Consider the following 57044-nt stretch of genomic DNA (forward strand, 5'->3'; position numbering starts at 1 on the left):
CGGTAGCTCGACCACGGGTAGTCTCCCGGCGCGTGCACCATATGCGCCCGCACCGGATTGAGCTCGATGTAGCGTTGGCAGGCGAGGAGGTAGCTGTCGGCCTCGATGACCGACGAGCGGAAGCGGCCCTCGAAGAGTGTCCCGCTGCGTCGGTAGGCGCGGTTGACGTGCTGTACGTAGCGCTGGCCGAGACCCTTCATGAGCAGATTGCGTCGGTGCGCACCAGGAAATGACTGTGCGTCAGCCCGTCTGGCGCCGACCCCGGTCCCGGCGCGTCCGGGAAAAAACGCCGCAGCGCAAATGTCTCCTTGTGGATCAGGATCATCATCTTGGATAGAAAAGTGGTAAGCTCATAGATTCCCACGAAAGTCCACCGCGCCGGGTATCTAAAAGGGTCAGAACCCTTCGACTAGGTTGCTACTTTTTCTACGATGATACACCCGATTGGGGAATTGCAATGACTAGCGTACAAATCGAAATGCCAGATGAAATTGCGAGCGAGTTCTATCGGCGCGCACCTCATCCGGAACACCGGGTAGAGCTTGTCGAGCGTATTTTCCGAGCGTATTTCTCTGCCCACAGTGCAGCAGAGTCAGAGCTTGACATACTCAACCGGAACGCGGACGAATTAAATCGCGAAGCAGAGGATGTATTGGGTTACCAGGTGCTGCCTTGATTAGGGGCGATCTCTACCGGGTGGCACACCCATCCGGGCGCGACCCGAAAAGATCTCGCGTCTTCGCCGTGGTGAGCAGGCAAGTTCTCATTGAGTCGCGCTCCGCTCAAAAGCGAGCGCCCGCCACGAGGGTTCGTCTGTATCCGCAAGTTTCTGTGCGGCGGGCGCCGCTTTAGCGGGATCGTAAGCGAAAACAGGAGATCAATATGGGCGATTGGTCAGGCTACTTTGAGGATATCAGGTTCTAAGGCTCTATGAATCGCCACAACGCACTGACTGGGAGTGCGTATCGACTGCGGCCGAAAGAGACGACCTGCTCGCCCGTATAGAAGCAGATGCCGGCGCTCAGCCGACCGCCGCTGTCTTCCGCCAAGGCGTCCAAACCGGCGAAGTCTTTGGCTGAGACCGAAGCTGCTGCCTTGACCTCGATACCGACGAGTCGACCGGCCGCGTCCTCCAACACCAGATCCACTTCGCGCCCGGTGATTGTTCGATAGTGATACAACCGCGTCCGGGTCGCGGACCAGGCCGCCTGCTTGCGAATCTCGCCGATCACGAAGGTCTCCAGCAGGCCGCCGAAATGGACGGGGTTGCGGGTCAATGAGTCGGCGGTGTGTCCGGCGAGGTGCGCAGCGAGACCGGAGTCGATCAGGTGGACCTTGGGGGACTTGATCAGTCGCTTACCGAGGTTGGCCGACCAGGCGGGGAGGGGGCGGAAAAGGAAGGTCGCCTCCAGAAGGGTGAGATAGCGCTTGAGTGTCGTCTGCGGGATAGTCGTACCACGGGACAACTCGGACATATTGAGCAGGCTGCCGATGCGTCCGGCCAGGAGTGTCAACAACCGCGGCATGTCGGTCAGCCCCTCGATGTTTGCCAGGTCACGGACGTCGCGTTGCAGCAGCGCGGTGACATAGGCGGCAAACCAGGCATCACGACGGCGGCCTGGTGCCCGACTCAATGCCTCGGGGTAACCGCCGGCGATGACGATGTCTTTCAGGTCCGCTGCAACGGCCGGAGTCAGTGGCGGCAATGTCCCGGCAAACGCGGCGTCGATCAGGGACTCGCGGTGTCCGTGGAGTTCGCCTTGTGACAGCGGCTCCAGGGTCAGAATCTCCATGCGTCCGGCCAGGGACTCCGACAGGCGAGGCAGCATCAGGACATTGGCCGAACCGGTCAGCAGGAAGCGCCCGGGTCGGCGGTCCCGATCGACTGAGAGCTTGATGGCGGGGAACAGTCCAGGGGCTTTCTGGACTTCATCGATCACAGCCAAGGGACCGAGTCCGGCGATGAATCCCTGGGGATCGTTCGTGGCCGCCGCCAGGGCGGTGGCATCATCTAGGGTAACCAGGGTCGCCGCAACTCCGGTCGCCGCGGCGGTGGTCAGGGTGGTCACCAGGGTGCTCTTGCCCGTCTGGCGTGCGCCGTTCAGGAGCACGACCGGCGTGTCGGCCAGAGCGGCGGTCAGTTCCGGCTCGCAGTTGCGCCTGTACATGGTCGAATATTAACCGCGACGTGGTGAAATATCCACCATACATCTTGTTCGCTGATCCTCGGGCCGGATGGATCCTGCGGCGATTTCAGTCGATGAACGCACCCCCGGCGTCGCCGGGGGTGACCGACTCAGGTGGCGATCGGCGTTGCGCCGGCGTCCTGAATCAAAGGACCTGCGTCGGGTGCAACGCTGGGGCTTGCTGCTGGCCGGCGACCAAAACCCGCGCCATGCCGGGGCCGAGCCAGAACTCGAATGGGGCCGGCAACTCAGCCATCGGCCAGTCCGGGGAGAGGTCGCGCAGTGGCTCCGGGGACTGGATCAGGTGACGCAGGTCGTCGACATAGAAGCGTTGGCGATTCCAGGGGTCCTTGTTCAGCACCAGCAGGGCTTGGTCGGGGCCATTGACCGCGTGTTTACGCAATACCAGAATGGCCGGGTCCGGGTAATCCAGCCGGTCGATCCGGCCTTCACCGCAGAAGGTGGGCGTCTGGTCCTTGATCGCATTGACCTGCGCAATAAAACCGGTGATATCGATATTGGGCTCTTCCCAGTCGTTGGGGACCGTGGTCACCACGTCGAGCCGTTTGCGAAAGCCGAATTCGAATCCCATCGGGATCATGACGCCACTGGCAAACATGGCGGTGAACAGATAGCGCTGCCGCAGAGCGTCGATGTTGCCCTCGAATTCCTCGAACATGCGCCGGGTGTCGTGGCTCTCGGGGAAACCGATGGAGGGGGCGATGTTGCGGGTCGACTCATATTGTTCGAGCAGCCAGTTGCCGTGGAAGTCCCACCATTTGGCACTGTTGAAGATGGCGTCGAAGCCGGCCGAGGCGGTGTCGCGGGTTTGTGCCGGCGTGCAGCCCAGGGTCTCGGCGACGAAGACGGTGTCGGGGTGACTCTTGCGGATGCGCTCGATGAGCCGCCGCCAGATCTCGGTCGGGATCTGATAGGCGGCGTCGCAGCGAAATCCGCGAAAGCCCAGCCCGATCAGGTGTTCAACGATCTTCACGTAATACGCGAGTTGTCCATCAGGGGCGTCCGGATGTTGCAGCGCCTGCTGGTGATCGAGCTGCGCCAGATCGCGCCAGACCACCTTGGTGCCGTTGTCCTCGATGCAGAACGGGTGGGCGACGCGTCCATGCTCGTGCTGGAACCATTCAGGGTGCGTGGTGACCAGCGGGCTATCCTCGGCGCAGTGATTGATCACCAGGTCGATCATCAGTGATACGCCAAGGTCCCCGGCGGTCGCGGCCATGGCGCGGACCTGATCGTCCGCGGTTCGTGTGGAACCGGGCCGCAGCAGAACCGGATTGATGGCGAAATAGTCGGCAATCGAATACAGACTGCCCGAGCGTCCGAGCTTCTGAATCGGGTTGACGAACACCCAATCGAAGCCCATGGCCGCGGCGCGCGTCAGATGCGGTCCCCAGGTATCGAAAGGCCCGGCGAGCAGGGGGAAAAGATTATAGATTTTCATGCGTGTCCTCGTTATTGGTGATGTCTTTTCTGTTGTGTCGCGCCGGGCCTTGGTCATAAACCCGGCCACCGCGCGATCTGCACGGTCGTCGGTCCGCACAGCGGACCCTACAGATTACGGTGTCACCGTAGGGTCCGCTGTGCGGACCGTTCGCGGCTTTTGGGCTCGCCGGGTGCGTCGTCAGGCCATCCTGGCCTGACACCGTCAGGGCTGGAAGCCCTGACTACGCAGGCCGCTGGCCGGGATTACGATCAAGGCCGAACCGTTCCTCAGCGTGCGCGGATGAAATCGTAAATGTTCAGATAATCCTCGCCCGGCTGGTTCCACGAATAGTCCGCACGCATGCCGTTCATCATCAGCGAGCGAAAATCCTGCGGGTACTCATAATAACAATCGATGGCGCGCCCCAAGGCGGATTCCAGTCCGGGGCCGTCATAGTGATCGAAACGGTAGCCGTTGCGTTGGTGCAGCGGGCGGTCGGAGTGGTCTTTATCGAAGACGGTGTCGGCCAGGCCGCCGACGGTACGCACCACCGGTACCGTGCCGTAGCGCAGCGCGATGAGCTGGGTCAGGCCGCAGGGCTCGAATTGGCTGGGCACCAACATCATATCGGCACCGGCATAGATCAGGTGCGCCAGCCCTTCATCGAAACCGATCTCCAGATGACAGTCCGGACTGTCGTTGAGCATGCGCTTCAAGCCCCAGAAATCGTCATTGATGGACCGGTCCGGGCTGGAGCCCAGCAGCACGAACTGAGCGCCGCGCTCCAGTGAATAGAAGATGGCGTGCCGGACCAGCCCCAGCCCTTTCTGCGGGTCCAGCCGGCCGATGAAGGCGACGATCGGCTTGTCGTTGTCCGCCAGCATCAGCCGGTGACGCAGGGCGCGTTTGTTATCGTATTTGGCATCGAGATTGTCGACCCCGTAGCGTGCCGGGATTTCGTGATCGACTTCCGGGTTCCAGACATCGTAATCGATGCCGTTGAGGACGCCGCCGTATTTCATATGATGAACATGCAGCGTCGGCTCCAGACCGAAGCCCTGCCCCTGGTCCTTGGTCTCGAAGGCATAACGCGGCGACACGGTGGTGACGAAATTCGAATAGACGATACCGGCCTTGAGCAGATTGAGCGCGTTCTTATGATTGTTGTCGCCCATGCGCAGCCAATCGAGGAAATAGTCCGGCCGATGCAGTCCGGTGGCGCGCAACAGTTCGATTCCGGTGAGTCCCTGATGCATGAAATTGTGAATGGTCAGGCAGGCCCGCGGATGGGTCATGCCGAGCTGTTGATAGACCTCGTACAGAAAGACCGGGACCAGCGCGCTTTGCCAGTCGTGACAGTGAATGATGTCCGGATGCTTGCCGGCCTTCCATAGAAATTCAATCGCCGCGCGGGAGAAGAAGGCGAAGCGCAGCACATCATCCGCAAAGCCGTAGATGTTGCCGCGGTTGAAGAAGTTCTCCTGGGAGTGCGGCTCGATGAAGAAACACTTGCGCCCATGCACGAAGCCGAAGAACACGGTGCAATGGATCGTACCCGCATACCAGGGTACCCACAGGTCCTTGTATACTTCATGGAGTTCGAAGATCTGGTCGTAGCGCAGGTTGTTGTACTTGGGCAGGATGATCTCGACATGGTTGCCGCGGATCGCGTGCTCCCTGGTAATGCCGAAGACCACATCAGCCAATCCGCCGACCTTCGCCACCGGGGCCATTTCCGGGGAGATGTGGACGATGAACAGGCTGGGTCGCTGTGCCCGCTGGGCCGGTGGGTGTTCGGGACTCGGGGCCGCCGCGACCGCGGGCGTCGCCGCGAAGACCGGATGCTCCGCCGCGCTGGGGGCCATCGGTTCGGCGATCGGCTCCGGCGGTTCGATTGGTGTCCGGGCTTGCGCTGTTGTCGGCGGCGCCTCGTCCGCGGCGGTCGATGCCGCCGGGGCGGCGTCCGGCAGCGGGGTCGGGGGTGCCGCGGCGGGGATCTGCGGCGTGCGCCGGTCCGCGGCCTTGGCCTGGACGCCCGTCATCACCGCGGTCGGCGTCGCGGTTTCCGCGGATTGGCCCGCGGAAGCCGTGGCGGACTGAGCCTCAGCGGCAACGGCCGGTGCCGGCCTGGCGGACATAACCTCAGCGGCAATGGCCGGTGCCGGCGTGGCGGGCGGAGCCTCAGCGGCGAGGGTCGGTGTCGGCGTGGCGGTCTTGGTGGCCGCCGTCGTTGGCTTATCGGCCGTTCCCTTGGCACCGGTGACCGGCGCCTGAAGGGCCGGTGCGGCCTGGGTCAGCGGTTCAGGCGGCGCGACGACCGCCGCCGTCGCGGCCGGGGGCGCCGCGGCCGCGTCGGCCTCGCGCGCCGGCGTCGTCGCGCCGGTTGGTGGGCTGACCCCGGCCGTGGCCGGGGCGGCAGTCTTCTTGGATGTGGTCTGCTTTTTCGCCATGACTGATCACCTGCAAGGTCCGTGTGTCTCGATTACCCGAGCCGGGCCGCTACGCCGGGTTGCGCACGGTAACGCGCGAGCGGCCCCCGCGTGAAGCCCCGCAGTGCGGTTGTGTGACAAAATTTTGAACGCCATCGCCGGTCCGGGCGATGATCAAGACCGGCCGGTCAGCGCCGCATCGCCTCGAGACCCAGAATCCAACTGACGAGCTCTTTGATCTGTTCGTCGCTGAGCTTGGGATGGGGCGGCATCCGTGCCGCGCCCCAGGTCCCGGACCCGCCGGTCTTCACCTTGGCTACCAACCGCTCCAGCGCGGAGTTGTCGCCCTGATACTTCCTGGCCACGTCTTTGTAAGCCGGCCCCAGAATTTTGATGTCGACATTGTGACATCCGGTACAACCGCGTTGGGTTGCCAGTTTCAGGTCCCCTCGGGCGGGTTGGGCCGCCAGGGCCGCCGCCAGGGCCGCACCAATGAGGGTGGTCGTCTGTGTCTTGTACATCGTGTTGCTCCCACGGGAAGCCGGTCGCTTGTCATTGCCGGGCATTGGGTTCGACAGCGTTTCGGTCGGGTCGTGCCGGGCGCGCGTCCAGTGTCGCACGGCTGGGCCCGGCGGGTTCAGGGAACCGCTTCCTTGCCCTCCGACTGGGCCAGGCGCTCGATCATGGTGCGCAACTGCTCGATCGCCGTCTCCCGATAGGTGTTGGGGTTCCAGTCGTGGTGCATCCAGGGCTCCAGCTCACGCAGGGCCACACCCAGCCGATCCGGCACCAGCAAGTCGTAGATGCCGCGCCAGTTACCCTCCACCCGCAAGGCCATCCGGGGGTTGATCAGGTATTGACCATGTTGCAGTCGCGTGAACAACTTGCGGTTGTAGGGGCCCTCCCGGCTCGCCTCGTTCTTGGACAGGATGGAAGACACGTAGGGCCGCTTCTTGCGTCGTGCCGGGACGACGGATTCCGGGAAGTGATCGAGCACCTCGGCGAAATCGACCGCCGTGAGAAGTTTACGACGCGAGACCCAGTTTTCACCGAGCCGCTGATAGAACAGGACCAGGGCGATACTGAGCATGAGGTATTCCATCAGTCGGCGGTCGAGCTTCACCAACCGACCGTCCACCTGGATATCGATGCTGGCCGGGGCCAGCCGCTCGAACACCGCCGGCAGACGGGCGCGGGCGAAGCGCTCGTCCGCGCAGGCGCGGTCCAGGGCGATCTGGAAGGCATTGAGCCCGTTGCCGTCGATGAGATTCAGGTCCGCATCACGCGCCAGCAGTTGCTCGATCAGATCCGCGTTGCCGGTGCGGCTGGCGATCATCAGCGGGGTCTGACCGAAACAGTTGCGGAAGTCGACCCCGTACTTGTCCGCCTCGCGCAGGACACCGCCGGGGTTCTTCAGGCCATAGAGCAGGTAATACTTCTTCTCCAGGGTCGGCCACGCCTTGTCCGGATGACGGGCAGCCTGGAGTCCGGCCTGATTCAGTGTGTTGAGCAGACGCTGGTCGCGATAGACCAGCGCGTATTCCATGAGCGCGATGCGCGCCTTTTTGTCGCCCTTCACCAGCGCCTGTTCGCGCAGTGTACTGAGCGCCTCGCCGCGCAGGACGGTCCAGGGCACCTGCTGCTGCTTGAGGATCTGGTTGCGGATCTCCGCCGCCTGCTCGTCCTTGCCCTGGAGTTCCAGCCGATGCGCCTCGCGCCGCCATTCCTCCAGGCTCGAACGCTGCTCCTCGACATCATCGACTTTCTGGTGTACCTCCGTGAGGCCGAGCAGGGTGAGCAGGGGTTGGTTGGGACGCGCTTCGATCAGGTAGAGATTGCGCACCGCCCGCGTGACGGCCACGTACAGCGCATTGATGTAGAACTTGTAGATCTCCAGCGATTTGTCGCCCTTGTCGCGTCCGCGGGCGTAGCGCAACTCGCCGTGCAGATCGGCCGTGGTCAGGTCGGCGGCGATGTCGCGAAAGCGCTTTTCCTCCCCGCTGATAAAGCCGTAGAGCAGGACGTTCTCATACTCCAGCCCCTTGGCCTCGTGGATGGAAAAGACCAGGGGGGTGCGGAAGAAGCGGCGGACCTCGGCTTTCTGGTCATCGTGCAACACCAGGATGGCAAAGCGGGCCGAGGCCGCGGTGCGCCGATCCAGATCGCGCTTGACCGCGTCGGTGTCCGCCAGCAACCCGACCCGGCCCTGGCGCGGCCCGCGGCTGACCACCAGGTAGTTGCTCTCGCGGTCCACCGAGCCGAAGCGGGCGTGTTTGACGTGCAGCAGGCGGTTGGCGACTTCCGTGACCTGGGGTGAGTTGCGGAAGTTGGTATTGAGGATGCGGATCAGCTCCGCCGGGGCGGCGTCCCCCTGCTGGTTCCAGAACAGTGTCTTGACCTTGGACCAGGAGAAAAAGTTGGGGTGGACGATCTGGTTGGAGTCGCCGCACAGCAGGAAGCCCCGCGGGTCGCGCAGCGCCTTGAGAATCAGCAGCAGTTGGACATTGGTCAGATCCTGAACCTCGTCCACCACCACGAAGTCGTAGCACGGCGCAACCCGCGCCAGCCAGGCATAGCTCAGGATGTTGGTATCGAACCAGCCGTCCTCGTCGAGGAAGCGCAGATAACGCTCGAACAGGTCATAGACCGCCTCCCGGACCTCCGGCGGATAGATCGACTGGCGAACGCCCAGGGCCAGATAGTCGGCGCGGTCGAGATAGGGCCGGTCCGCGGTGGTACCGGTAATGGCACCCTGGATCTCTTCGAACAGCCGATGGCTGTCGGCAACCTCCTTGGGCAGCCGCTGACGCTGCGCCCAGCCGGCGAAGACGCGCGGGGTCATCTCCCGGCCCGGCGGGACCTGGATGCTCTCCAGATACTCGCGGAAGGACAGGAAGGACACCTCCTGGTCGTCGTTCGCGTAACCGTTGGCGTAATAGAGGTCGCGGGCGTTCTGAGCGAGGAAGGGCGAGCGGGTCACATAGAGGATATCGCCGCGGGCATCCTTCATTTTCTCCAGGGTCAGGGCCGTCTTGCCGCTGCCGGCCGAGCCGATGATGATCAGCGGTGGGGCCAGGCGGTAGATCGCCTCCTGGTCGTCGTCGAACGACAGCACCTTGTCGAGCAGGTGGAAGCGCGGCATCGCGTGGTCGGAGTGGGGATTGAGGTACGGCAGTTCCGGCGCCGTCTCGGCCTCCGCGGGCTCGGCCGCCGGGATGCGCTCCTCATCGATGACCACGCCGCGGGCGAGAAAGCGCGAGTGCTCATAGGCATGCTGGTGGATATATTCCAGCATCAGGACGCAGCGCTCCTCGCCGTGCCGGTAGAGCGCGAACAGCAGCCGGTTGCTGCGATCCAGGCGGGCGCGGTAGAGGTTGTCGCCGATTTTCTTGACCTCGGCGGAGCGAAAATCCCCGGCGCGCAGATAGCCTGCGAGTTTTTCGAAGCCGGGGATGGCGGCTGTATCCAGGCCGCGGTAAACGAGGATCTTCATCTGTTCCTAAATCCTGACAATGGCTAGGTCGCGCTCCCTGCCGGCAGTTGGAGTCACGGCTGGCGGCGCGCCGTTCCGGCAAGCGCCTCATGCCGTTATTCTAGCGCTTACGCGGCCAGCCAGGGCAGGCCGCCGCCAACAGCGTGCCGGCCGCGCGGCTAATGGTGGATGCGCTACGCTTATCCACCCTACAAAACCGGCTCCGCTGTAGGGTGGATAAGGCGCGCCGCTCGGTGTCGGGGACCCGGCACGGCGGTCGCGCGCGCCGCATCCACCAAGGATCGCGCAAGGATCGCGCGATGCCGCCCAAACCCGGAATTGCTGTGGCCTGATCCCGAGGTTGAAACCCGGCGGCATGGCCGGTAGTTTAGAATCCCCGCCAATGACTGCTCCGATACCCACTGCAATGCCCCCAGCTCTCGCCGTCACCGCGCTTGTCAAGACCTACCGCGGCGGACTCCAGGCCCTCAAGGGGGTGGACCTGCGGGTGGATGCGGGCGATTTCTTCGCGCTCCTGGGCCCGAATGGTGCGGGTAAGTCGACCCTGATCGGCATTATCGCGTCCCTGGTGACCAAGACCTCCGGGCAGGTGCGGGTCTTCGGACACGACCTGGACCAGGATCCGGAGGCCGTGAAGTCCTGCATCGGCCTGGTCCCCCAGGAGTTCAACTTCAATCTGTTTCTGCCGGCGGGCGAGGTGGTCGTCAACCAGGCGGGCTATTACGGCATCCCGCGCCGGGAGGCGCGGGTCCGCGCCGAGCGCTACCTGCGGCAACTGGATCTCTGGGAGCGGCGCGATACCGAGATGCGTCGACTGTCGGGCGGCATGAAACGCCGGCTGATGATCGCCCGCGCCCTGGTGCACGAGCCGCGCCTGCTGATCCTGGACGAGCCGACCGCCGGGGTCGATATCGAGATCCGCCGTTCCATGTGGGCTTTCCTGAAGGACCTGAACGCCCAGGGGACCACCATCATCCTGACCACCCACTATCTGGAAGAAGCCGAGAGTTTGTGTCGCAACATCGCCATCATCAACGATGGTGAGATCGCCGAGCGCACCAGTATCGCGGCCCTGCTGGGGCGCCTGCACACCGAAACCTTCGTGCTCAATCTCAAGGGACGGGTCACTGAACTGCCGTCACTGGGCGGGTTCGTGCTCAATCACGTGGACGAATGCACCCTGGAGGTGGAGATGAACCGCGAGCATACGATCAACGGACTCTTCGACGCCCTGTCGCGCAACGGGATCGAGGTGCTCAGCCTGCGGAACAAGCAGAACCGCCTGGAGCGCTTGTTCCTGGACATGGTGGATCAGAACCATGCCGATGCACGGGGTGCGTCGTGACCCGCGGCCCTGGCACCTGGCGGCGCTACTGGGTCACCTTCGCGACCATTTTCGGCAAGGAGTTTCGGCGTTTCACCCGGATCTGGGTGCAGACGGTACTACCCTCGGTGATCACCACCACCCTGTATTTCCTGATTTTCGGCGAACTGATCGGGGGGCGCATCGGTCCCATGGGCGGGCTGCCCTATCTGGATTTCATCGTGCCGGGGTTGGTGCTGATGGCCGTGATCACCAACGCCTACTCCAATGTCGTCTCGTCCTTCTACAGCAGCAAGTTCTCGCGCTATGTCGAGGAACTGTTGGTCTCGCCCGCCCCGAACTGGGTGATCCTGGCCGGGTACGTGGCCGGCGGGGTCGCGCGCGGGCTGACCGTGGGGGCGACGGTGATGCTGGTCGCCATGATGTTTACGCGCATCGAGATTCACAGCCCCGCCGTCACGCTGCTGGTGCTGTGCATGACCGCGGTGCTGTTTTCCCTGGGCGGTTTCATCAACGCGATTTACGCCAACAGTTTTGATGATATCTCCATCGTCCCCACATTCGTCCTGACGCCGCTGACCTATCTGGGCGGCGTCTTCTACTCCATCGACCTGCTGCCGGGCTTCTGGCAGGCGGTCTCGCTGGCCAATCCCGTCCTCTACATGGTCAATGGGTTTCGCTACGGGCTGCACGGGGTCACCGACATCCCGTTGGGCTGGGCCTTCGGCATCATTCTGGCATTCATCATCGGGTTGAGTTGGTTCAGCCTGTCGCTGCTGCGGCGCGGGGTCGGCATCAAATCCTGACCGATGCGCCGTTTGGCGCGCCTCCGAAGGTGACCGTCGGTCCTGTCGCGGTTGTATCCAACTTCTGCACATGGGACTATAAGCACATGAAACTCTCAGAAAATGAACCGATGTTCACGCGCTGTACTTCAAACTCTCGCGGGCCGCGCCCGTCCGGCCAGGGGGCCTGAACCGACTCGTGGCCATGAATCAAGCAACCGCTCACGCCCGTTATCGTCGTGCGCCTTCACCACGGCCGCGCCGCAGCATCGGCGGGTTTCTCCTGCGCTGGCTGTTGTTGGTCCTGGTCGCTGTCGGCCTGGCCGGCGTGCTCTATGGCGTCCATCTGGATCGGGTGGTGCGCGGTAAGTTCGAGGGCAAACGCTGGGCCTTGCCGGCCCGCGTCTACGCCCGTCCGCTGGAGCTCTACGCCAGCCGGCCGCTCACGGCCGAGCAACTGCAAGCCGAACTGATGCGGCTGAACTATCGTCCCGCCACCGACACCGACACCGCGGCCGAGGCCGAGGGGACCTACATCCGCACCGCCGATCGCTTCCTGGTCCACACCCGGGCCTTCCGCTTTTGGGACGGCGAGGAGCCGAGCCGGCTGCTGGAGGTGGACCTCACGGACGGCAAGGTGTCCGCCCTGGGTGATGGGGGCGGCGGGCCGGCGCCCGATCTGGCCCGGCTGGAGGCCGTGCTGATCGCCAGCATTTATCCGACCCACAATGAAGATCGGGTGCTGGTCCGCCGCAAGGATCTGCCGGACCTGTTGGTGCAGGCGCTGGTGGCGGTGGAGGATCGCAGCTTCTTCAGCCATCTGGGCGTCGACCCCAGGGGCATCATCCGCGCCGGTTACCGCAACATGCGTGCCGGCGGCGTGGTCGAGGGCGCGAGCACTCTGACCCAACAGTTGGTCAAGAACTTCTATCTCTCGGCCGACCGCACCCTGGTGCGCAAACTCAATGAAGCCTACATGGCGTTGCTGTTGGAGCACCGCTACAGCAAGGATGACATCCTGGAGGCCTATGCCAACGAGATCTATCTCGGGCAGGACGGCAGCCGCGGGGTCCATGGATTCGGTCTGGCGAGCAGCTTCTTTTTCAACCGCACGCTCGATGAGTTGAACATCCCCGAGATCGCTCTGCTGGTGGGCCTGGTGCAGGCGCCGTCCAGTCTCGATCCGCGGCGTTTCCCCGCCGCCGCGCTCAAACGCCGCAACCTGGTCATCGATATCATGGTGCGCGACCGGGTGATCACCGTCACCGAGGGCGAGCAGGCCAAGGCGGCGCCGATTGAACTGCGCGAGGGCGGGGGCCGGCCGGCCGGGGAGTATCCGGATTTCATCCAGCTCGTGCGGCGTCAGCTCCAGCGCGACTATCGGGACGAGGATTTGCGCTCCGAGGGGTTGCGCATCTTCACCACCCTTGACCCGCTGGTCCAGACGACGGTCGAGGCGGCCATTCCCAAGCGGCTGCGGGAGCTCGAAAAATCCCGCGGCATGAAGGCCGGCACCCTGGAGACGGCCGCCGTCGTCACCTCGGTCGCGCAAGGCGAAGTCCTGGCGCTGGCGGGCGGACGTCAGGCCGGCTATGCCGGCTTCAACCGCGGTCTCGACGCCGTCCGCGCCATCGGTTCGCTGGTCAAGCCGGCGGTCTATCTGGCCGCCCTGTCGAACCCGAAGCGCTACACCCTGACCACCAATATCCCCGACACGCCCTACAGTCTGCGGACCGGCAACGGCCAGATCTGGTCGCCGAAGAACTATGATCACTCGGTGCATGGTCCCGTGCCCCTGTATCAGGCGCTGGCCAGCTCTCTCAATCTGGCGACCGTCAATCTGGGGATGAGTCTCGGTGTCAAGGAGGTCGCCGAGACCCTCTATCGGCTGGGTGCCCAGCGGCGTATCACCGCGGTCCCGGCCATCATGCTGGGTGCGGTCGACCTGTCGCCGCTGGAAGTCGCGCAAATCTACCAGACCATCGGCGCCGGCGGCTATCGCGCCCCCTTGCGGGCCATCCGCGAGGTGATGGACGCGAACGGACGTCCCCTCAACCGCTATCCGCTGGCGATCGAAGCCGTCGTCGATCCGCGCGCGGCCTATCTGACCGGTTGGGCCATGCAGCAGGTCGTCCGCCAAGGCACTGCCAAGTGGTTGGGTGAGCGCCTGCCCAAGGGGTTGACCATGGCCGGCAAGACCGGCACCACCGACGACATGTGCGATAGTTGGTTCGCCGGATTCAGCGGTGACAAGGTGGCCGTGGTCTGGGTCGGGCGCGACGACCACAAGCCGATGGGGCTGGCCGGCGGCACCGGTGCCTTGCGCGTGTGGTCTGATTTCATGCTGGCCATCCCGAACGAGCCATTGCAGGACGCGCCGCCCGAGGGCGTGGTGTTGTCCGGTGCCTGCGGCCGTGCCGGCGTGCCCTATATCGCGGGCAGCGGGCCGGCGGCCGGCAGTTGCGGCGACGGCGATGCGTCCAAGTCGGCGGCCAAGCGGGCCGATGGCTCCAAGCGTGTTGCCGGTGCGTCGGCGGATGCGTCGGCGCCGGACGAACCGGCCCCGGCCCCGACCAAGGCACCGAAGCCGACCCCGGTCGCCAAGCCCAAGCCGCCAAGTGAAAACCTCTTTATGAGCGATTTGTAGTCGATGTTCAGCGCATTTCGGACCCTCTGTTGCCTCTGCCTGCCGGCCCTGTGGCTGGTTGCCTGCGCCACGCCCCCGCGGGAGGGCCCGCCGGCCCCGGTGGTCTCGGTCGCGTCGGCCCCGGGTCTGCCCGAACCCGCGGCTGAAACGGCCGCTCCGCCACCGCCGGTTGCCGCCGCGCCCACACCGCGACCGCAGCCCAAGCCGGCCGCACCCAAACCGAAAGAGACCAAGGTTTACGCCTATCGTGAGCCGGGAACCGAGTCTGAGTCGGAAGAACCGACGGCCTCGGACCCGTCAGCGCAGGAGGCGACCCCCACGCCAAAGCCGACGGCCGTTGCCGCGAGCGCGGCCAAGCCGCAAACGCCGGCCGCCCCTCAGCCCGCCCCGTCGACCGCAAAGTCCGCCGCCCAACAGGCGTCGGCGAAGCCGGCGGTCGGCACACCAGCGCCCTCCAAGACCGCGACCAGCACGGCGGTGCCGGCCAAGCCGGCCAAGCCGGCGGCGACGACCGCGGCCAAGCCGGCCACGACCACCGCGGTCAAGCCGACAACCGCCGCGACGGCGAAGCCGGCCACCACGACCGCGGTCAAGCCGACAACCACCACGGCGGCCAAGCCGGCCACGACCACCACGCCCAAGCCGCCAACCACCGCTGCCGCGAAGCCGGCCGCGACCACCACGGCTAAGCCGACGACCACCGCGGCGGCCAAGCCGCCAACGGTCACCGCTGCTCCCAAACCGAAGGTTGCCGCGGTGCCGGCCCCGGCCCCAGCCCCTAAGGTCGCCGCGACACCCGCACCCAAGCCGCCCAAGCCGTCGGCCCCTCCGCCAAGCCCGCCGCCGGTCGCGGCGGCGCCCGCGCCCAAGCCGGCCCCGGCCGCGGCGAATCCGGCACCGGCATCGGGCCTGGCGCCCGCGGCGGATTCGCTGGCGCGCCAGGCCGAACAGCAGCGTCAGACCGGTGACTACGCGGGTGCCGCCGCGACCCTGGAACGCTCGCTGCGGATTGCCCCGCGGGACCCCTATCTGTGGAATCGTCTGGCGCGGGTGCGCATGGAGCAGGGGCAGGTGTCTCAGGCCGGACAGCTTGCGACACGCTCCAATGACTTTGCCGGCAAGCAGCCGAACGTCAAACAAGACAACTGGCGGATCATCGCCGAGTCCAAGCGCCGCGCCGGTGATACGGCCGGTGCGACCGAGGCCGAGCGCAAGGCCGGCGGCAATTGATGAAGCGCGCGCCCGCATCCTGAGGGCGCGCCGCGCCGATGAACTCACTCGCGCACATCTTCGGACCGGACGGGCTGCTGGCGCAGCGCCTGCCCGGCTTCACCCACCGGGCGCCCCAGCAGGCGATGGCCGAGACCATTGCCGCGGTCATGGAAGCGGGTGAGACACTGATCTGCGAGGCCGGCACCGGCACCGGCAAGACCTTCGCCTACCTGGTGCCGGCGCTCCAGTGCGGACGCAAAGTGCTGATCTCGACCGGCACCCGCAACCTCCAGGATCAGCTCTTTCACCGCGATCTGCCGCAGGTGCGTGATGCCCTGGGGCTGCCGGTGCGAGCGGCGCTGCTCAAAGGGCGCGCCAATTACCTCTGCCGCCACCGCCTCAAGCTCGCCGTCGATGATCCTACCCGGCGTGATGCGGATCTGCGCAGCCAGTTGCGTCAGGTGCAGGACTGGTCCAAGGCCACCCGCCGGGGCGACATCGCCGAACTCGCGCTCCCCGAGGACGCTGCGGTCTGGCCCGCGGTGACCTCCACCGGCGACAACTGTCTGGGTCAGACCTGTCCCGAATGGCAGGACTGTCACCTGGCGGCGGCCCGCCGCGAGGCGCAGGCCGCGGATCTGGTGGTGGTCAATCATCACCTGTTCTGCGCCGATCTCGCGCTCAAGGACGAGGGCTTCGGCGAGATCCTGCCGGGGGCGGATTGCTTCATCCTGGACGAGGCGCATCAGCTCCCCGAGATCGCCGCCGGCTTTTTCGGCGTGCTGGTCAGCGGGCGGCAACTGCTCGACCTGGTCCGCGATACCGACCTCGAATATCAGCGCGAGGCCGGTGATTGTCCGGAATTGCTCGAACTCACCGCGGGCCTGCGCCGGACCACGCAAGACCTGCGCCTGGCCCTGGGTGACGCCGACCGCCGCGGTCCCTGGCACGACCTGACCGCCGATGCGGAGACGGTGCGCGCACTGGAGTCGCTGGCGCGGCGTCTGCACGCGCTGGCCGCGGGGCTGAAGTCGCTCGCCGGGCGGGGCAAGGGGCTGGATGCCTGTCTGGGACGGGCCACGGATCTCGCGACGCGGCTTGGCGTGCTGATGGCGGACCTGAACGACGAACAGGTACGCTGGTTCGAGGTGCAGGGCCGCGGCTTTCGCCTGCACCAGACCCCCCTGGACGTCGCCGCGGTCTTTCGCCAGCAGATCGGCCGCCACCAGGCCGCTTGGATCTTCACCTCGGCAACCCTGGCGGTCGGCGACAGCTTTACGCATTTTTCCCGGCAACTGGGCATCGATCAGGCCCGTACCGCACGGTTGGAGAGCCCTTTCGACTATGCCAGTCAAGCGCTCTGGTTCGTGCCCCGCGGGCTGCCGGAGCCCTCCGATCCGGGCTACAACGCCGCGGTGCTCGAACTGGCCTGTGAACTGGTGGGGTACACCCGGGGCCGGGCCTTCCTGTTGTTCACCAGCCATCGGGCCTTGCGTGAGGTGGCCGACGGACTCGCCGGCCGCATCCCGTACCCGATCCTGGTCCAGGGCAGCGCCCCGCGCGGCGAACTCCTGCGGCGTTTCCGCGAGTTGGGCAACGCGGTCCTGCTCGGCACGGCGAGCTTCTGGGAAGGGGTGGACGTGCCTGGTCAGGCCCTGTCCTGCGTCATCATCGACCGCCTGCCCTTCGCCTCGCCCGGCGATCCGGTCCTGGCCGCGCGGATCGAGGCGCTGCGCCGCGGCGGCGGCAACCCCTTTGCGGAACATCAGCTCCCGCAGGCGGTCATCGCACTCAAGCAGGGCGCCGGGCGTTTGATCCGGGGCAGCAGTGATCGGGGCGTTCTGGTCGTGTGCGATCCGCGCCTCCTGCGCAAATCCTACGGCCACACCTTTCTGGCCAGTCTGCCGCCGATGGCGCGCACGCGCGACATCGGCGAGGTCCGCGCCTTTTTCGCGGAGCCGCCGGTGCCTTGATATACCGTTCGCACCTGATATCCAGAAAGACTTTCGTATAGGGGCGGGTTTGAAACCCGCCCCTACCTCCGGTAATCACGTCCGAAGGCTATATACCGTTCGCACCTGATATCCAGAAAGACTTTCGTGTAGGGGCGGGTTTGAAACCCGCCCCTACCTCCGGTAATCACGTCCGCAGGCTATATCCCCCGTGGGAGCGGCGTCCCGCCGCGATGCGGTGCCGCGGTGACCTCGAACGCTACTGCAGCGCGCGAGGCCCCGTCGCGGCGGGACGCCGCTCCCACAGGGTCGGTGCGCGACTTTCATTGTATGACTTAATTTCCGACGCGCCACTACACCCAATACACCGTACGGGTCATCAGCCGCGAGGTCAGACGCATGGCGGCCCGGATCGGCCCCGGCAGTTCGGCCCCGCCCGCCGCCTTGGCGACCTGGGCGTGGTGAATCTCGTCCGCTTTCATCTGCTCCAGGATCGCGCGCGTACGCTCATCGTAGTCCGGGACCTGGTCCAGGTGTTCATCCAGATGGTCTTCCACCTGGCGCTCGGTCTCGACGACGAATCCCAGACTCCAGCGATCCCCGGCGAGCCCCGCCGCCGCGCCGATGGCGAATGAACCGGCGTAGAAGAGCGGGTTCAGCAGGCTCTTGCGATCCCCGAGGTCAGTGAGTCGCGACGCGCACCAGTCCAGGTGGTCGTTCTCCTCCTGGGCCGAGCGTTCCATCCGCTTGCGCGTCTCGGGCAGCCGCGCGGTCAGCGCCTGTCCCTGATACAGCGCCTGGGCGCAAACTTCGCCGGTGTGGTTGATGCGCATCAGTCGTGCCACATGCCGGCGCTCGTGCTCGCCGAGATCCGCGTCCTCGAAGGGCGCTGCCGGATTCGGTCGCTCAGTGGTCCGCGGTTGGCCGAAGAGTGTGCGCAGGGCATTGTCGGCGCTCAGGATCAGGCGGTCGATCGGGGTGTAGTCGCGGGTCGTCATAAGATCATCCGGGATTGATGCTGTGAACTGATGTACAAGTTTGGGCGGTCTGGGTGTCGGGTTCAATAGGCATCAGTTGCCGCGCCAACAGCTCGACCGGATGGCAGACCTCGATCGCCAGCCCGGCCTCCTGCATACCGGCGATCAGGTGCAGGGCGCAGCCGGGGTTGGTGGTGACGATCAGGTCCGCTCCCGCCGCGGCGCTCGCCGCCACCTTGTCGGCGAGCAGTGCCGCGGCCATTGCCGGCTGCTGGATCAGGTAGGTGCCGGCGGCACCGCAGCAGGTCTGGTTGTTCGGGAGCGGCTGAACCTCGAGCTCCGGAATACGCTGCAACAGCCGATAGACCGCGGCGTTACCCCCGAGCAGGTAGCGATGGGAGCAGGGTTCGTGGACCAGGACCCGCCGCCGCAGCGGCTGGAACGCCAGGGTCTCCAGCGCCGGCAGCGGCGCGAGCCAGTCGCAGAGTTCCCGCGTGTCGCCGGTGCCCGCCGCCTCCCGCAACTCGGCGACGCAGGCGCTCGCCAGTCCCACCAGCGGCGGGTCCTCCGGATGTCGGGCACAGGCGTCGCGTCGGCGGTCCGCAGCCGCCGGCAGGCCGTTGTGGCGGTGGATGGCGCCGCAGCAGGCGGGGGTGGTCGGGATGCGCACCGCAAGATCGAGCCGGTGCAGCAGGGCGCGGGTGGCGGCGATGGCGCGTCCCTGGGCCAGCCCGCCCATGCAGCCGACGAAGATCTGAAGCTCCGCCGCACCGCGGTCGCCCGCGGTCACCGGTGCGGTCGCCGCCGGAATGGCCCGCGCCAGCCGGTGCAGCGGCCGCAGCGCGGGCCAGTCGGCCAGCCCGGTCCGTTCGACCAGCCGCGCCAACCCGAGCTGCCGGTAGAACCGGGTCACCCGCGCCAGGCGCTCGGTCAGGCGCGATTGCGTCAGCAGCCCCAGCCAGAGCCGCAGCCACCCCCGGCGCAGCGGCGAGCCGGCGGCGGCGCGCGCCGCCTTGGCCCCGTCGGCCAGCCGGCCATACTCCACCAAAGACGGGCAGGCCGACTCGCAGGCGCGGCAGCCCAGGCAGCCATCCAAATGGCCGTTCAGGGTTGGGCTCAGGGCGAGCGCCCCGCCGGCCCAGCCCTGGATCAGCGAAATGCGCCCGCGGGGCGAGTCCGCCTCGTTACCGAGCTTGGCGAAGGTCGGGCAGACGGGCAGGCACTGACCGCACTTCACGCACTGATCGGCGAGGCCAAGAAGTTGGTCTGGAGTCACATCGAGTCCAATGGCAGGTCTGACGCTTGCAGAGCAGAGGATGAGGATCAACAGACATGGTAACCTTCCCGCGCGTCCGTTGCTGCATGAAGGACGCGCTCCGAACCGTCGTATTCAGAGGGGAGGTCCGCCATGTCCTACTACCGGCATCATGTTTTTGTTTGCACCAACCAGCGCGAGGACGGGCGTCAGTGCTGCGCCGAGTGCGGCTCACCGGCGCTGCGCGATCACTTGAAGCGCCGCACCAAGGAACTCGACATCACCGGGCCGGGCGGCGTGCGTATCAACATCGCCGGCTGTCTCGACCGCTGCGCCGAGGGGCCGGTGCTGGTCGTCTACCCGGAGGCCGTCTGGTACACCTATGTGGATCAGGACGATCTGGAAGAGATCCTGACCGAGCATCTGGTCAATGGGCGCATCGTCGAGCGGCTGCGGCTGCCTGGCTGAAGCCGCGCCCTGACAGCAATTCCAGATTTGGGCGGCATCGCGCGGCCCCTGGTGGATGCGGCGCGCGCGACCGACGTGCCGGGTTCCTGACATCGAACAGCGCGCCTTATCCACCCTACAGCCGAGCCGGTTTTGTAGGGTGGATAAGCGCAGCGCATCCACCATCAGCCTTGCGGCCGGCACGCTGTTGGTGGCGGCCACCCAAATTCGGAACTGCTGTCGCCAAGAATCAGGGGTTGCGCACCCCCGTTCAGTCCCGTATAGTTGGCGGTCTTTCACGCTTCGGCTCAAAGAATTCACGCCTGCGATGACTGCCGGGATTAACGCCGGGTTGTCGCGGGAGCGCGGTACGGGGAATATCGGATCATGATGACGACTGTGAGCACCAAACCGGCGGAGGTACGCCGCGCCTGGTACCTGGTGGACGCCGAGGGCAAGACGCTTGGCCGTCTGGCCAGCGAAGTGGCATTGCGGCTGCGCGGCAAGCACAAGCCTCAGTACACGCCCCATGTGGATACCGGTGACTTCATCGTCATCGTCAATGCCGGTAAGGTTCGCGTCACGGGCAACAAGCTCGAAGACAAGATGTACTACCGCCATACCGGCTACGTAGGTCATCTCAAGTCGACCAATCTGGGCACGATGCTGGAGCAGGCGCCCGAGCGTGCCATCCAGATCGCCGTCAAGGGCATGTTGCCCCGCGGCCCGCTGGGCCGTGCCATGTTCCGGAAATTGCGCGTCTACGCCGGGGCCGAACACGATCACCAGGCCCAACAGCCGCAGATCCTTGAACTCGATTGCTAGCTATCACAAAGGTTTAGGAACAGGACCATGTCGGAGACTCAATACGCCACCGGACGCCGCAAGACTTCTGCAGCGCGGGTATTCCTGACCACGGGTTCGGGCCAGATCTCGGTCAACGGCCGCCCGCTCGACCAATTCTTCGGTCGCGAGACCGCTCGGATGGTCGTGCGTCAGCCCCTGGATGCCGCTGGTCTGCTCGAACGCGTGGACGTCAACGCCACGGTCGTCGGCGGCGGCAACACCGGACAAGCCGGCGCCATCCGGCACGGCATTGCCCGCGCCTTGGTGCTCTATAACGAAGAACTGCGTTCTCCCATGCGCCGCGCCGGGTTCCTGACCCGCGATGCCCGTGAAGTCGAGCGTAAGAAAGTCGGTCTGCACAAGGCGCGCAAGCGTCCGCAATACTCCAAGCGCTAACCCGCTTGGGCGGCGTGTGACGGGGTCGAGCGGCCCCGGTCACGCGTCACCGGTTACTGGCCGGTTTTTTATTGGGGGATCGTCCAGCGGCAGGACTACGGACTCTGACTCCGTCAACCTAGGTTCGAATCCTAGTCCCCCAGCCAAAATAATGACAAGGGCTTAGCCGCGAGGCTGAGCCCTTTTCGTTTGGGCTGCGGGCGAATGCCGATGCGTAAAATCCAACCCGTAGGAGCCCGCTTGCGGGCGACGGGTGGGGCACAATGACGCATCCAACCCGTAGGAGCCCGCTTGCGGGCGATGGGCGGGGGCACGATGACGCATCCAACCCGTAGGAGCCCGCTTGCGGGCGACGGGTGGGGCACAATGACGCGATTCCGGCAGGTCACGTCGCCCGCAAGCGGGCTCCTACGGAGCTTGATTCTTGATAGCGTCTTATTCGGAAATCGCCTAAAGTCCGACAGGCTGCTAGCCCCGATCAGTACCGGTGAGCAACGCATCGCGGCTTACTACACCCTGGCATCCGCCGGCCTGCTGCTGGCCGACCTTCCGCCCGCCATCGCAAAGAAGCTGCCGCGATACCCCAGCGTGCCGGCCGTGCGCATGGGCCGTTTGGCGGTGGATCGGGGTTTCAAGGGGCAGGGTCTTGGCAGTGCGCTGCTCGGGGACGCGCTTGAGCGCGCTGCCCGCTCGGAAATTGCGGCCTATGCCTTGGTCGTCGAGGCGAAGGATGAGATTTGACAAGGGCGCCCGCAGGGGATTACAACCATGCATATTCACAACGCCAGTTACCGAATTGCATGGATTACATCCCCCGTCTCGTCGAGCACGCCCTCAAACCTGCTGCATAGCCTGCTCGATATCGAGTGCTTCGATGCCCTGTTGGCCCACTCGGTGGCCGGTGAATCCTGGGAAGGCTTGGCGATCGAGCAGTTGATCGCGGCCATGCCGCGCTGGCGGCCGGCGTTTTTGCGCACCGGCAATGGTGCGGAGGCGGACTTGGTGATGGAGCGCGGGCAACGGCGGCTGCTTTTTGAGATCAAGCTCTCCAAGGCACCCCAGCCGTCACGCGGATTCTACGAATTGATCGACGATCTGCACCCGGAATCCGCGACCGTGATTGCGCCGGTCGATGGCCCGTACGAGCAGCGGCGCGGCGTCTGGGCCATGGGATTGAACGACGCGCTGGCGCGCTGGGGCGATGGCGCCGCGAGCGGCTGAGCTCACGGGTGGAGCGCGACGCGGTTTCGCCTGGCTTGGCTACAAGGTTAAGGTGATTTTCGGAACACCGGATACCTCGTGTGGATGGCTCCCCAATTGTGCGCATAGTTGGTGAATAACGCGGAGTGGCACCGTCGAGGGCGGTGAAGTTCAGTCGTTCGGGCGATCAATGCCCTGGGGGTTTGGCGCGCCGTTCGAGACGATCGGCCAGCGCGGGGCATCCAGACCGAGCACCGCCCGCGAGACTGCGCGCGGTCGACGGGAACGCCGTCATTCGGAGGCCAAGGTCGGGACATCTGTCAGGGACCGGGCCGGCCGGTAGAGAACCGGGTCAGTCGGGGCGTTCGGCCCCATGGAGCCGACAGCGACCTAGTTGGGGTCAGCACCGTCGGCATGGCGTCGCGCCGCGGGTCCGGCAGGGGTGGCTGGTAGGGGCTCGACGGCGACCCGCGGCGCGACGGCCATGGGCTCGGCGAAGCACGCCTGGTGCCGGCCCGCCTTCTTGGCCTGATACATGGCCGTATCGGCACTGTGCATCAGTGCATCGACGTCCTCGCCGTGCTCCGGATAGAGGGCCATGCCGATACTCGCGGTGAGGGTCAGGGTCACGCCCAGCACGTTGTAGGGGCAGGCGATCACCGTCGCCAGCGTTTGGGCCAGATGTTCGAGGTCGGCGGCCTGCGGGCACTCGGGCGCGAGTGTGACGAATTCGTCGCCGCCCTGCCGGCACACTGTATCGGAGGCGCGCAGGTGCTCGCGCAGTCGCGCGGCCACCTGCTGCAGGAGCAGATCGCCGGTCCGATGGCCGTAGCGATCATTGATTACCTTGAAACCATCCAGGTCCAGGAAGAGCAGGCCCAGCCGGCGTCGATAGCGCCTGGCCAAGGTCAAGGCCTGTCCCAGGCGATCGACGAACAGGGCACGGTTGGGCAAACCGGTCAGGTAATCATGATGAGCGAGGTACGCGATCTTCTCTTCGGCCAGCTTGCGCGCGGTGGTATCGGCGATCACTCCCACCAACCCCATCGGGCGGTCATCGGCGTCCCGGATCAGATGCCCACCCAACTGGCCCCAAAATTCGCTCGCGTCCGCGCGCCAATAGCGTCGCTCCAGCCTGACCTCCGCCACCCCCTGGGCCAGCAGTTCCCGCATACGCTGCTGACCGGCCGCGCGCTCGGCGGGATGAATGTGGGTGACGTAGTGGCTGCCGATCAGCGTCTCCAGAGGGCAGCGAAACATCTCGGCCATGCGCGCGTTGGCTTGGGTGATGCGCCCCTCCAAGTCGGTGAGGAAGATGGCCACATCCGAGGCGTCGAAGATGAGCCGCAGCCGCTCCCGACTCTCCAGCAGCTCGCGATGCGCCCGGGCCGTCTCATGCAGCGCCGCGGTCACCCGCCGGTGGGCGCGCAGCAGGGTCCAGGCGAGCAGTGCCAGGCTGACACTCAGGGCGCTGCCGACCCCCAGGACGATCCAGCCCGTGTCGGTAAAACGGGCTTGAAGATCGAACGCCGGTAGACTGTGGACGCGCAGCGTCCAGGAATGCCCACCAAGTTCCACGCGAGCGGTCGCCTGGAAGCCCTGCGTGGTGGGTTCGACACCGGGCGCCGAACTGAACATCATCTCCGCCGGGGCGACCAGGGTGCCGTCGTAGATCGTCAGCGCGATCCGATCAGTCAGCTCGGGGAAGTTGCGCGTCAGGAAGCTTTGCATCAGGTCCGTCATACGCAGCGGCGAATAGGCCCACCCCAGGAGATTGGCCCGCCGTTGCTCCAGCGTGTCGTGGGGTAAGCCTGCCTGGTAGATGGGAAGATAGAGCAGAAAACCGGCCTGAACATCCTGCTCGGTCTCCTGAACCAGCCTGACCTGGCTCGAGAGGGCCGGGCGATCCTCGTCCCAGGCCCGCGTCATGGCCTCCCGGCGGACCGCGTCGGAAAACATGTCGTAGCCAAAGGCGCGCTGATTGCGCCAGTCGAAGGGTTCGAGGTAGACGATGGCGGTCGTGATCGCCCGCTCGCCTGGCGGGCGCAGTGCGAAATCGGGAAAGCCCTCCGCGCGGATCGCCTGGACCAGGGCCGCCGTGTCGGCCGCCGCGATCAGGCGTGCGAAACCGACCCCCTGGATGCCCGGATAGTGCGCTGGGATCTGCAGCGACGCCACGTAGGCGCGAAACTGCGCCCGGGTGACTCGCTCATCGGCGGCAAAGAGTCCCGCCACCCCGCGCAGGATTTGCTCGTTGGCCTGCAGGCGGTTCTCCAGGCCGGTCTGCACCTTGTCCACTTGCTGACGGAAGTCCGCACGACGGAGGTCACGCTGTTGGTGCTGCCCATTCACCCACACCAGCACGGTGATGGCCAGCCCGCTGCCGAGGACGAGCCAAGGCCACAGGTAGGGCCACCGGGTCAGTGAGCGGCGCCGCGGTGGGGGCCTGGGCGGCAAGTGGTCACTCCGAGCCGTCGCTGGGTCAGCGTGGTCCATCGTTCAACCGGCAGCAGGTCGGCTCGGGAGATGCGGGGGACAGATAGGCCAGCAAGATCCTATACAGCGGTTGCGGATCGACCGGTTTGGTGCTGGAATTTCCCGACCGGCTTGTTCTTGCATGACATCACCTGGCCGCTCAGAGTGGCGCCGACCTTGACCTGAGCGTTGGCGAAGGCCGTGGGCATCGAACCGGCAACGAGGGCGGCGGCCAGGCCCAGGATGAGCGATGTCTTCATTGCCCCCCAGGTGAGTGGGAGTGAAGCATCATGTGCTCTGTTGGGTGCGCAGAACCGGACGACTATGTCTTCAGAGTAGTCTAGCGGGTGGCAGACTGTCTATCCGAAGAGCGAAGCAGGTTTTCCGATAAACGAAGTGAGGCACGCTCGGGACCTTGCGGACTCGGGCTGACGGACACGAGTACGATCAGTCCGAAACGGCCTGGATGAGGACGATGATGACCAGCGCATTGGGCTGACCCCGTGACTGCGTCGGCTGTTGGCCCCTTGTCCTGATCCAGGTCCGAACGGCGGCGGCGCCCGGCCAGAAAAAAGGAGGACCGCGACACCCTCGACCCCGCGCAATCAGTGCAGGTTACGCGGGACCGGCAAGTGCAATACTGTCTGTATGCGCCGGCCGCTGGGGCGGTGTGTGCAAGGTGCCAGTGGTCCAGACTGGCGCTACGCGGCATAATCCACATGATCTGGAAGGGGCATCAACATGGGTACGAGGACCGTTCGGCTCGATGATGAGGCAGAAGAGACGCTGGGGCACCTGCGCAGCCTCACCGGGCTGTCGATCTCCGAGGTGCTGAAACGCGGCCTGCATGCCTACGCGGCACAGGCCGCGGAGCAAGCCGACCGCAAGCCCTATGACATCTACCGTGAGCTGGATCTTGGCCCGGGCGGCTATGCCGACGCACCGGCACGTGAGGCCAAGACCGCGGTTGCGAACCTGATCCGCCGGAAGCACCAGCGGTGATCCTGGTGGATACCGGGCCGCTGGTCGCGCTTTTCGATCCCACCGATGGTGCCTTCGATGTGCTCTCGGGGGTGTCCTGATGCCCGATTGGACAATGGCGCCCGAAGCGGGTTACAACCATGTATATTCATAACGCCAGTTATCGAATTGCATGGATTACATCCCCCGTCTCGCCGAGCACGCCCTCAAACGCGCCTTGGCCCGCTCCCCCGCGGCCGTCATCCTGGGTCCGCGCCAATGCGGAAAATCGACCCTGGCCAAGCGCTGGATCGGCGACTCGGACGCGGTCTATCTGGACCTCCAGGACCGCGCCGACCGCGCCAAGCTCGCGGAACCCGAACTGTAATTCGAGCACCACCGTGCCCGGCTGGTCTGTCTCGACGAAATCCAACTGGTGCCGGATCTGTTCTCCGCGCTGCGCTCCGAGATCGACCGGGACCGCCGTCCGGAGGCGGACCTGGTGATGGAGCGTGGGCAACGGCGGCTGCTCTTCGAGATCAAGCTCTCCAAGGCACCCCAGCCGTCGCGCGGATTCTACGAATTGATCGACGATCTGCGGCCCGAATCCGCGACCGTGGTTGCGCCGGTCGACGGCCCCTATGAGCAGCGGCGCGGCGTCTGGGCCATGGGACTGACTGTCAAAGAGGTGAAAGATATGCTGAAGAGCTATGAAGCCGTTTATGAGAAAGGACACTTGACGTGGCTCGACGAGCAGCCGAATATCGACTCGGCCCGGGTTATCGTCACGGTATTGGTTGAAAACAGCGATCGGCCGAAACGCCGCTCTGCTCCCTCATCCCTGTCCGGCCAGGTTGAAATCCTTGGCGACATCGTTTCTCCGCTGGTCGATGAGAAGGACTGGGAATGTCTGAAGTAATCGTCCTGGACACCCATGTCTGGCTTTGGTATAGCCTTCGTACCTGATATCCGGACAGACGCTGGTGTAGGGGCGGGTTTGAAACCCGCCCCTACGTCCGGTTATCACGTCCGACGGCTATACGTCAATGGCAACACGGGGCAGTATCCCGCGGCATGGGTCGAGCGCATCGCCACGGCGACCCGAGTAGCCATTTCACCTGTTTCTTGTTTTGAAATCGCCTTGGCGGAAAACCGCGGCCGGATCAGTTTGAAATGTCCTCTGGCAGCGTGGTTCTCAGACGTATTGGAACCTGCCGGAGTCGAGCTATTTCCCCTGACGCCCGCCATCGCGACACGCGCAGTCCACCTGACTCCAGCCCATCGCGATCCCTTTGATCGAATGATTATTGCCACGGCCTTGGAATATGGCGCCATGCTCGCCAGTGTCGACGGGCTCTTTGTTCATTATCCGGAACTCGGCGGCAGCCTGCTCAAATAAGGTCTAGTCCCCCAGCCAAAATACTGACAAGGGCTGAGCCGCAAGGCGAGGCCCTTTTTGTTTGGGCTTCGGGTGCATTCCGGGCGAGTCTGCTGCGAGTCCCCATGATCTGATGATTTGCCTGCTGGATATCGAGTCCTTCGATGCCCTGTTGGCCCATCCGGTGGCGGGCGGATCCTGGGAAGGCGTGGTGATCGAGCAGTTGATCGCGGCCATGCCCCGCTGGCGACCGGCGTTTTTGCGCACCGGCAATGGTGCGGAGGCGGACCTGGTGATGGAGCGCGGGCAACGGCGGCTGCTTTTCGAGATCAAGCTCTCCAAGGCACCCCAGCCGTCGCGCGGATTCTACGAATTGATCGACGATCTGCGGCCCGAATCCGCGACCGTGGTGGCGCCGGTCGATGGCCCGTACGAGCAGCGGCGCGGCGTCTGGGCCATGGGATTGAGCGACGCGCCGGCGCGCTGGGGCGAGGGCGCCGCGAGCGGCTGAGCCCGCGGGTGGAGTGCGAAGCGTTTCGCCTTGCTTTCGCGATCAGTGCACGAGCCTGCCGGTAGATGACAGCGTCAGCCCGACCTGTCAGGCCGCCCATTGGGCCGACAGCGCCTCGGCCTGGGCCAGCACCGTCTGCACGGCGGCATCCTGAAGGTCCGGCGGGTAGCCGTACTTGCGCAGGATGCGCTTGACCAGGACGCGCATCCGCGCGCGGGCACTCTCGCGGTGCGACCAGTCCACGGTGATACTCCCCCGCAGGCCGGTCAGCAGCTCGTGGGCGATGACCTTCAGGGCGTCGTTCCCCATGACCTCGATGGCGCTCTGGTTCTCGGCCAGGGCGTCGTAGAAGGCGATCTCGTCCGCCGACAGCCCTTCGGCCTCGCCCCGTTGGCGGGCCTCGCGGATATCCCGTGCCAAGCCGATCAGTTCTTGCAGGATCTCCACCGTGCTGATGGCATTGGTGTGGTAGCGCGCGATGGCTTCCTCCAGCCGCTCGGAGAAGCGCCTGGTCTCGACCACGTTGGAGCGGGAGCGCGAGCGAATCGCGTCGTTGAGCAGTTTGCGCAGCGCCTCCAGCGCCAGGTTCTTCTTCTTCATCTGCGTGAGTTCAGCGAGGAACTCCTCGGACAGGATGGCGATATCCGGCGTGGTCAGTCCGGCCGCGGTGAGGATATCGACGATCTCCGTGGAGACCACGGCGCGGTCGATGATCTGGGCGATGGCGAAGTCCCGCTCCGCGCCGCTGTGAGTCGAGCCGCCGGCCGATTTCACCAAGGCGGCGCGGATGGTCTGGAAGAAGGCGACCGCGTCGCGGATGGCCCGCGCTGCATCGCTTGCCGCTGCCAGGGCGAACGCCTTGGACAGGGCGAGCACCGCATCCTGATACCGACGGTGCGCACGCTGCTTGGCCTCCGCGGTCGGCTCCCGCTCGGCCGCCGCGTGCTGGTGCGCCAGAATCCATTCGATGGCCTCGGCCATGACCAAGAGGCGCTGTTGCGGCGTGCCCGCCAGACCGCGGCGGTAGTCGAAGCCGTGGAACATCGCCGCCACCACGTCATACTTCTCCAGCAGCATCCCGACGGCCTGTGCCTCATCGATCCCGGTTTGATCCTGGTCCGCGGCGGAATACTGACTCAGGGCTTCTTTCAGGTTCTGGGCGATGCCGATGTAGTCCACCACCAGGCCCGCCGGCTTGTCGCGGAACACCCGGTTGACCCGCGCGATGGCCTGCATCACGGCGTGGCCGTGCATTGGCTTGTCGACATACATGGTGTGCATCGCCGGGGCGTCGAAGCCGGTCAGCCACATATCCCGCACGATGACCAGTTGCAGCGGGTCCCTGGGGTCCTTGGCGCGCTTCGCCAGCAGGTCGCGCCGGCCCTTGCTGCCGATATGGGGTTGCCAGTGGAGCGGATCGGCGGCCGAACCGGTCATGACCACCTTCAGCCGTCCGGCCGTGTCGTCGTCGGCGTGCCAGTCCGGGCGCAGCGCGATCAGGGCCTGGTAGAGGGCGACGCAGATGCGCCGGCTCATGCAGACGATCATGGCCTTGCCGTCCAGCGCGGCCACCCGATCCTCGAAGTGCTGCACCAGGTCAGCCGCCACCAGGTGCAGGCGCTTCTCGGCCCCGACCAGGGCCTCGACAGTCGACCACTTACGCTTCAGGCGTTCCTGCTCGCTCTGCGCCTCGTCCTCGATCAGATCAGCGGTCAGTTCGGCGATCTCGGCGTCGATGCGCGGCCTCTCGTCCTCGGGCAGCTCGATGCGGGCGAGCCGGCTCTCGTAGTAGATCGGCACCGTCGCGCCGTCCTCGACCGCGCGACTGATGTCGTAGATGTCGATATAGTCGCCGAACACCGCTCGGGTGTTGACGTCGTCCCCGTCGATCGGCGTCCCGGTAAAGCCGATGAACGCGGCGTTGGGCAGGGCGTCGCGCAGGTGTTTGGCGAAGCCGTAGTCGATCTCACCGGTCTGGCGGTCCAGCCGGGCCTTGAAACCGTACTGGGTGCGGTGCGCCTCGTCGGCGATCACCACTACATTGCGGCGGTCGGTCAGCAGCGGGTAGACATCCTCGCCGGCACTCGGAAAAAACTTCTGGATCGTGGTGAAGATGATCCCGCCGGACGCGCGGTTCAGGGCATTGCGCAGCGCCTCGCGGCTCTGCACCTGGATCGGCGTTTGACGCAGCAGGTCGGCGCACATCACAAAGGTGCCGAACAACTGGTCGTCGAGATCGTTACGGTCGGTAATGACCACGATAGTCGGGTTGGCCAGCTCCGGCCGACGCACCAATTGCCCGACGTAGAAGACCATCAGCAGACTCTTGCCCGAGCCCTGGGTGTGCCAGATCACCCCGGCCCGGCGGTCACCGCGCCGGTAATCCTTGACTCCGCGCAGTCCGTAGTCTTCCGGGTCCTCGCCAACGCGCCCGTCGCCTGGGGCGATGGCGCGCACGGTGGAGGCCACCGCACGCCGGACGGCATGGAACTGATGATAGCCGGCGATGATCTTGATCAGGCCCGCGCCGGTGTTGCCGAACACGATGAAGTCCTGGATCAGGGCCAGAAAGTGGCGGCGCTCGAACACCCCCTCGGTCAGCACCGGCAATTGCGGCGCGGTCTTCGGCGCGATCGTGCGTCCGTCAGCGGTGCGCCAGGGCATGAAGCGCTCCGCGTCCGCCGTCAGCGAGCCGATGCGCGCGGCGAGACCGTCGGAGGTCACCAGCACCGCGTTGGTGCGAAACAGTGAGGGAATTTGCGCCTTGTACGTCTGGATCTGATTGAAGGCCGCGTGCAGGGTTGCCTGCTCGTCCCCCGCGTTTTTGAGCTCGATCACCGCCAGCGGCAGGCCGTTGACGAACAGCACCACGTCGGTCCGCCGCTTGATCCCGTTCTCGATCACGGTGAACTGGGCGACCGCCAGCCAGTCGTTGGCGTCCGGATCGGCGAAGTCCACCAGGCGCACCCGGTCGCCGCGGAGGGTTCCATCCTCGGCATAGAATTCGACCGACACGCCGTCGACGATGAGCTTATGCAGCCGGCGGTTCTCCTCGATCAGCGAGGGCGAGGCGCTCGCGACCACCTGCATCAGGGCGTCGTGCCGGGCTTCGGCTGGGATCTGCGGGTTGAGTCGGTCGATGGCGGTCTTCAGGCGCCCCAGCAGCAGCACGTCGGAGTATGCCTCGCGCTCGGGGGCGCTGCCGTCGGGGCCGATTCGGGCGTCGGTGGAGCGGGTGTAGCCCAGGCTCTCCAAGTGCTCCAGCAGCAGGGTCTCGATGTCCGCTTCAGAGAGGTAAGCCATCAGGTGGTTTCTCCAGTCCGGTTATCCGCACGCCTTCGCTTCACTTGTGGCTCGCCCGTGCGCCATGAACCTGCTTGTGACTCACGAACGGACGCATGTTATAGCCTTCGTATCTGATATCCGGACAGACACTCGTGTAGGGGCGGGTTTAAAACCCGCCCCTACAATACTCATGCATCCGCATCAAACACCGGTCACCCCCACACCGCCATCCATCAACGCGGCCTGATCATCGTTATCCTGATCGTCCAGCACCCGCAGTTCCCTTGGGTTTCTGATCTCCCACCGTTGTCCGACGGGGAAGATATCACCGAGCAGCGAGAGCGCAAGCTTTTCCTGAAAGGCCCGGATCACCTGTTGGTAGGCGTCTTGCTCGAAGTGTACGCGCACCCGCCGCGGCTTCTCGCTGATGAGCAAGACCAGCGTCGCATTGCCGTCGAACTGATCCACCGAGCGATCCAGTGCAATCACGAATCCGTTGATGCGCGTATCCGTGAGCGGTTCCGACTGTCGGAAGATCCGTGCTGCTTCCTGCAACACCTCTGCCGTCTCACTGCTGAAGTTGAACTGTTGCCGCGGGCGCCCCGCCGGCCGGGTACGCGCCCAGGTAAGACCGATGTCAATACCCTGTCCGACCTGCGCGAGTCGTGCAACGGCATCGCACAGGTTGGCGCTGACACCAAGGCCCACCGCCTCGTCGAATGGCGCGAACGCATTCTCCGCCAGTGCCCGGTTGGCCGCGCGTTTCGCGGCGGCCAGTGCATCCGCGAGCCGCAGCGTCACCGCCCGGGCAAAGGGCGGCTCACCAAGATCGAGGCTCTGCTGACCACCGATGCGCGGCTGGACCGGCGACAAGATGCTCAGCACATAACTGCCGCGCTCGCTTGGCCCGAGCCGGACCGATTTCATATACTCGGTCGCCTCAGTCACCTTACGCGCGTGGTAACTGCGTCGCGGGTCCACCACGGTACAGGCCGCCGCCAACAGCAGATTGCCCGCCTCGCGATAGAGCGCCACACCGTCGTCGATCGCAATGGACCCATCCGCGCCGCCGCCGAAGGCCCGCACCCGGACCACGTCGATCCCCGAGGTGACAAGGTCTTGATAGACGCTGAGTGCGGAACGCCCTTCCAGACGGGCCAGCAAACGGACCGCATCCGCCATACGCGAGGCGTAATCGCCCAGGTCGTCGCGGATCGGCACCAGGATCTCGACCGTCCCGTCACCCGTTTCGGCAGGGACATAGACGAGCGCCTTGTCGCCGATGCGATCGGTCTGCCGCCAGCCCTGTTGATCCAGGTAAGACTTCAGGTCGACCCAGGACAGCCGACGTAGCGCCGCTTGATCGGTCAATTCGAGTTGCATCACAGTTGCTCCTCTTGGGCCTGTGCCATCAATGCCTTCACGGCGTTCATATCGAACCGTTGATGACGCGGAATCGGCACTGTGACGCTGGCGGTATTTTCCCGCTCCGGCGCTCCGGCCAGGGACGCCCAGTACCCGCAGTGGCGCAGGATCAGCGCATCCTCGCTCTGGTCGAGCCAATCCTCCTCATTGGCCGGCAGGGCGACCACGATCAGCACGCGCGGGACCACGCAGTCGCGCCGCAGATCGTCATAATTCTTGATCGAAAGAGGGAAGGGCAGGGTCTCGTCCCCAAGGAGATCGCGTGCCGTGGCCTTCGCCTGGAACTCGATGCGGGGCCGACGGCCTTCATCACAGAGCAAGATGCCATCGATGCTGTCGCGGTCAAGTTCGGGCTTGGCGATATGGAATCCCGCGTGCGCCGCCACCGCGGCGATATAGGCCATCGAGAAGCGTTCCTTTTTGTCGTTTGGGTGCATCAGAGGACGGCCTCCGCGGCTTTTTCGGCATTTTGGATGCGGATCTCGCCGGACATCAGCTTGGGGAGGAGGAGGTCGCGGACTTGGGCGAGGGTGCGAGATTCATCCCCGTTTGCTCTGATGCGTTGGAAGAGCGGTTCTATGTTCGCTCCGAACGCGGACCAAACCTCCACATTCGGATTGACAAACGGATATGCTGTCACCGCGTCATTTCGCGCCCGCTGACGGCCCGATGTACCCGTCATGCTCTGGATCGCGTGTGCCCTAAAGTCTTTGTGGCGAGCCAAGAGGTATGTAAAGGCCGCTGGTACCGGCGGTGTTGCACGGAGGACGATGAATTCGGTCGAGCCCCAGCCGACAGAGCTCTCAGGCAGTGATTGAACGAATGCGGTCTTGCCATTCTCCAGGCAAGGCGTGATTCGAGCAAACAACGTGTCTCCGTTGCGAAATCGCATGCCTGAGGAAAAGTCACGTAAGACCGCTTGCTCGGGTATCGCGCCACTGGTCGGTAAGGCCGCCATGTCCAGGTACGGAGCAACAATACCCTTCTTGAGCGGTTCGGCGGGATTCACGTTGACGATATCTTGAAGTCGGCATTCGTGCCAGCCTTTCGGTTTACCCCTCGTGTCCAGTCGCTCCGGGAACAGGGACCACAACTCGGGGGCGAGGTACGGCTCCATGCCTTCCTGCTTGGCGCGGGTGGGGCCGAAATCGACGAACCAGTCCTTGAACAGCGCCCGCGCCATCGCCTCCAGCGTCTCGTTCATGCGGCGATTCAGGTCGATCTTGTCATCGAAGGCAGATAGCAATTCAGCGATAGCGCGTTGCTCAGCGCGCGGAGGAACCAGAAACGAAAACGCACGGATGATGCCCTCGTTCAAATTAGGCATCGTCGCCCCAATCGCATGGAACTTAAACCATTCGATTGACGCCGGATCAGCGAGAACATGCGAGAGGAACTCGCCATCAACACCATCGATCGTCGAACTGATCCGTAGGCGGATGGCGCCCGTCCCGCAAATGAAGTCTGTCTCAGCCTCACGCACGACCGCGATGCGCCCAGTTGCTTGCACGCCCCGACGGGCGAACAGAATGTCACCAGGTCGGAGTCGATGTCTTGCGAGTGTCCTCGCTTTTTCTTTCGATATCCTGGGTAGTACCGCGTGATCGATGCGCCGCTCTCGAATTGCCTCTGTAGGCACAACAGCGACACCGTCGGGTAAGTAATCGTGCGCGTGCAATTGCGAGCCGAAAGGACCGGTTTGTAGCTCGCAAACCCCTTCCTTGCATAAGTCACCGAGGCTTGTCCTGCGCCACTCATCCATTGACGATAACCCCGGCTAACCTCTCCCGAATCAGCCCCGTCAGCCGCTCAGCCTCTTCGAACTGCCCCTCCAGCCTCTCCTGCAACGCCGCAAACCGCTCGACAAAGGGCGTCTCGTCCTCCTCCACCGCCGCCGCGCCGACATAGCGCCCCGGCGTCAGCACGTAGCCATGCCCGGCGATCTCGGGCGCCGTCGCCGCCTTGCAGAACCCCGGCACGTCGTCGTACGTGCCCGCGTCCATCTCGCCCCGCCAGGCGTGGTAAACGCCGGCGATCTGGTCGATGTCCGCGTCCGACAGCTCGCGCCGGGTGCGGTCGACCAGGTGGCCGAGCTTGCGGGCGTCGATGAACAGGATTTCACCGCGGCGGTCGCGGAAGCGTCCGTTGCGTTTGTTTTTGGCCAGGAACCACAGGCAGGCCGGAATCTGGGTCGAATAGAACAACTGACCGGGCAGGGCGATCATGCAGTCCACCACGTCGGCCTTGACCATGGCCGTGCGGATGTCGCCTTCACCGGACTGGCTGGATGACATGGAGCCATTGGCGAGTACCACCCCGGCGGTGCCGTTCGGCCCCAGATGGTGCAGGATGTGCTGCAGCCAGGCGAAGTTGGCATTGCCTGCGGGTGGCGCGCCGTGAATCCAGCGCGCGTCCTCGCGGAGTCGGTCGCCGCCCCAGTCGGAGATGTTGAAGGGCGGGTTGGCGAGGATGAAGTCGGCGCGCAGATCCGGCAGTTCGTCCTTGTGGAAGCTGCCCTCGTTGTTCCAGCGGATGTCGGCATCGATGCCGCGCACCGCCAGATTCATCTTGCACAGCCGCCAGGTCACATAGTTGGACTCCTGGCCGTAGATGGCCAGTTCCCCGATGCGCCCGCCGTGCGCCGTCAGAAACCGCTCGGCCTGGACGAACATGCCGCCGGAGCCGCAGCAGGGGTCGTAGACGCGGCCCTGGACCTTGCGGGCGGGGTCCGGGAAGGGCTCCAGCATCTCGACCAGAACGCGCACCACTGAGCGCGGGGTGTAGAACTCGCCGCCGCGTTTGCCCTCGGAGCCGGCGAACTGGCCCAGGAAGTATTCGTAGACCCGGCCCAGCACATCACGCGCACGGTCCTGCGTCTCACCGAGCGCGATCCCCGAGATCAGGTCGATCAGCTCGCCCAGCATAACGGCGTTGAGCGCCGGGCGAGCATACTCCTTCGGCAGGACGCCCCGCAGGCGCGGGTTGATCTTCTCGATGGCAAGCATCGCCTCGTCGATCAGCTTGCCGATGCCGGGCTGCCGGGCCTTGGCCTTGAGGTAGGACCAGCGCGCCTCCCGCGGCACCCAGAAGCAGTTGTCGGCGGCGTACTCGTCCGGGTCCTCGGCGCCGTCGGGGTACTCCGCCAGCAGCGCGGCGTGCTTGGCCTCGAAGCTGTCGGAGATGTGCTTGAGGAAGATGAGCCCCAGGGCGACGTGCTTGTAGTCGGAGGGCTCCATGTTGCCGCGCAGCTTGTCCGCGGCCTTGAACAGCTCGGCCTCGAAACCGAGGTCGCCACCGTTGCGACCGGACGCTCCATTGCTCTTCTCATCCACCATGGTCGATCCACACCCCTGCATCGGCGACGGTCGCAGTCGACCGGTCGATTGACAACACAGCCGTCACTATAAACCGTCCAGGTTCCATTGCCCAGCGTTTACCGAAAGGCGCTTCGGTCGTATCTGCATCGTAGATGCGATCCACAATGGCAAGGCGGGTATCATTGATCACGGCACGGTCTCGCGTATATTCCCGATTCCTCTTCTGATTCCCGCGCTCCGAGTGGGAGTGCAGTCTCTTTCCGCTCCCATTGCGAGGGCTCGGCCGCTTGCAGAACAACATAGTTGCTGCGAATGTTGTCATGAAAGCGCGCCGGCAAGTCACTCCATCCATGCAGATCCACAAGGAACGGCAGATTGCTCTCGTCCAGTGCCTCGCGTGCCGCCGAAAGCAAATGACGTCGGCTTGACGGAATGAATGCAACGAGGTCGAGATCGGAATTGGGGCGCGCGGTACCATTGACCCTTGAGCCATAGGCCCAGACCAGGGTACCGGGCAGCCATTGGCGCAGGAGTGCGAGCAACAATTGACGCTGCTGCGGGTTGACAGTCAGCCTGGTACTCATTCCCATGTCTCTCCGGTCAACGCCTGGTAGAGCGCTATCATATCGGTGATGAATACGCCCATAATTACCAGGGTTTGTTGCGCCTTCTCGCCGCTGTAGTCATGAGCGGTAGCGGTACGCGCATCCGCATAGACCAACCATTGCTCGACCGTTGAGGGGAGAATCCTATTCTGGCCTGCCAACTTAAGAATCGGCTTTGGGCTGTTGGGAATATCAGGTAACCCTAATTCATTTCTCATAATCGATCATGACGGATCAACCAGTTGAATCAGTTCGCCCAGCATGACGGCGTTGAGTGCCGGGCGGGCGTACTCCTTTGGGGCCTTGGTCATCAACCCGGCCACCGAGCGATCTGCACCGTCCTCGGTCCGCACAGCGGACCCTACAGGTCACGGTGTCACCGTAGGGTCCGCTGTGCGGACCGTCCGCGGCTGCGGTAGGACCAGCGGGCCTCCCGCGGCACCCAGAAGTAGTGATCGTCTCGGTCAGCCATGGGGCCTTGATTATCGCTCCACCCTACGAGAGGCCGCATGGCCGGCACCGTGGCGCGCTCCTGAGCGATACTGGGCCCGTCCTGGCCGGACCAATCCCGTGATGAGTGATCTTTCAGTCACTATACCGGCTCAGCACGACCGGTGCGAGGGGGGTGCCGTCGCCCCGTCCTGAGGCGCTTCGCGTCCCGCGCTGACTCCCACGCTGGACTGGCAGGCCAAGCTCGAAGAGGCCCAGGCACTGGACATGAAGCTCCAGGCCATTGAGGAAGGGCACCATGAGGGGACCGAAGGTGGTGACCGTGCTTTGCGCCCTGGAAGACACCAGAGGCGCGGCCCAAGGGTAGGGCACCCGACCTCGACGACGGTGTTCAGGTCAAGACCGCGCCCCTGCAAGAGGGGCGGCGTGCTGCGCGTCGCGATGAGGATGCGCCCGCTCGAGAGTTCGAGAATGGCTATGATCTGATATGGCTGTTTTCCGGCAATACATAAACAATGCCGGCCTTCCCGACAAAATTCTTATGTATCAGGTTTTTGAAGAATATCCCTGGAACGTTGATGCAGCCATATGAAATACGGTTATCAAGCGGCGAGGGTGTGCCTAAGCGTTGCGCCCGGCGCTCTTCGGGTCTACCTTTAACGACCGGATGCATTGAGATGGCATTTTCGTAGTTCACCCAGAGTATGTCCTTGCCATGGGAATTGCGGCCCATGGTCGCCACGAATCGACCCGCCGGCGTCGTACGCCCCGCGGGGGAGATGTGTGACATCCGCATGTTGCCAACGCCGGGGGCGACGTAATCACCGTGCGCCATTCCCAGCAGCGCGGGTGCTGCGCCGTGCAATTCTCCGTCCACACCAAAGACATAGACCTTGGCGTTCACTTTATCGACAATCGAGAACGGCATATTGAGATTGTCTCTTGAGCCGACAACCCAATCCGCCATCTCCCGGGTCCTGCGCGATGCGCTCTCTGACCCAAAGTTGGCCTGCCTGGACCCATCTGCCGGGGCCGTTCTTGGTGCCGTAACGAATGGGATCTCCGCGTCTGCAGAATAGTTTGCACGGAGCATCGGGTTGGACATTCGAGTGACGGTGTCCGCCTTGGTTGCCAGGCGCGGGCCGCAACCGGCACTCAACAGACCGAGGCACAGGCATAGGGCCATGCCGGTCATCCTCGAGTACCAGGATCCTGAGTTGGTTCGCACCTCCTGGGTGTCGCCGCGCTTGATCCAACCGCTGCCGGCCTTGCCGAGCGGCAGTGGCGACACTTTGAAGTTATTCATGACTGTATCCTCGGGTTGCGACACTGTCCGGCCGCGTTCTGGGGGCTTGCCAGGGCGAACAGCCCCCCCCCACGACCCTCTCAACCGGCGCCTCGCCTGAGACGGGGGTAGAGTCCGCCGCCATCGTCGGAGCCGTCAGCCGCTGGGGCATTGCCGCCGCGGCTCCCGGACGACCCCTTGCCGGAGTCCCCGCGGTTCAGGAATCGGCGGGTCGGGGCGTCTCCGACGTCAGGATCGGCCCGCTCAAGCCGCTCCAAGGCATCGATCGCCAGTCGCTGAAACCCTGTCGTCTCATAGCGCTCGGCGATCCTCAAGACCTGAGTCTGGGCAATCTGCGCCTGAGCGCTGTCGGCATCGTGCCGGATGACCTTGAGCAACAGGTCCATCGTCTGATGCAGATGGCCCAACCGATGCCAGGTCTGTGCAGTGCGCAACATGAGGTCAAGGCGCGCCGCCGCGGGGTCGCCGGCAGCGGTTAGCGGATCGACCTCCACCGCCAATCCGTGGGGCGCCAGTCCATGGGGCGCCGGTCGCGGGCGGATCGCGGACGGCGAGGCCACCTCGGCGCTGAACAACAGTTGCCCGATAAAGGCCGCGATCACCTCCAGGAGCGCCAGGTCGTCTTGGAAAGGTCGTTCGCAGTCGTGCAAACGCAGCGCTCCAAGGACGCCGATAGCCACGTGATTGCGGATGATCGCCACCGCCAGAAAGGCCACTTGCCCACCCGGCAGCGCGCTCCGGTCGATGGTCTGAGCGCCGTAGGCCGGCTCATCAGCCACATCGCGGGCCAGGGCGGCCTGACCGGTCTCAAAGACCTGGCCGGACACTCCCTCGCCGATCCGGCAGTGACCCCGGCTGAGGTCCGCCGCGGTGAGACCGTGCGCATAGCGGATGGCGAGTCCGCCGACCTCCGGGTCGACCAGCAGGACGCGGGGGCGGTCAAGTCCGAACGACTGCGATAAGAGCCGGAGGGTGTCTTGTACACGGGACTCCGTGTCCTCTCCCCGGCTGACGACGCGGGCGATCTGCTGGGCCACTCGCAGTGCGGGCGCCAAAGGAATCGATTCAGGATTGTGCATGAGGGTATTTCCGCGCGGCTGGTAGCCTCGCAATGGGAGCGTCTTACCCTGCATTCTCCATGTGCGGTCGCCGGAATCCGTACGGCAGGACACATTCACTCGATTTCCCGACAAGCGGTTCAGGGCCTTGGGGCATTCGCCACGGCCCACTGTCGATGGCTCATGACATCGCAGTGCTCGGTGCGATGCCGTACAGACCGCCACGGCCGGCACCGCTAGTCTGTGTGCTACTCCGCAGTTTCACTTCACAAAGATCATGAGAGAGACACGGATCGCAACAGCGCGTCGCGTCGGCGGCCGAGGTTGTCGGCAACACCCTGACATGAAGTGCGCGAATCGTTCAGTCGTCGCCGTCGCGGGCCGACAGCAACAATGCCCTGACGGCTCAACAAGAGAAGAATAGTGATGCGCTATGGTCTATCTCAGGTACCCCGGGTGCGGGGGAATCTACTCCCGCATAGCCGGATTGCAGCGTCGGTGGCGGACCGCGCCGCGCAGGTCGCTCCGCTGATACTCAAACGCCGGCGGATCGCGTTGGCATACCGACGCACCCGCAGCGATGAGTATCGGCTCGAGTTGGAGCAGATCGATCATGCCCTGGCATGTCACAATATCGATATTCCGGCAATCCAACGTTTGACAAAGAAGCTTTAGCAGGTAATAACAATGAAACTCACATTGACCTCGACCCTGGCAGCTGTTGTCGCCTCTATCGGCCTGGGTGGTACTGCCGGGGTGTCGAAGCAGGTTCAGCACCCCTTGGCTGGTGCAGGCAGCGGCGGCGGCGCGGGCGCTCTGTTCCCCGATGACGGTGCGGTTGGGCCGTTGGGTGGCGCTGCGGTCGGTGCGATCATTGATCACCTGATCACGCCCACCGACGACGGCCGCGGCAATGGCCAACAGAGCGGCTATCGTGATACCAGTGGCCAACGTTATAGCAGCCGCAGTCGCCAGAGCAATGGCCTTGGTTATGGTAACGGCTACAATAGCGGCGACCGCTATCACAGTACCAGCAACGAATGGCTGGGAAGCTAGCTCAGGTCACTCGGGTGCGGCCGGGATCATCGTTCCGGCCGGCGACGGCCTGTTCGAAACTGGAGGTCGAGGCTTTAGCCGGTGGCGATTCCCGAGATCTGAAGGCCTTGGTCATGAACCCGGCCACCGCGCGATCTGCACGGTCGTCGGTCCGCACAGCGGACCCTACAGGTCACGGTGTTACCGTAGGGTCCGCTGTGCGGACCGTCCGCGGCCGGCCGGAACGATGATCAAGGCCGTAGGGATCGCATATTGATCTCCAGTTAAGACCATGGTTTTTGAACCACCTTCGTTGGTTGCGCCAACGCTTAGGCGTCGCGCTGACGGCCGCCGACGATCGCCATCAGACTGGCGAGGAAGGCGCCGGACAGCAGGGCGATGAACAGCCAGAGGGTTGCGGTGGCAACCGCCTTGCGGGCCTGCTCCGCCAGGGTGCGTTCATTCCCATCTGATGCTCCGCGCTGGCTCTGGAGTTGACCAAAGATATCCGCCACGCGCGTCTGTGCGTCGTCCTGGCTCAGGCCCGTCACTTCGGCCACCGTCGCCCCGAGATAGCGGATATCCGCCGGCGGCAAGCGACCCTCGTGGAGGCCGTTGGTGAAGACGCGAGCAACTTCCGCGGTGACCGCGGCACCAGGTGAATAGCGCTGCCCGTTTGCGGCGTCGGTCCGATAGAGCATATCGACGTAATAGGCCAGTCGGTCGGTCATGCCCCCGCCGTTCGCGCGGACGTCAGTCGATACGGCCCCCGGCGCGGAGTCGGCAGACACCGCGCCTGCCTCTATACCATCACTGACGACAGACCCGATCATGGCTGTCAGGACGGTTGCGGTGACCAGAGCCGACACGGCCCAGGCGAGAAAGCCATGGGCGGTATCGCGGAACCAGACCTCGTCCCCCGGCACGCCCAACCACCGGGTGCGCAGGCGCCCGGCAATATAGCCGCCCATGCCCGAGGCGGCGATCTGGCTGAAGACCAGCCAGGCGATGGTGGCGACACCGAAGGTACCGATCGCCATTTCCGCGTTTGGCCGGTACGGTATGGAAGACAGGCCAAGCCCAGCCCCCAGGATCATCAGTATCATCCACAGCGAAGCGGCCGTCGCCGCGCCCGCAAGGATGGCACTCCAGGCTACGGCACTGATATTGGATTGCTCCTGATCCACGCGCACATCGGCGATGAGCGGGGCGTCCGGGAATTGGTGAGAGGGAATCGTCTGGGCAGTCAGCATGACAGTCAACCGGTGAGTGGTAGTAGGAAGTTGCACCATGCGCCGATGGTGGTGATCGTTCTGTACGCTAACCCACACGGGCCGCAGGCCTTAATCATCGTACGCCGATCACTGGAGGTCGAGGCTTTAGCCGGACGAGGGCCGCGCCGACGCGATGTCGACCGGCTAAACGCCGCGGCCTCCGGTCTACCGGCGGCCGGAGCGACGATCAAGGCCCGATCGCAACTAGGCGCAATCCGATCCGCCGGTGGCAGAGCAGTATGATAAGCTCCCGAACCAGGGCACCAGCCTGATCTCGCGATCCGCATTGGCGGCTTTCGAGATCAATCGGCCTTAAGACATCCTTGAGCAAGGTCAAGCTCGGAGCGAATACCATGCGCGACACTAAGGTCATTTATCAGGACATCCCGAACCATTCCGCTCTTTGGGTGTCCTTGCACAGGGATGCGACCTGCCTGGGAAAGCACGCGTTCACGGCCACTCATCGCGGAACCATCCGTCGGCACTATCTCGAGATTGGGCGGCGTATCTCCGAAGATGAGGCTCATGGGATGGCGTACGAGGTTTGGTGGGATGTCCGAATACTGGGAGTAGACCCCACGGTCGGATTTCACGTGCCCCCGGCCCCCTACGAGGCGACGGCTAGCGGGAGCCCTCTGCCAACGGCGCCCGGACCGGTAAAGAGCGTCGGGCGGCCCCCCGATGTCACCCGGAAAAACGTCGGCAATACGGATCGTGTGATCCGCGCAAGTCTCGGTGTCTTCCTGATCGTCGATGCTGTGCGCAGTGGCGGGATGGGCGGACTAATCGGCGCGGTGCTGCTCGCCACCGCTTACTTCGGTCTCTGCCCAGCCTATCGCGTCTTCGATTTCAGCACTTTGAAGGACCACGGCACCGTCAACGACGAAACCCCTGAGACCAACTAGGCCGCGGTGGGGCCCGGTGGCCTTCCGGGAGGGGGCCGCTCGCAGCGCTGGATGAAGGGGGTTCTCGTGCCGACGGCTCAGTCGGCAGACGGGGGGAGATAGGTTAGCAAGGCCGCATACAGGACCTCAGGATCGACCGGTTTGCCGATGAAGTCGGTCATGCCCGCCGCCAAACACTGCGCCCGGTCATCCATGAACACATTGGCGGTGATGGCGATGATCGGCACCCGTGTGCCGTTGGGCAGTTGGCGGATGCGTTGCGTCGCTTCGAGCCCGCCCATCACAGGCATCTGCATGTCCATCAGGATCAGGTCATAGTCGCTGCGCGTCGCCAGCTCCAGCGCCTGCACTCCGTTGTCGGCCGTGTCCACCGTCAGTCCCAGATCGGCCAACAGATCCTGCAGTACCTCCTGATTGATCGGTTCGTCCTCTACGAGCAGGAGGCGGGCGCTGGTGTGTCTGGTGCGCAGTTGGTCCCAGGCAGAGGGCGAGTTCGGTTGCGGCGCCGGGGTGACCGCGCGCTTGGTCTTCGCCAGGCGGAGGGTGAACCAGAAGGTGCTGCCCGCCCCAAGCGCGCTATCGACCCCCAGGGTGCCGCCCATGAGCTGCGCCAGCCGCCGGCTGATCGCCAGCCCCAGACCCGTGCCGGCGTACCGGCGGGTCGTCGAGTTATCGCCCTGCTCGAAGGCGATGAACAGCCGTGACTGATCCGCGGCGGCGATGCCGATGCCGGTGTCCTGTACCTCGAAGCGCACGACCACGGCCGCGGCGTCCTCGTCGACCCGCCGCGCGCGCACCGTGATGGACCCGCGTACCGTGAACTTGGTTGCGTTGCCGACGAGGTTGAGCAGAATCTGTCCGAGCCGTCCGGCATCGCCTTGCAGCGACTGGTGCGCCAGCTCGGGGCAAATGTCGATCACCAACCCCAGCGCCTTGTCGGCCACGTCCTGGCTGATCAGGTCGTACAGGTCGGCGAACACATCGTTCAGGTTGAATTCGGCTGTTGCTAAGGTGAGGCGGTCGGCCTCGATCTTGGAAAGGTCCAGGATGTTGTTGATCAAGGTGAGCAGACGCTGGGCGGCGCCGCCGGCCTTGTGCAACTGATCGATCTGCTTGGCGTCGGTGGCGCGACGCAGCGCCAGGGTATTCATGCCCATGATCGCGTTGATGGGCGTACGCAGTTCGTGGCTCATGTTGGCGAGAAAGGCACTCTTGGCCCGGCTGGCCGCCTCGGCCTGCTCTTTGGCCAAAGACAGCTCCGCGGTGCGGGCTTGCACCAGCTCCTCAAGATGCTCGCGGTGTTGCCGCAGTTGCTGGTTGGCGTCCTGCAGCCGCACGCGGGCCAACCCCGTCTCGCCGATCAGCTGGGCGAGACGGATCAGGAAGTCCATCATCGACCGCACTTGCTGCTCGGTGAAGATGGGCGTTTGCGCGAGGGCCTCCAGATAGGTCCGCTCGTCGAAACCGAATTCCTCAGCCTGTCGTCTAAAATAGGCGATATCCGGTGGTTCGAAGAAGAACTGCCCGGTGAATAAATTCGCGACGTGTTCACCGCAGACATGGATCGGAACCGCGACGTCGACCAGACCGTTCCGACAGCGATAAACGTTATAGGGCTCCCCGCTGTGCAGGCGCCCGGCGAGGACGGTATCGCTCTGGCGGCAACGCGCAGCCGTCTCGGGATTCACGCGGTGGAACTGAGTACAGATCCGCTGCCACCCCGTGGCGACAAGAATCGTGCCTTCCAGATCGAGGATTGCGGTCACCGCGCCGGTCAATTCCGTGAAGCTCTCGCAGAGTCCGCACAACGCGCCGATGTCGACCAGGTCAACAAATTTCATCTCAGGTCAGCGATGATGTCGTCGTCTTCGACCACCAGGATACGTGCGCTCTTCATGGCGATGGGTCTCGCTGTTGCTGCTGATTCCGGCGCCGGTCCCAATCGCCCTTGATGTCGAGGATACGCGGGAGGCAGCCCTCGAACGCGGCGACCAGGGACGGATCGAAATGATTGCCGGCACCCGCCCGCAGGGTCGTCATGACCTGTTCCAGGGGCCAGGCATCCTTGTATGGACGTTTCATGGTGAGCGCGTCGAAGACATCGGCCACGGTGACGATCCGCGCGGATTCCGGAATGGCCGTTCCGGCGAGTCCTTCCGGGTAGCCGCTGCCGTCCCACCGCTCATGATGATGGCGTGCAATCTCGGCGGCCAGCCGGAAGACCGGTGCGTCGCTGCCGGACAGGATCTCGAAACCAATCGCACAATGGGTCTGCATCAGTGCCCATTCGTCGGGGTCCAACTTGCCGGGCTTGCGCAATACCGCATCGGGGATGCCGATCTTGCCGGTGTCGTGCATCGGTGCGGCCAATTCCAGCAGGTCGCAATCCGCCTGGGACCAGCCGATGGCGGCGGCCAACGCACGCGCGTAGGCCGCCATGCGCCAGATATGCGCGCCGGTATCGACATCGTTGTAGTGTCCGGCCTTCCCGAGCATGAAGATGGCGTCGCGGTTGCCCTTCTCCAACTCCCGAGTGTGCACCAGTGACAGGTGGGTGCGCACCCGGGCCCGCACGATCCCCGCGCTCACGGGCTTGATCAGGTAATCGACCCCACCCGCGGCGAATCCGGCCTCCTCGTTTCCCACCTCCGACAAGGTGGTGACGAAGATCACCGGGATGCCCTCGGTGCGCGGATCGGCCTTGAGCGCCCGACAGACCGCGTACCCGTCCATCTCGGGCATCTGAATGTCGAGCAGAATGAGGGCGGGCTGGTGTTTGACGGCCAGACCGATGGCCTCGGCACCACTGCGGGCCAGCATCAGAGGGTATTCGCCCGCCAGGATCGCGCGCAGGTTGGCGAGATTGGTGACCTCGTCATCGACCAGCAGCAGGGGGCCATGCGTCATGGGCATTTCCTAAAATTGATCCCAAATCCGGAAATTCGTCTGAAAACGCGAAGCAAAGGGCCCTTTCTAGTTTGGCATGTCCAGGTCACGCACCAGTGCCCGGATCAAGCCCTCGGCCCCGCGAAAATCGAACTCGGTCAACCGCGACGCGACTGCCGCCAGGGGCGCGGGAGCAACCAGACCGGGCAACTGCGCGAGCAGCGAGTCACAACGGTCCGGGTCGTTGTGGTCGAGGGAAAGCAAGAATTGAGCTAGCAATGCACGCAGGCCGTCGGGCCCGGCAGCGGCAGACCTCGCCACGGCCTCGGGTCGCTCGACCATGGTCCCGGCGACGATCCCGGCGCAGACCGCGTCGATGGCGGTTTGCAGGGCCGCCGCCAATTCCCCGATCGGCTCCTCATCCCTGATGCACCGGTCCAGTTGCCGGGTGAGATCCAGAACGCGCGGCAACGCGAGACTACCCGCTACCCCGACGAGCTTGTGGGCAAGCGCCCCGGCCGCGGCTCGGTCGCCTTCATGGCAGAGGCTCGCGATCTCCCGCCCGGCGCCGGCGTAGCGGGAGACGAACTTGTCGAGATAGGTCAGGTAGGTCTCGATTTTGACCCATTGTTTGAGTGCGGCCGCAAGGTCGATGCCGGGCATTGCCGGTGTCAACGTCGTCGCTGCCGCGGTGCGGGGGGCGAGGGGCGGCTCCGCCAACGCCGCGACGGCACCCGATCCACCGGCCTCGGGCTCGCGCCGGCGGCCGGTCCAGTGCTGGATGAGGGCGATCATCTGGTCGACCTGGAACGGCTTGGCGATGAAATGGTTCATACCGGACGCCAGTGCGGCATCCCGCAACTCCTGGAAGGCCCCCGCGGTGAGGGCGAGGACCGGCAGGTCTCGCCAGCGTGCGTCCGCACGCAACCGGCGGGTCGCCGCGTAGCCGTCCAGGCGCGGCATCTGCACGTCCATCAGCACGATGTCGACCCCGGCCGGATTGTCCTCCAACCAGTCCAGGGCCGCCTGACCGTCGCCGGCCAGGTGGACGAGGGCACCCTCGACTTCCAGAATCCGCTGCGCCACCTCCCGGTTGATGTCACTGTCATCGACCAGCAGCACCCGCAACCCGGGAAGGCGCGGCCGGTGGGTCGCCATCGGCACGGGTGGCGCCAGGCCCAGTCCCTGCCGACGCCGACTCAGTGCCTCGCCGACCGCGTTGTACAGGGCCGAGGGCGTGACCGGCTTGCTGAGCAGGGCGTCGACCGCGGCGAAGCCGGGCTCGCCCAGGAGTGCATCCTGCGAGTAGGCGGTGACCATGATGACGATGGGCGGTCTCTGCGATTCATCGATCCGCTCTCGCAGGGCGTCGCGGATCGTCTGGGCGGTGGTCAATCCGTCCTGCCCCGGCATTTGCCAGTCGAGTAACAAGGCGTCGTAGCGCTCCTGCCCATCCAGCCGCGCCAGGGTCCGCACCAGGGCGTCCGCGCCTGAGGTCACCAGGTCGGCGGTCCAGCCCAGGGCGGCGGCGGTGTTCACCAGCGCGGCCCCGGCCGGCGCGCTGTCGTCGGCCACCAGCAGGTGGAGCCCCGCCAACTCCGGCGGAGTGGCGGTCGCGGCCTGATCGCACCGCAACGGCAGCACGAACCAGAACTCGCTACCCTGGCCGGGCACACTCTTGACCCGCAACTCGCCCCCCATCAGGGCGACCAATTCGCGGCTGATGGTCAGCCCCAGCCCGGTGCCGCCGAAGCGGCGGGCGATGCTGCTGTCGGCCTGGCTGAAGGGGGCGAAGATCCGCTCCTGCTGGTCAGTGGCGATACCGATGCCGGTATCGCGTACCGCGAACCGCAGGCGCACATCCGACCCCTGCACCGAGTCCAGGTCGATGCGCAGTTCGACCTCACCGCGTTCGGTGAACTTGACGGCGTTGCCGAGCAGATTGATCAGCACCTGCTCGAGGTGTCCCGCATCGCCGGTCAGGGTGTCGTAACGCCAGGAGGGATGAGGGGAAATGACCAGCTCCAACTGCTTGTCGCGCGCGGCCGCGGCCATCATGGCGCCGAGATCATCCAGCAACCCGGACAGCCGGAAGGGCGCGGATACCGTTTCCATACGGCCCGCCTCGATCTTGGAGAAATCCAGGATATCGTTGATGAGTGTCAGCAGCGAGCGGCCGGCGTTGCGAACCTTCAGCACCAGATCGTACGCCGCCGCTGCGAGCGGCTGGCGCTCCAGTAGATAACAGAAGCCCAGCACCGCGTTCATCGGCGTGCGGATCTCGTGGCTCATGTTGGCCAGGAACGCGGACTTGATGCGCGTCGCCTGTTCGGCCAGGGCCCGCGCCTGCAACAACTCGGTCTCGGCCTCTTTGCGTGCGGTGACATCGACATAGGCGATAAGCACCCCATAGTCCGGATGCGGGTAGGGCATGGCGCTGACCGAGATCCACAGGACGCCATCGGGCCGGACGATGCCCATTTCCACGTCGCGCACCGTCCGCCCCTCCACCGCGGCGCGCACGCTGGCGAACTCCGGTGGCGGCATGGGGGTCCCATCCGGACGGACGATCGCCCACTCCTCGCCGTCATAGGTCCGGCGGAACTGTTCTTCCCGCGCGATCCCCAGCAAGACCTCCGAGGCCCGATTGCAGTCGACGATCTGACCGGCACTGTCCGTGACGGCGATCCCGATCGGCATGAGGTCATACATGGTGCGCAGCTTGGTCTCGGAGGCCTGAAGTTCCGCGGTTCGTGACGTCACCAATTCCGCGAGGTGCGCCTGCTGGTCCTGCAGGGCGAGCTGCGCCTCCCGGGCCTCGGTCGTGTCGTGCAGGCTCACCACGATGCCGAGCACGGCCCCGTCTTCTCCCCGGAAGGGACGGTAATCCGCCTCCAGCCAGCGCAGCCGGCCGTCGGCTCCGGTGGTGCGGATGCTGAAGCGCTGGGCCTGACCAGCCAACGCGGACTCCAGATGGGGACACATCTCCGCATAGGTCTCAGCGCCCACGACCTCGCGCACCAGCCGTCCCTGCAACTGGTCTTGGCTGGATTGGCGTAGCGCGGCATAGGCGCGGTTGATCAACCGGAAGCGCAGGTCCCGATCGATGAAGACCAGCATCGCGCTGGAGGTCTCAACGGTCTGCTGGTAACGACGCAGATCCATCTCCGCCTGTTTGCGTTCGGTGATGTCGCGACCAACGAGCACCGCGCCGATGATCGCGCCGTCGGGGTTGCGGATGGGCGCGAAGCTGTAGCTCTCGGTCCAGGTCTCGCCCGTGTCTTTCCGTCGCAGGCCGTATTCGAGATTGGTGGCCGTCTCGCCCCGCAGTGCCCGGGCAACCGCCCACTGCTCCATGGGGGCCAGCGAGCCGTCGGACATGAAGAGGTCCAGGATCTGCGCGTGCTCGCCGATGGTCTTGGGGCAGGTCTCGCGGTCCTTGAATTTGTGAGAGGTCGCGAAGGCCTCGTTGAAGTGGGTGAAGTGGCCCTGGGTATCGGAAATGCAGATAGCGTCGGGGATGACGGCCAGGGCCGCCTCCAGTTGCGTCTTGTTCGCCAAGGTCTCCTGCTCGGCCAGCTTGCGCGCCGTGATGTCCTCGGAAAAGATGACGATCCCACCCACGGCGCCGTCGCCGCGGTGCCAGGGTCTCACCTCCCATCGCACCCAGTGCACGCTGCCGTCCTGCCGCTCGAAGGGCTCTTCCTCGGCGCGGATCACCTCACCGGCCAGGCAGCGCCGGTGCACCTCCCGCCACGACTCCGGAATCTCGGGGAAGACCTCGTAATGGGAAAGCCCGATGATGTCGCGGCCCCCCAGTCCAAAGTCATTCAGCCAGCGTCGGCTGACCGCCAGGTGGCGTAGGTCGCGGTCCAACATCGCCAGGGCGGCGGGGGCGTGCTCGATGAAGATCCGCAGTTGCTCTTCCCGCTCGGCGAGCGCGGCTTCGGCGCGTTTGCGTTCGGAGATGTCACGCACGACGCTCAGCATGCAGGGCTTGCCGCCGAACAGGGACCTGGTCGCGCTGACCTCGACCGGGATGGGGCGTCCCTGTGCATCCTGATGCGCGGCCTCGAAGGTGGCGGTACCCTCCTGCTGCAACAACGCGAGGCGCTGCGGGACATTGACGACATCGTCGAGCCTATCGATGTCGCGAATATGCAAGGTCAGGAAGGTCTCCCGATCGTATCCGTACCGTCGGCAGGCCTGGTCATTGACCGCGAGGAAGCGCCCTTGCAGATCCAGAATAAAGATCGCGTCCATGACGTTGTTGACGATCCCGCGATAGCGTTCCTCGCTCTCCTGCAGGGCCGCCTGGGCCTGCTTGCGTGCACTGATATCGTTGACCATGGCCAGGGCGTGCGTGAGGGTCCCGCCGGCATCGCGGATGGCGGTGACCGTGACCTCTGCGACCACGGTATGGCCGTCGCGGTGACGGTAGTGCGTCTCCAGCTGGTAGCTCGGGAACTCGCCGTCCAGCAGCCGGGCGAACACCGCAGTCTCCTGTTCGCGGTCGGAAGTCACGACGAATTCGCTGAAGTGGCGCCCGATCACGTTCGGCAGTTCCCCCTGGTAGCCGAGCATCGCGAGCAGGGCAGGGTTGACCAGCACCAGCCGGCCGTCGAGGTCCCGCAGGCAGATGCCGGCCGGGGACGCCTCGAACATGGCGCGCATGAGACCCTGGTCGCGTACCTGCTGCCGGGTATCCCGCAGCGCCTGGCCCTGCTCGGCGATGGTGCGACGCAACCGGCGCAAATGGACATCATGGACGTCGCGCAAGAGGTTACTCCGGCTGAGAATCCCGACCAGTCGCCCGGCACTGTCCTCCACCGCCAGGTGCCGGACCCGCGCGGCGTGCATCCGCGGGGCTGCCTCGTAGGCGAACGCTTCGGGATGAATGGCCTGCAGCGGCTGGGACATGACAGCGGCAACCGGGGTGGTTTGCAGGTGCAGGTCGAGCGCGGCCAGCCGGATCGCATCGCGTTCGGTCAGGGTGCCGATGACACAAGGTCGCGAGCGTGAGCGTTTCGATCATTGAACAGGATTTTCCGGTAATCGCCTAAGCTGACTTGCTCGCCGGCATGTATAGCGTTCGCACCTGATATCCAGACAGACCTTCGTGTAGGGGCGGGTTTGAAACCCGCCCCTACGTCCGGTAATCACGTCCGAAGGCGATATTAGGGCCGCCGGCATGGCCTGCATCATCAGAATCAATCCCCGCGCTGATCCAGTTCCAGCCCGGCCGGGTCCTGATGGATGGTGATGTCGGCGTCCGGCCACGCGGTGTGCAGGACGTCCTCCACCCGATCGGAGATGGCATGCGCCTCCAGTAGGGAGATGTCGGGGTCGAGTTCCAAATGGAGCTGGATCACCGCGATATGGCCGGAACGGCGGGTGCGCAGGCCATGGACGCCGCGGACTCCCGCTACCGTGAATGCCAGGGCCTTGATCCGCTGGCGGTGCTGCTCCTCGATTTCGCGATCCATCAGCAGGTCGACCGCCTCGCGCGCGATCTGGAAGGCGCTGTAGAAGATGTAGACGGCGATCCCGAGCGCGAAGAGCGGGTCGAGCCCCGGCCAGCCCAAAACCGCGAGGATCAGGGCGAGAAGGGTGGCCGAGTTGGTCGCCAGGTCGGTCGCGTAGTGCAGGGCGTCGGCGCGGATGGCGGTTGAGCCGGTCGCCCGGATGACCCGGTGCTGGAAGACGAGTAGCACGCCGGTGGCCGCCATCGCAAAGAGCATGACGCCGATGCCCACGCCGATGTCCGACAGGGGGGCCGGGTTGACCAGCCGATCGACCGCGTGCAGGGCGAGGAACAGGGCGGATCCGCCGATGAAGGCGGCCTGCGCCAGTCCGGCCAGGGCTTCGGCCTTGCCGTGCCCGAAGCGGTGGTCCTTGTCCGCGGGTTGCAGCGACCAGTGGACCGCCAGCAGGTTCACCACGGAGGCGCCCACGTCCATCAGCGAGTCGATCAAAGAGGCCAGGACACTGACCGCGTCAGTGACCAGCCAGGCGGCCAGCTTCGCCACGATCAACAGGGTCGCGGTCGCGACCGAGGCGTAGGTGGCGAGTCGCAGCAGGCGGGAATTCTGCTGGTGCGGCGTCATGGCTGGTGCGGGGCAATGGGTGGCATGAGGAACTCCGAATAACTCCTAAGGAACGGGTCACTGTTCCGGCCGGCGCACTGGAGGTCGTGGCTTTCGCCGGACGCGGGCCGCCCGGACGCGAGGTCGACCGGCTAACGGCCATGGCGCCCGCGCACCCCGGAACATGAAAGTCCTCTCAACTGCCGGCGTGTGAGGCTGCGTAGTCAGGGCTTCCAGCCCTGACTGTTCCAGCCCCGTCGCCGCCAGGCCAGGATGGCGTGACTACGCACTTTCACGGTAAGGCCTCGGCCTCCAGTTTTCTTGAGGCCGGAACGATGATCAGGACGTTCCGGGCGACCGGGGGTCCGGGATGTCGCCAGGCTGCCCTGAAGGGCGACCTGCATTCTTGCCGGTCATGATCAAGGCCAACACGCGCACTCTGCGGATTTCCACGGTTGGGGATACTATGCCGGGCGTCGGACAATGTCGAGATTGTCCTTGCTCATAGTGCGACCATTGGCGCCAACTGGTCGGTTGATGACCGCTCGCCTTTGCACTGTTTCGGCCAGGCCGCCGAGGGTGTGGTGTCGCGATTGTGCACCACCTCAACCGATGACGGGAGTACAGACAAGATGAACTACACCAAGCAATTGATCGTCGAACCAGAGGCCAGGGTACGGCTCAAGCAGTTCGATCCGGCCGGTCACGGCAAGGGCGGCGCCGAGCAGGACGCGGACCAGGAACTCGCGGCCGTCAAAGCCCGCATCGGCGATCTCCAGCGCAAGATGTACGGAGACAATCGGCACGCGCTCCTGATCGTCCTGCAAGGCTTGGATGCGGCAGGCAAGGACGGCGTATGCTGGCACGTGATCGGCGGCATGGATCCCCAGGGCTGCAAGGTCCAGGGGTTCAAGGCGCCCACGGCGGCCGAGGCGGCGCACGACTTCTTGTGGCGCATTCATCCGCACGCCCCGGCTAAGGGCGAGGTGGCGGTGTTCAACCGCTCGCACTATGAAGACGTGCTGGTCACCCGCGTCCATCAACTCGTCCCGCGCACGGTCTGGGAGCGGCGCTACGACCTGATCAATGACTGGGAGCGGCTGCTGGCCGTCGAGAATGGCACGACGATTCTGAAGTTCTGCCTGGTCATCTCCAAGGAGGAGCAGTTGAAGCGGTTCGCCGAGCGGTTGAATGATCCTCATCGGCAATGGAAGATCAGCGACTCCGATTACAAGGAGCGCGCCTGCTTCGACGATTACCTGGACGCCTTCGACGAGGCGCTGGAGCGCACTTCCACGGCGCATGCCCCCTGGTTCACCATCCCCTGCGATCACAAATGGTTCCGTAATCTGGCCGTCGCCCATATTGTGCTCGATGCCATGGAGGCGCTGGATCTCCACTACCCCGAGCCGACGGTCGACCTCGAACAGATCCGGCGCGAATACCATGCGGCTGCGGGCGGCAAGGGCAAGCAGCGCTGATGCCGACCTCACATCAGATATCTGACCCAAACCCAGGCGATCAGCAAGGTGCTCAGGGCCACCGGCAGACCCACCTTGGCAAACTCCCGGAATGAGATGTTGAGGCCCCTCGCATTGGCCGCATCGACCACGATGATGTTCGCCAGGCTGCCGATGACGATCAGATTGCTGGAGAGGCCGCTGGCCAGCGCCATCAGGGGTCCGGCCTCGGGATCATTGGCATAGGGCAGGAGCAGCATCACGGTCGGAACGTTCGAGGTGATGTCGCTCAGCACGGCGCTCAATACGAAGAGCACGTCACTGTGCTGGAGGTTGAATCCGGCCGCATTCAAGTCGCCGACCAGTTGCTGTGGCATCCCGGTATTCTGGAAGGCGCCGTTGACTATGAACAGACCGACGAACAGGATCAGCAGCCCCCAATCCATGCGATGCAGCATGCTGCGGGACATGAAGCGGGCGTTGAACAGCATGAAGGCGCCGGCGCTGGCCGCTACCAGGCCGCGACTCCACTCGGTGAAAATGAAGGCATAGAGGACGAAGCCCAGGACCAGCAAGCCCTTGATGGTCTCCCACCGGTCGAACGGGGGTGCCGCCGCGTCGGCGGAATGGGCGCTGCGGTCCGCCGCGTCCGGCCGCTGGAGTTGCCAGTGGGCGCGGTAGAAGAGCATCAGGGCGAGCCAGACGACACCTAAAGACAGGAGGGCGGGTACTGCGGCGTACGCCATATAGTGGACGAAGGAGAGTTGCAGTCGCTCGCCGATCAGCATGTTCTGGGGGCTGCCGATGAGCGTTGCCACCGAGCCGGCATTGGCGGCGAAGGCGATCGCCAAAAGGAACGGCACCGGATTCAGTCCGCGGCGCAGACAAATGGACAGCACGACCGGGGTCATGGCGACCGCCACCACGTCGTTGGTGAGCAAGGCGGACATGACGCCAACCAGCCCGATCAGCAGGGCGAGCAGGATCGCCGGCCTGGTCTGGACTGCGCCGACCCTGGCCGACACCGCGCCGTAAAGCCCGGACAGCTCGAACTGGATCGACAGCAGCATGAGCCCGAACAGCATGCCGATGGTGCCGAAGTCGACGCTGGCGACCGCTTGCGCCTCGGTGAGTTCGGCGGCGGCCAAGAGCGCGATGGCGCCGCCCAAGGCGATCGCGGCGCGGTCCACCTTGAGCCACGGCAAGTGGCCGAGCATCATGCCGAGATAGACGACGACGAAGATGATCAGGACGATGGACATGAACCAACTCCGCGCGGTTGCGATTGTAGGTAGCGAGTCATAAATCGGCCCGCAGGCCCCGGGGCGCAGAGCGCCGAAGACCTGCGTGACATCGCCGGAGCGGTGTCACGAGAGCAAATAACCGGCATCGACCACGACGATCATGGCCTCGACCCCCAACACCTCTTTCACCGCAAGGGCTTGCGGGGCTAACTGCTGGGTGTCGTTGCCGGCGTTGGTGACGTCGTAATGGGCGATGAGCCGGTGCTTGCTATCGACGGAGTTCTGGACGTTGTAGCCGACCAGTTGCTGGCCGCCCTTGCGCAGGGCGCGGGCATCCGGGTCGGTGCGCGAGATCTGGGTTTCCCCGCTGTCCTCCAGTTGCTTGAGCAGGGCCGCGTGGCGCGCTTGGCGCGCCTGGAGCTTCACGATCTTGGCGGCCAACTCCGGGCGCCGACCACGGTCCGAATACTTACCCAATCTCGGGAGCGCGGTCACGAGTGAAGGGCTGGGAACAATGCTGCCGTTTGGGCTGATGGCAATTGCCCCATGTTTGCTCAGGCGGCCAACTGCTGATCGTCGAGGAGCGTCAGGCACAGGGTGCGGATCGCGGCGATTTCGCGCTGAAACTCCTGTTGGGCCTGTTCGACCGGCAGGGCGTCGAAGATGTCGGGAAGTTGGACGCCGCGCCCCATGATGTCATCGGCGATCTTGTGCCTTAACTGCCGACGGACATAGAGGCAGTTATCCGCGTGGAAGAAGACTTCGACCGCTCCGGAGGCGCTGATGGTGCCGGCGACCAGCGATTCGACGACACCGAGTGACAGCAACGCGAAGGATGCGAGCCGTTGTTCCTCGCTGCCGGAGTGCGCCAAGAGCGCTTCGATCTCAACCCGCTGTTTCATGGCTCGCTTCCATTTGGGAAGAATTTCACCCCGGCGACTTGCCCGGAGGGGTGTTCAAAATAGTGCACGTCACCACCGACCCCGTTACCCGGCTAGGATGCGGTTCCTCTGGTTGGTCGACCTTCAGGTCGGCCCCTGCTGCGTCGGTCGGCCTGAAGGCCGACCTACACCAAGGAGTCGCCAGTCTTCTACCGGAGCCAGGAAGCTGCCCAGCGACATGGGTCGGAGCGGTATCGATTCCGGTGCCTGCGATGGCACTGGCGGGTAGACGCGCACGATGTACTCGAGGCCCCTGCGCACGACCTCGGCAAGCGAGATCTCCCGCTCCCACGCGACGCGCTGGGCCTCCCGGTAGGGTTCGTCAGGGAGTTGGATTTTGGTCTTGATCATGGTGGGAAAATAGCACCATGGGGGACTCGTATCAAACCCGGATCGTTCACGAGGGCAAACTGGAGGCCGAGGCTTTACCGTGAAAGTGCGTAGTCAGGCCATCCGGGCCTGACGGCGTCGGGACTGGAACGGTCAGGGCTGGAAGCCCTGACTACGCAGCGGTCGAGCAGACTTTCATGTTCCGGGGTGGCGCGGGCGCCATGGTCGTTAGCCGGTCGACCTCAGGAAATCACCTGGGGTTGAGCCTCGCCGCGCGGCGGCAGCCAGCGCAGCAGGGTGGCGAAGAGTTGCTCGGGCTCCACGGGTTTGGCGAGGACGTCGTTCATCCCCGCTGCCAGGCACCGTGCCCGGTCCTCGGTGAAGGCGTTGGCGGTGATGGCGAGGATGGGCAGCAAGGCTTTGCCGGGCAGGGCGCGGATGGCGCGGGTGGCTTCGAGCCCGTCCATGAGCGGCATCTGCATGTCCATCAACACCAGGTCGTAGGGGGCGCTACGGACCCGCTCCAGCGCTTGTCGGCCGTCCCCCGCGAGTTCCACGTGCAATCCCACGTCGCTCAGCAGATCCATGGCGACGGCTTGGTTGACCGGTTCGTCTTCCGCGAGCAGGATGCGGGCGCCCCGATAGCGGCGGGCGAGGATCTGCTCGGCACTTTCCGCCTCCGGCAGCGCGCGTCCGGTTGGCACCGCGGCGGCCTCCCGATCGGAGCGCTCCAGCCGTGCGCTGAACCAGAAGGTGCTGCCCTGGCCCAAGGCGCTCGTCACCCCGACCTCGCCCCCCATCAGGGCGGCCAGGCGTTTGACGATCACGAGTCCGAGCCCGGTGCCGCCATATTGCCGCGTGGTCGAGTTGTCGGCCTGAACGAAGGGTTGGAACAGCCGGTGCTGCTGCTCGGGGGCGAGACCGATCCCCTCGTCCTGGACCTCGATCCGCAGCAGGATGTTCGTCCGCGCGTCCGCCGCGACATGGGCGCGCACCCGAATCGTGCCCCGATCGGAGAACTTGATGGCATTAGCGATATAGTTCGACGCCATCTGGCCCAGGCGCGTCGGGTCGCCGCGCAGCCGGGCCGGGACATTCGGGTCGATCTCGACCGCCAACCGCAGGCCCTTCGCCGCCACCCGTTCGCTCAGCAGCGCGGCCGTCTGGTCCAGGACCTGCTCCACTGAAAGCTCCCCTCGCTCCAGACCGAGGCACTCGGCCTCGATCTTGGAGAGGTCCAGGATGTCGTTGAGGAGGCGCAGGAGGCTCTGAGCGGCGTCGGCCACCTTGGCCAGCCGCTCCCGGGCTTTGGGCGCGACGATCTCGCGCTGCAGCAGATGGGTGAGTCCGAGGATGGCATTCATCGGTGTGCGGATCTCGTGGCTCATGTTCGCCAGGAAGGCGCTCTTGGCCCGATTGCCGGCTTCCGCCGCCTCCTTGGCGGAGGCCAGTGCGGCTTCGGCGCGGCGCCGCATCACGATGCGCCAGAGGTCGTCGGCGATCAGCTGCAGATCGTGTTC

The 57044-nt window shown here is 64.9% G+C and carries 52 protein-coding genes and 1 tRNA gene (1 of these 53 running past the window's edge); 20 read left to right on the forward strand and 33 right to left on the reverse strand.

The window, feature by feature from the left end:
* Window positions 1-200 (reverse strand): hypothetical protein (locus tag A39O_RS34100; protein WP_020506108.1); only part of this gene is annotated, 200 nt, incomplete at its 3' end.
* Window positions 197-328 carry a hypothetical protein gene (locus tag A39O_RS43200; RefSeq protein WP_020506109.1) on the reverse strand — a complete coding sequence of 44 codons (132 nt, stop codon included), beginning with the start codon at window positions 326-328 and terminating at the stop codon, window positions 197-199. The genes A39O_RS43200 and A39O_RS34100, both read right to left, overlap by 4 nt.
* Window positions 329-457: 129 nt before the next feature.
* Here A39O_RS43200 and A39O_RS40945 point away from each other — a divergent pair, with 129 nt between their 5' ends.
* Window positions 458-676, forward strand: a complete 219-nt coding sequence (locus A39O_RS40945) for a hypothetical protein (RefSeq protein ID WP_157640247.1) — start codon at window positions 458-460, stop codon at window positions 674-676.
* Between the two features lie 244 nt (window positions 677-920).
* Here the strand turns inward: A39O_RS40945 and A39O_RS0118270 are convergent, their stop codons facing one another.
* The 5 genes from A39O_RS0118270 to A39O_RS0118290 form a co-directional block, all read right to left on the reverse strand.
* Window positions 921-2168 (reverse strand): ATP-binding protein, encoded by a 1248-nt coding sequence (locus tag A39O_RS0118270; RefSeq protein ID WP_020506110.1) that lies wholly within the window; start codon window positions 2166-2168, stop codon window positions 921-923.
* Window positions 2169-2331: 163 nt separating this feature from the next.
* Window positions 2332-3648, reverse strand: coding sequence for an alpha-amylase family glycosyl hydrolase (locus A39O_RS0118275; RefSeq protein ID WP_020506111.1), 1317 nt, complete (start codon window positions 3646-3648; stop codon window positions 2332-2334).
* A gap of 269 nt (window positions 3649-3917) precedes the next feature.
* On the reverse strand, window positions 3918-6080 hold the full coding sequence (locus tag A39O_RS0118280) for a glycogen synthase (RefSeq protein ID WP_020506112.1): 2163 nt from the start codon (window positions 6078-6080) through the stop codon (window positions 3918-3920).
* A gap of 167 nt (window positions 6081-6247) precedes the next feature.
* The gene (locus A39O_RS0118285) at window positions 6248-6580 is read right to left on the reverse strand and encodes a c-type cytochrome (protein WP_020506113.1); all 333 of its coding nucleotides are present in this window, start codon (window positions 6578-6580) and stop codon (window positions 6248-6250) included.
* Window positions 6581-6696: 116 nt separating this feature from the next.
* On the reverse strand, window positions 6697-9552 hold the full coding sequence (locus A39O_RS0118290) for an ankyrin repeat domain-containing protein (protein ID WP_020506114.1): 2856 nt from the start codon (window positions 9550-9552) through the stop codon (window positions 6697-6699).
* Window positions 9553-9958: 406 nt separating this feature from the next.
* Here A39O_RS0118290 and A39O_RS0118295 point away from each other — a divergent pair, with 406 nt between their 5' ends.
* The 3 genes from A39O_RS0118295 to mrcB all read left to right on the forward strand — a co-directional run bounded on the left by A39O_RS0118295 (window position 9959) and on the right by mrcB (window position 14308).
* Window positions 9959-10897, forward strand: coding sequence for an ABC transporter ATP-binding protein (locus tag A39O_RS0118295; protein ID WP_020506115.1), 939 nt, complete (start codon window positions 9959-9961; stop codon window positions 10895-10897).
* A complete protein-coding gene (locus tag A39O_RS0118300) occupies window positions 10894-11682 on the forward strand; it encodes an ABC transporter permease (RefSeq protein WP_020506116.1) in 789 nt (262 codons plus the stop codon). The genes A39O_RS0118295 and A39O_RS0118300 overlap by 4 nt, the downstream gene beginning before the upstream one ends.
* Window positions 11683-11866: 184 nt before the next feature.
* Window positions 11867-14308: a penicillin-binding protein 1B gene (gene mrcB, locus A39O_RS0118305; protein ID WP_020506117.1), complete on the forward strand. Its 2442-nt coding sequence runs from the start codon at window positions 11867-11869 to the stop codon at window positions 14306-14308.
* A gap of 377 nt (window positions 14309-14685) precedes the next feature.
* On the opposite strand, the gene A39O_RS42750 is transcribed toward mrcB, so the two are convergent.
* Window positions 14686-15036: a hypothetical protein gene (locus tag A39O_RS42750; protein ID WP_020506118.1), complete on the reverse strand. Its 351-nt coding sequence runs from the start codon at window positions 15034-15036 to the stop codon at window positions 14686-14688.
* 28 nt (window positions 15037-15064) lie between these two features.
* On the opposite strand from A39O_RS42750, the gene A39O_RS42755 reads away from it, so the two are divergent.
* Together A39O_RS42755 and A39O_RS0118315 are read left to right on the forward strand one after the other, a co-directional pair.
* Window positions 15065-15538: a tetratricopeptide repeat protein gene (locus A39O_RS42755; protein ID WP_020506119.1), complete on the forward strand. Its 474-nt coding sequence runs from the start codon at window positions 15065-15067 to the stop codon at window positions 15536-15538.
* A 38-nt stretch (window positions 15539-15576) separates the two neighbouring features.
* Window positions 15577-17493: an ATP-dependent DNA helicase gene (locus A39O_RS0118315; protein WP_020506120.1), complete on the forward strand. Its 1917-nt coding sequence runs from the start codon at window positions 15577-15579 to the stop codon at window positions 17491-17493.
* A 332-nt stretch (window positions 17494-17825) separates the two neighbouring features.
* Here A39O_RS0118315 and coq7 read toward each other — a convergent pair whose 3' ends face one another.
* A complete protein-coding gene (gene coq7 / locus A39O_RS0118320; RefSeq protein WP_020506121.1) occupies window positions 17826-18470 on the reverse strand; it encodes a 2-polyprenyl-3-methyl-6-methoxy-1,4-benzoquinone monooxygenase in 645 nt (214 codons plus the stop codon).
* 4 nt (window positions 18471-18474) lie between these two features.
* Window positions 18475-19725: a (Fe-S)-binding protein gene (locus tag A39O_RS0118325; RefSeq protein WP_245561925.1), complete on the reverse strand. Its 1251-nt coding sequence runs from the start codon at window positions 19723-19725 to the stop codon at window positions 18475-18477.
* A gap of 132 nt (window positions 19726-19857) precedes the next feature.
* Between A39O_RS0118325 and A39O_RS0118330 the strand changes: the two genes are divergently transcribed.
* The 6 genes from A39O_RS0118330 to A39O_RS34120 all read left to right on the forward strand — a co-directional run bounded on the left by A39O_RS0118330 (window position 19858) and on the right by A39O_RS34120 (window position 22614).
* Window positions 19858-20172 (forward strand): (2Fe-2S) ferredoxin domain-containing protein, encoded by a 315-nt coding sequence (locus tag A39O_RS0118330; protein ID WP_020506123.1) that lies wholly within the window; start codon window positions 19858-19860, stop codon window positions 20170-20172.
* Window positions 20173-20541: 369 nt separating this feature from the next.
* Entirely contained in the window at window positions 20542-20976 is a 435-nt protein-coding gene (gene rplM, locus A39O_RS0118335) for a 50S ribosomal protein L13 (protein ID WP_026199518.1), read from the forward strand.
* Between the two features lie 27 nt (window positions 20977-21003).
* Window positions 21004-21393, forward strand: a complete 390-nt coding sequence (rpsI, locus tag A39O_RS0118340; protein ID WP_020506125.1) for a 30S ribosomal protein S9 — start codon at window positions 21004-21006, stop codon at window positions 21391-21393.
* A 72-nt stretch (window positions 21394-21465) separates the two neighbouring features.
* Window positions 21466-21539: transfer RNA gene (locus A39O_RS0118345), tRNA-Gln, on the forward strand.
* A gap of 271 nt (window positions 21540-21810) precedes the next feature.
* Entirely contained in the window at window positions 21811-22134 is a 324-nt protein-coding gene (locus A39O_RS34115; protein WP_245561926.1) for a GNAT family N-acetyltransferase, read from the forward strand.
* A gap of 27 nt (window positions 22135-22161) precedes the next feature.
* Window positions 22162-22614 carry a DUF4143 domain-containing protein gene (locus A39O_RS34120; protein ID WP_020506127.1) on the forward strand — a complete coding sequence of 151 codons (453 nt, stop codon included), beginning with the start codon at window positions 22162-22164 and terminating at the stop codon, window positions 22612-22614.
* Between the two features lie 369 nt (window positions 22615-22983).
* On the opposite strand, the gene A39O_RS34125 is transcribed toward A39O_RS34120, so the two are convergent.
* Both A39O_RS34125 and A39O_RS0118365 read right to left on the reverse strand, forming a co-directional pair.
* Complete coding sequence (locus A39O_RS34125) at window positions 22984-25050, reverse strand: CHASE domain-containing protein (protein WP_020506128.1); 2067 nt, start codon at window positions 25048-25050, stop codon at window positions 22984-22986.
* A 98-nt stretch (window positions 25051-25148) separates the two neighbouring features.
* Entirely contained in the window at window positions 25149-25328 is a 180-nt protein-coding gene (locus A39O_RS0118365) for a hypothetical protein (RefSeq protein ID WP_020506129.1), read from the reverse strand.
* 481 nt (window positions 25329-25809) lie between these two features.
* Between A39O_RS0118365 and A39O_RS0118370 the strand changes: the two genes are divergently transcribed.
* The 5 genes from A39O_RS0118370 to A39O_RS34135 all read left to right on the forward strand — a co-directional run bounded on the left by A39O_RS0118370 (window position 25810) and on the right by A39O_RS34135 (window position 27917).
* On the forward strand, window positions 25810-26070 hold the full coding sequence (locus tag A39O_RS0118370) for a hypothetical protein (protein ID WP_020506130.1): 261 nt from the start codon (window positions 25810-25812) through the stop codon (window positions 26068-26070).
* Between the two features lie 151 nt (window positions 26071-26221).
* Window positions 26222-26416 carry an AAA family ATPase gene (locus A39O_RS0118380; protein WP_020506131.1) on the forward strand — a complete coding sequence of 65 codons (195 nt, stop codon included), beginning with the start codon at window positions 26222-26224 and terminating at the stop codon, window positions 26414-26416.
* A 48-nt stretch (window positions 26417-26464) separates the two neighbouring features.
* Window positions 26465-26947, forward strand: a complete 483-nt coding sequence (locus A39O_RS42760; RefSeq protein WP_020506132.1) for a hypothetical protein — start codon at window positions 26465-26467, stop codon at window positions 26945-26947.
* 78 nt (window positions 26948-27025) lie between these two features.
* Window positions 27026-27427 (forward strand): type II toxin-antitoxin system VapC family toxin, encoded by a 402-nt coding sequence (locus A39O_RS38765; RefSeq protein ID WP_211211628.1) that lies wholly within the window; start codon window positions 27026-27028, stop codon window positions 27425-27427.
* A 112-nt stretch (window positions 27428-27539) separates the two neighbouring features.
* Complete coding sequence (locus A39O_RS34135; RefSeq protein ID WP_020506134.1) at window positions 27540-27917, forward strand: DUF4143 domain-containing protein; 378 nt, start codon at window positions 27540-27542, stop codon at window positions 27915-27917.
* Window positions 27918-28004: 87 nt separating this feature from the next.
* Here A39O_RS34135 and A39O_RS0118400 read toward each other — a convergent pair whose 3' ends face one another.
* From A39O_RS0118400 to A39O_RS0118445, 11 genes are all read right to left on the reverse strand, one after another.
* Window positions 28005-31220: a type I restriction endonuclease subunit R gene (locus tag A39O_RS0118400; protein WP_020506135.1), complete on the reverse strand. Its 3216-nt coding sequence runs from the start codon at window positions 31218-31220 to the stop codon at window positions 28005-28007.
* Between the two features lie 183 nt (window positions 31221-31403).
* Window positions 31404-32585, reverse strand: a complete 1182-nt coding sequence (locus A39O_RS0118405) for a hypothetical protein (protein ID WP_020506136.1) — start codon at window positions 32583-32585, stop codon at window positions 31404-31406.
* Window positions 32585-33064: a DUF4365 domain-containing protein gene (locus A39O_RS0118410; RefSeq protein WP_020506137.1), complete on the reverse strand. Its 480-nt coding sequence runs from the start codon at window positions 33062-33064 to the stop codon at window positions 32585-32587. The genes A39O_RS0118405 and A39O_RS0118410 overlap by 1 nt, the downstream gene beginning before the upstream one ends.
* Window positions 33064-34389, reverse strand: a complete 1326-nt coding sequence (locus A39O_RS34140) for a restriction endonuclease subunit S (RefSeq protein WP_020506138.1) — start codon at window positions 34387-34389, stop codon at window positions 33064-33066. Before A39O_RS34140 ends, A39O_RS0118410 begins: the two co-directional genes overlap by 1 nt.
* Window positions 34382-35962 carry a class I SAM-dependent DNA methyltransferase gene (locus tag A39O_RS0118420; RefSeq protein ID WP_020506139.1) on the reverse strand — a complete coding sequence of 527 codons (1581 nt, stop codon included), beginning with the start codon at window positions 35960-35962 and terminating at the stop codon, window positions 34382-34384. The genes A39O_RS34140 and A39O_RS0118420 overlap by 8 nt, the downstream gene beginning before the upstream one ends.
* Window positions 35952-36134 carry a hypothetical protein gene (locus tag A39O_RS40950; RefSeq protein WP_157640248.1) on the reverse strand — a complete coding sequence of 61 codons (183 nt, stop codon included), beginning with the start codon at window positions 36132-36134 and terminating at the stop codon, window positions 35952-35954. Before A39O_RS40950 ends, A39O_RS0118420 begins: the two co-directional genes overlap by 11 nt.
* Window positions 36124-36528: a nucleotidyltransferase family protein gene (locus A39O_RS34145; protein ID WP_020506140.1), complete on the reverse strand. Its 405-nt coding sequence runs from the start codon at window positions 36526-36528 to the stop codon at window positions 36124-36126. Before A39O_RS34145 ends, A39O_RS40950 begins: the two co-directional genes overlap by 11 nt.
* The gene (locus A39O_RS34150) at window positions 36525-36767 is read right to left on the reverse strand and encodes a hypothetical protein (protein ID WP_020506141.1); all 243 of its coding nucleotides are present in this window, start codon (window positions 36765-36767) and stop codon (window positions 36525-36527) included. Before A39O_RS34150 ends, A39O_RS34145 begins: the two co-directional genes overlap by 4 nt.
* A 6-nt stretch (window positions 36768-36773) precedes the next feature.
* Window positions 36774-36902 (reverse strand): hypothetical protein, encoded by a 129-nt coding sequence (locus A39O_RS43205; protein WP_020506142.1) that lies wholly within the window; start codon window positions 36900-36902, stop codon window positions 36774-36776.
* A 572-nt stretch (window positions 36903-37474) separates the two neighbouring features.
* Window positions 37475-38305: a L,D-transpeptidase gene (locus tag A39O_RS0118440; protein WP_245561928.1), complete on the reverse strand. Its 831-nt coding sequence runs from the start codon at window positions 38303-38305 to the stop codon at window positions 37475-37477.
* An 80-nt stretch (window positions 38306-38385) separates the two neighbouring features.
* Window positions 38386-39384 (reverse strand): GAF domain-containing protein, encoded by a 999-nt coding sequence (locus tag A39O_RS0118445; RefSeq protein WP_020506144.1) that lies wholly within the window; start codon window positions 39382-39384, stop codon window positions 38386-38388.
* Window positions 39385-40050: 666 nt separating this feature from the next.
* On the opposite strand from A39O_RS0118445, the gene A39O_RS40955 reads away from it, so the two are divergent.
* A complete protein-coding gene (locus A39O_RS40955) occupies window positions 40051-40419 on the forward strand; it encodes a hypothetical protein (protein ID WP_020506146.1) in 369 nt (122 codons plus the stop codon).
* A gap of 308 nt (window positions 40420-40727) precedes the next feature.
* Here the strand turns inward: A39O_RS40955 and A39O_RS0118460 are convergent, their stop codons facing one another.
* Window positions 40728-41651: a hypothetical protein gene (locus tag A39O_RS0118460; RefSeq protein WP_020506147.1), complete on the reverse strand. Its 924-nt coding sequence runs from the start codon at window positions 41649-41651 to the stop codon at window positions 40728-40730.
* Between the two features lie 374 nt (window positions 41652-42025).
* Here A39O_RS0118460 and A39O_RS36815 point away from each other — a divergent pair, with 374 nt between their 5' ends.
* Window positions 42026-42577, forward strand: coding sequence for a YgaP family membrane protein (locus A39O_RS36815; protein WP_245561929.1), 552 nt, complete (start codon window positions 42026-42028; stop codon window positions 42575-42577).
* Between the two features lie 77 nt (window positions 42578-42654).
* Here the strand turns inward: A39O_RS36815 and A39O_RS0118470 are convergent, their stop codons facing one another.
* The 4 genes from A39O_RS0118470 to A39O_RS0118490 form a co-directional block, all read right to left on the reverse strand.
* Window positions 42655-44418: a PocR ligand-binding domain-containing protein gene (locus A39O_RS0118470; protein ID WP_020506149.1), complete on the reverse strand. Its 1764-nt coding sequence runs from the start codon at window positions 44416-44418 to the stop codon at window positions 42655-42657.
* A 52-nt stretch (window positions 44419-44470) separates the two neighbouring features.
* Complete coding sequence (locus tag A39O_RS0118475; RefSeq protein ID WP_040528145.1) at window positions 44471-45484, reverse strand: response regulator; 1014 nt, start codon at window positions 45482-45484, stop codon at window positions 44471-44473.
* A gap of 66 nt (window positions 45485-45550) precedes the next feature.
* Window positions 45551-50383, reverse strand: a complete 4833-nt coding sequence (locus tag A39O_RS36820; RefSeq protein WP_020506151.1) for a PAS domain S-box protein — start codon at window positions 50381-50383, stop codon at window positions 45551-45553.
* Between the two features lie 290 nt (window positions 50384-50673).
* A complete protein-coding gene (locus A39O_RS0118490; RefSeq protein ID WP_020506153.1) occupies window positions 50674-51570 on the reverse strand; it encodes a cation diffusion facilitator family transporter in 897 nt (298 codons plus the stop codon).
* A 611-nt stretch (window positions 51571-52181) separates the two neighbouring features.
* On the opposite strand from A39O_RS0118490, the gene A39O_RS0118495 reads away from it, so the two are divergent.
* Window positions 52182-53030 carry a polyphosphate kinase 2 family protein gene (locus A39O_RS0118495; RefSeq protein WP_026199522.1) on the forward strand — a complete coding sequence of 283 codons (849 nt, stop codon included), beginning with the start codon at window positions 52182-52184 and terminating at the stop codon, window positions 53028-53030.
* Window positions 53031-53038: 8 nt separating this feature from the next.
* Here the strand turns inward: A39O_RS0118495 and A39O_RS0118500 are convergent, their stop codons facing one another.
* The 5 genes from A39O_RS0118500 to A39O_RS34170 form a co-directional block, all read right to left on the reverse strand.
* The gene (locus A39O_RS0118500; protein WP_020506155.1) at window positions 53039-54271 is read right to left on the reverse strand and encodes an ArsB/NhaD family transporter; all 1233 of its coding nucleotides are present in this window, start codon (window positions 54269-54271) and stop codon (window positions 53039-53041) included.
* 105 nt (window positions 54272-54376) lie between these two features.
* On the reverse strand, window positions 54377-54694 hold the full coding sequence (locus tag A39O_RS0118505; protein WP_020506156.1) for a hypothetical protein: 318 nt from the start codon (window positions 54692-54694) through the stop codon (window positions 54377-54379).
* A 113-nt stretch (window positions 54695-54807) separates the two neighbouring features.
* Window positions 54808-55155 carry a DUF3969 family protein gene (locus tag A39O_RS0118510; RefSeq protein ID WP_020506157.1) on the reverse strand — a complete coding sequence of 116 codons (348 nt, stop codon included), beginning with the start codon at window positions 55153-55155 and terminating at the stop codon, window positions 54808-54810.
* A 123-nt stretch (window positions 55156-55278) separates the two neighbouring features.
* Window positions 55279-55545 carry a hypothetical protein gene (locus tag A39O_RS0118515; RefSeq protein WP_020506158.1) on the reverse strand — a complete coding sequence of 89 codons (267 nt, stop codon included), beginning with the start codon at window positions 55543-55545 and terminating at the stop codon, window positions 55279-55281.
* A gap of 221 nt (window positions 55546-55766) precedes the next feature.
* Window positions 55767-57044, reverse strand: the 3' portion of a protein-coding gene (locus tag A39O_RS34170) for an ATP-binding protein (protein WP_051088849.1). It continues 948 nt past the right edge of the window; the window shows 1278 of its 2226 coding nt (coding positions 949-2226); the start codon falls outside the window, past its right edge; its stop codon occupies window positions 55767-55769.

Origin of the sequence: Lamprocystis purpurea DSM 4197 (assembly GCF_000379525.1) — a bacterium.
Classification (GTDB): domain Bacteria; phylum Pseudomonadota; class Gammaproteobacteria; order Chromatiales; family Chromatiaceae; genus Thiodictyon; species Thiodictyon purpureum.

Excerpts from the sequence above, each read along its gene's own strand:
- A39O_RS43200 (WP_020506109.1), bottom strand. The coding sequence starts at position 328 with ATGATGATCCTGATCCACAAGGAGACATTTGCGCTGCGGCGTTTTTTC.
- A39O_RS40945 (WP_157640247.1), top strand. The coding sequence starts at position 458 with ATGACTAGCGTACAAATCGAAATGCCAGATGAAATTGCGAGCGAGTTC.
- A39O_RS0118270 (WP_020506110.1), bottom strand. The coding sequence starts at position 2,168 with ATGTACAGGCGCAACTGCGAGCCGGAACTGACCGCCGCTCTGGCCGAC.
- A39O_RS0118275 (WP_020506111.1), bottom strand. The coding sequence starts at position 3,648 with ATGAAAATCTATAATCTTTTCCCCCTGCTCGCCGGGCCTTTCGATACC.
- A39O_RS0118280 (WP_020506112.1), bottom strand. The coding sequence starts at position 6,080 with ATGGCGAAAAAGCAGACCACATCCAAGAAGACTGCCGCCCCGGCCACG.
- A39O_RS0118285 (WP_020506113.1), bottom strand. The coding sequence starts at position 6,580 with ATGTACAAGACACAGACGACCACCCTCATTGGTGCGGCCCTGGCGGCG.
- A39O_RS0118290 (WP_020506114.1), bottom strand. The coding sequence starts at position 9,552 with ATGAAGATCCTCGTTTACCGCGGCCTGGATACAGCCGCCATCCCCGGC.
- A39O_RS0118295 (WP_020506115.1), top strand. The coding sequence starts at position 9,959 with ATGCCCCCAGCTCTCGCCGTCACCGCGCTTGTCAAGACCTACCGCGGC.
- mrcB (WP_020506117.1), top strand. The coding sequence starts at position 11,867 with ATGAATCAAGCAACCGCTCACGCCCGTTATCGTCGTGCGCCTTCACCA.
- A39O_RS0118315 (WP_020506120.1), top strand. The coding sequence starts at position 15,577 with ATGAACTCACTCGCGCACATCTTCGGACCGGACGGGCTGCTGGCGCAG.
- coq7 (WP_020506121.1), bottom strand. The coding sequence starts at position 18,470 with ATGACGACCCGCGACTACACCCCGATCGACCGCCTGATCCTGAGCGCC.
- A39O_RS0118330 (WP_020506123.1), top strand. The coding sequence starts at position 19,858 with ATGTCCTACTACCGGCATCATGTTTTTGTTTGCACCAACCAGCGCGAG.
- rplM (WP_026199518.1), top strand. The coding sequence starts at position 20,542 with ATGACGACTGTGAGCACCAAACCGGCGGAGGTACGCCGCGCCTGGTAC.
- rpsI (WP_020506125.1), top strand. The coding sequence starts at position 21,004 with ATGTCGGAGACTCAATACGCCACCGGACGCCGCAAGACTTCTGCAGCG.
- A39O_RS34120 (WP_020506127.1), top strand. The coding sequence starts at position 22,162 with ATGCATATTCACAACGCCAGTTACCGAATTGCATGGATTACATCCCCC.
- A39O_RS0118365 (WP_020506129.1), bottom strand. The coding sequence starts at position 25,328 with ATGAAGACATCGCTCATCCTGGGCCTGGCCGCCGCCCTCGTTGCCGGT.
- A39O_RS0118370 (WP_020506130.1), top strand. The coding sequence starts at position 25,810 with ATGGGTACGAGGACCGTTCGGCTCGATGATGAGGCAGAAGAGACGCTG.
- A39O_RS0118380 (WP_020506131.1), top strand. The coding sequence starts at position 26,222 with ATGGATTACATCCCCCGTCTCGCCGAGCACGCCCTCAAACGCGCCTTG.
- A39O_RS34135 (WP_020506134.1), top strand. The coding sequence starts at position 27,540 with ATGATTTGCCTGCTGGATATCGAGTCCTTCGATGCCCTGTTGGCCCAT.
- A39O_RS0118400 (WP_020506135.1), bottom strand. The coding sequence starts at position 31,220 with ATGGCTTACCTCTCTGAAGCGGACATCGAGACCCTGCTGCTGGAGCAC.
- A39O_RS0118405 (WP_020506136.1), bottom strand. The coding sequence starts at position 32,585 with ATGCAACTCGAATTGACCGATCAAGCGGCGCTACGTCGGCTGTCCTGG.
- A39O_RS0118410 (WP_020506137.1), bottom strand. The coding sequence starts at position 33,064 with ATGCACCCAAACGACAAAAAGGAACGCTTCTCGATGGCCTATATCGCC.
- A39O_RS34140 (WP_020506138.1), bottom strand. The coding sequence starts at position 34,389 with ATGGATGAGTGGCGCAGGACAAGCCTCGGTGACTTATGCAAGGAAGGG.
- A39O_RS0118420 (WP_020506139.1), bottom strand. The coding sequence starts at position 35,962 with ATGGTGGATGAGAAGAGCAATGGAGCGTCCGGTCGCAACGGTGGCGAC.
- A39O_RS34145 (WP_020506140.1), bottom strand. The coding sequence starts at position 36,528 with ATGAGTACCAGGCTGACTGTCAACCCGCAGCAGCGTCAATTGTTGCTC.
- A39O_RS34150 (WP_020506141.1), bottom strand. The coding sequence starts at position 36,767 with ATGAGAAATGAATTAGGGTTACCTGATATTCCCAACAGCCCAAAGCCG.
- A39O_RS0118440 (WP_245561928.1), bottom strand. The coding sequence starts at position 38,305 with ATGAATAACTTCAAAGTGTCGCCACTGCCGCTCGGCAAGGCCGGCAGC.
- A39O_RS0118445 (WP_020506144.1), bottom strand. The coding sequence starts at position 39,384 with ATGCACAATCCTGAATCGATTCCTTTGGCGCCCGCACTGCGAGTGGCC.
- A39O_RS40955 (WP_020506146.1), top strand. The coding sequence starts at position 40,051 with ATGAAACTCACATTGACCTCGACCCTGGCAGCTGTTGTCGCCTCTATC.
- A39O_RS0118460 (WP_020506147.1), bottom strand. The coding sequence starts at position 41,651 with ATGCTGACTGCCCAGACGATTCCCTCTCACCAATTCCCGGACGCCCCG.
- A39O_RS36815 (WP_245561929.1), top strand. The coding sequence starts at position 42,026 with ATGCGCGACACTAAGGTCATTTATCAGGACATCCCGAACCATTCCGCT.
- A39O_RS0118470 (WP_020506149.1), bottom strand. The coding sequence starts at position 44,418 with ATGAAATTTGTTGACCTGGTCGACATCGGCGCGTTGTGCGGACTCTGC.
- A39O_RS0118475 (WP_040528145.1), bottom strand. The coding sequence starts at position 45,484 with ATGACGCATGGCCCCCTGCTGCTGGTCGATGACGAGGTCACCAATCTC.
- A39O_RS36820 (WP_020506151.1), bottom strand. The coding sequence starts at position 50,383 with ATGTCCCAGCCGCTGCAGGCCATTCATCCCGAAGCGTTCGCCTACGAG.
- A39O_RS0118490 (WP_020506153.1), bottom strand. The coding sequence starts at position 51,570 with ATGACGCCGCACCAGCAGAATTCCCGCCTGCTGCGACTCGCCACCTAC.
- A39O_RS0118495 (WP_026199522.1), top strand. The coding sequence starts at position 52,182 with ATGAACTACACCAAGCAATTGATCGTCGAACCAGAGGCCAGGGTACGG.
- A39O_RS0118500 (WP_020506155.1), bottom strand. The coding sequence starts at position 54,271 with ATGTCCATCGTCCTGATCATCTTCGTCGTCGTCTATCTCGGCATGATG.
- A39O_RS0118510 (WP_020506157.1), bottom strand. The coding sequence starts at position 55,155 with ATGAAACAGCGGGTTGAGATCGAAGCGCTCTTGGCGCACTCCGGCAGC.
- A39O_RS0118515 (WP_020506158.1), bottom strand. The coding sequence starts at position 55,545 with ATGATCAAGACCAAAATCCAACTCCCTGACGAACCCTACCGGGAGGCC.